Origin of the sequence: Sorangium sp. So ce362, assembly GCF_051519845.1 — a bacterium.
Classification (GTDB): Bacteria; Myxococcota_A; Polyangia; order Polyangiales; family Polyangiaceae; genus Sorangium.
Genome location: NZ_CP150332.1, coordinates 633,368 through 691,038 on the forward strand (window position 1 = coordinate 633,368; position 57,671 = coordinate 691,038).

At 71.3% G+C, this 57,671-nt stretch carries 46 protein-coding genes and 5 tRNA genes (2 of these 51 running past the window's edge); 23 read left to right on the forward strand and 28 right to left on the reverse strand.

Annotated elements, in window-relative coordinates; genetic code table 11:
- Positions 1-856, reverse strand: partial view of a maltose alpha-D-glucosyltransferase gene (gene treS / locus WMF17_RS02580; RefSeq protein WP_437600382.1) — the beginning only. 2,540 nt of this gene lie to the left of the window's left edge; only the first 856 of its 3,396 coding nucleotides appear in the window; the start codon lies at positions 854-856; its stop codon lies beyond the left edge, outside the window.
- Between the two features lie 420 nt (positions 857-1,276).
- On the opposite strand from treS, the gene WMF17_RS02585 reads away from it, so the two are divergent.
- Entirely contained in the window at positions 1,277-1,876 is a 600-nt protein-coding gene (locus WMF17_RS02585) for a hypothetical protein (protein ID WP_437647927.1), read from the forward strand.
- Positions 1,877-2,006: 130 nt separating this feature from the next.
- On the forward strand, positions 2,007-3,608 hold the full coding sequence (locus tag WMF17_RS02590) for a serine/threonine-protein kinase (RefSeq protein ID WP_437600384.1): 1,602 nt from the start codon (positions 2,007-2,009) through the stop codon (positions 3,606-3,608).
- 26 nt (positions 3,609-3,634) lie between these two features.
- Here WMF17_RS02590 and gspC read toward each other — a convergent pair whose 3' ends face one another.
- The 4 genes from gspC to WMF17_RS02610 all read right to left on the reverse strand — a co-directional run bounded on the left by gspC (position 3,635) and on the right by WMF17_RS02610 (position 7,710).
- Positions 3,635-4,570 (reverse strand): type II secretion system protein GspC, encoded by a 936-nt coding sequence (gene gspC, locus WMF17_RS02595; RefSeq protein WP_437600385.1) that lies wholly within the window; start codon positions 4,568-4,570, stop codon positions 3,635-3,637.
- A gap of 302 nt (positions 4,571-4,872) precedes the next feature.
- Complete coding sequence (locus WMF17_RS02600) at positions 4,873-6,660, reverse strand: cytochrome b N-terminal domain-containing protein (RefSeq protein ID WP_437600386.1); 1,788 nt, start codon at positions 6,658-6,660, stop codon at positions 4,873-4,875.
- On the reverse strand, positions 6,657-7,244 hold the full coding sequence (locus tag WMF17_RS02605; protein ID WP_437647929.1) for a ubiquinol-cytochrome c reductase iron-sulfur subunit: 588 nt from the start codon (positions 7,242-7,244) through the stop codon (positions 6,657-6,659). Before WMF17_RS02605 ends, WMF17_RS02600 begins: the two co-directional genes overlap by 4 nt.
- Before the next feature lie 229 nt (positions 7,245-7,473).
- Entirely contained in the window at positions 7,474-7,710 is a 237-nt protein-coding gene (locus WMF17_RS02610) for a hypothetical protein (protein ID WP_437651496.1), read from the reverse strand.
- On the opposite strand from WMF17_RS02610, the gene WMF17_RS02615 reads away from it, so the two are divergent.
- Complete coding sequence (locus tag WMF17_RS02615) at positions 7,636-9,852, forward strand: autotransporter assembly complex protein TamA (RefSeq protein WP_437647931.1); 2,217 nt, start codon at positions 7,636-7,638, stop codon at positions 9,850-9,852. The two genes, WMF17_RS02610 and WMF17_RS02615, sit on opposite strands and share 75 nt — an antisense overlap.
- Before the next feature lie 66 nt (positions 9,853-9,918).
- Here WMF17_RS02615 and WMF17_RS02620 read toward each other — a convergent pair whose 3' ends face one another.
- From WMF17_RS02620 to WMF17_RS02640, 5 genes are all read right to left on the reverse strand, one after another.
- On the reverse strand, positions 9,919-10,272 hold the full coding sequence (locus tag WMF17_RS02620) for a hypothetical protein (protein ID WP_437600389.1): 354 nt from the start codon (positions 10,270-10,272) through the stop codon (positions 9,919-9,921).
- Between the two features lie 182 nt (positions 10,273-10,454).
- On the reverse strand, positions 10,455-12,836 hold the full coding sequence (locus tag WMF17_RS02625) for a (Fe-S)-binding protein (RefSeq protein ID WP_437600390.1): 2,382 nt from the start codon (positions 12,834-12,836) through the stop codon (positions 10,455-10,457).
- 226 nt (positions 12,837-13,062) lie between these two features.
- On the reverse strand, positions 13,063-13,770 hold the full coding sequence (locus tag WMF17_RS02630) for a hypothetical protein (RefSeq protein WP_437600391.1): 708 nt from the start codon (positions 13,768-13,770) through the stop codon (positions 13,063-13,065).
- Between the two features lie 13 nt (positions 13,771-13,783).
- Entirely contained in the window at positions 13,784-14,620 is an 837-nt protein-coding gene (locus WMF17_RS02635; protein WP_437600393.1) for a TrmH family RNA methyltransferase, read from the reverse strand.
- Between the two features lie 152 nt (positions 14,621-14,772).
- The gene (locus WMF17_RS02640) at positions 14,773-15,300 is read right to left on the reverse strand and encodes an ureidoglycolate lyase (protein WP_437647932.1); all 528 of its coding nucleotides are present in this window, start codon (positions 15,298-15,300) and stop codon (positions 14,773-14,775) included.
- A gap of 251 nt (positions 15,301-15,551) precedes the next feature.
- On the opposite strand from WMF17_RS02640, the gene WMF17_RS02645 reads away from it, so the two are divergent.
- The 4 genes from WMF17_RS02645 to WMF17_RS02660 all read left to right on the forward strand — a co-directional run bounded on the left by WMF17_RS02645 (position 15,552) and on the right by WMF17_RS02660 (position 19,057).
- Complete coding sequence (locus WMF17_RS02645) at positions 15,552-16,136, forward strand: LemA family protein (RefSeq protein ID WP_437600395.1); 585 nt, start codon at positions 15,552-15,554, stop codon at positions 16,134-16,136.
- Between the two features lie 17 nt (positions 16,137-16,153).
- Positions 16,154-16,945 (forward strand): TPM domain-containing protein, encoded by a 792-nt coding sequence (locus tag WMF17_RS02650; RefSeq protein WP_437647934.1) that lies wholly within the window; start codon positions 16,154-16,156, stop codon positions 16,943-16,945.
- A gap of 199 nt (positions 16,946-17,144) precedes the next feature.
- Positions 17,145-18,356 carry a thiolase family protein gene (locus tag WMF17_RS02655; protein ID WP_437600397.1) on the forward strand — a complete coding sequence of 404 codons (1,212 nt, stop codon included), beginning with the start codon at positions 17,145-17,147 and terminating at the stop codon, positions 18,354-18,356.
- A 131-nt stretch (positions 18,357-18,487) separates the two neighbouring features.
- A complete protein-coding gene (locus WMF17_RS02660) occupies positions 18,488-19,057 on the forward strand; it encodes a peptidylprolyl isomerase (protein WP_437600398.1) in 570 nt (189 codons plus the stop codon).
- Between the two features lie 194 nt (positions 19,058-19,251).
- On the opposite strand, the gene WMF17_RS02665 is transcribed toward WMF17_RS02660, so the two are convergent.
- From WMF17_RS02665 to WMF17_RS02675, 3 genes are all read right to left on the reverse strand, one after another.
- Positions 19,252-20,337, reverse strand: coding sequence for a hypothetical protein (locus WMF17_RS02665; RefSeq protein WP_437647936.1), 1,086 nt, complete (start codon positions 20,335-20,337; stop codon positions 19,252-19,254).
- 162 nt (positions 20,338-20,499) lie between these two features.
- A complete protein-coding gene (locus tag WMF17_RS02670) occupies positions 20,500-21,561 on the reverse strand; it encodes a CHAD domain-containing protein (protein ID WP_437647938.1) in 1,062 nt (353 codons plus the stop codon).
- On the reverse strand, positions 21,558-23,249 hold the full coding sequence (locus WMF17_RS02675; protein WP_437647940.1) for a ribonuclease J: 1,692 nt from the start codon (positions 23,247-23,249) through the stop codon (positions 21,558-21,560). Before WMF17_RS02675 ends, WMF17_RS02670 begins: the two co-directional genes overlap by 4 nt.
- Before the next feature lie 323 nt (positions 23,250-23,572).
- Between WMF17_RS02675 and sppA the strand changes: the two genes are divergently transcribed.
- Complete coding sequence (gene sppA, locus WMF17_RS02680; RefSeq protein ID WP_437600404.1) at positions 23,573-25,360, forward strand: signal peptide peptidase SppA; 1,788 nt, start codon at positions 23,573-23,575, stop codon at positions 25,358-25,360.
- A 537-nt stretch (positions 25,361-25,897) separates the two neighbouring features.
- Positions 25,898-29,317: a vitamin B12-dependent ribonucleotide reductase gene (locus WMF17_RS02685; RefSeq protein WP_437647941.1), complete on the forward strand. Its 3,420-nt coding sequence runs from the start codon at positions 25,898-25,900 to the stop codon at positions 29,315-29,317.
- A 146-nt stretch (positions 29,318-29,463) separates the two neighbouring features.
- Here the strand turns inward: WMF17_RS02685 and thiL are convergent, their stop codons facing one another.
- From thiL to WMF17_RS02715, 6 genes are all read right to left on the reverse strand, one after another.
- On the reverse strand, positions 29,464-30,453 hold the full coding sequence (gene thiL, locus WMF17_RS02690; RefSeq protein WP_437647943.1) for a thiamine-phosphate kinase: 990 nt from the start codon (positions 30,451-30,453) through the stop codon (positions 29,464-29,466).
- A gap of 10 nt (positions 30,454-30,463) precedes the next feature.
- Positions 30,464-32,086, reverse strand: a complete 1,623-nt coding sequence (locus WMF17_RS02695) for an ATP-binding protein (RefSeq protein WP_437600408.1) — start codon at positions 32,084-32,086, stop codon at positions 30,464-30,466.
- Positions 32,083-32,811, reverse strand: a complete 729-nt coding sequence (locus WMF17_RS02700) for a GTP-binding protein (RefSeq protein WP_437486028.1) — start codon at positions 32,809-32,811, stop codon at positions 32,083-32,085. Before WMF17_RS02700 ends, WMF17_RS02695 begins: the two co-directional genes overlap by 4 nt.
- A 108-nt stretch (positions 32,812-32,919) precedes the next feature.
- Complete coding sequence (locus WMF17_RS02705) at positions 32,920-34,737, reverse strand: dynamin family protein (protein WP_437647945.1); 1,818 nt, start codon at positions 34,735-34,737, stop codon at positions 32,920-32,922.
- A 48-nt stretch (positions 34,738-34,785) separates the two neighbouring features.
- A complete protein-coding gene (locus WMF17_RS02710; protein WP_437486032.1) occupies positions 34,786-35,679 on the reverse strand; it encodes a M48 family metallopeptidase in 894 nt (297 codons plus the stop codon).
- A gap of 153 nt (positions 35,680-35,832) precedes the next feature.
- On the reverse strand, positions 35,833-36,897 hold the full coding sequence (locus tag WMF17_RS02715; RefSeq protein ID WP_437647946.1) for a homoserine kinase: 1,065 nt from the start codon (positions 36,895-36,897) through the stop codon (positions 35,833-35,835).
- A gap of 208 nt (positions 36,898-37,105) precedes the next feature.
- Between WMF17_RS02715 and hflX the strand changes: the two genes are divergently transcribed.
- Positions 37,106-38,962: a GTPase HflX gene (hflX, locus tag WMF17_RS02720; protein WP_437604202.1), complete on the forward strand. Its 1,857-nt coding sequence runs from the start codon at positions 37,106-37,108 to the stop codon at positions 38,960-38,962.
- Positions 38,963-39,007: 45 nt separating this feature from the next.
- On the opposite strand, the gene WMF17_RS02725 is transcribed toward hflX, so the two are convergent.
- The 6 genes from WMF17_RS02725 to WMF17_RS02750 form a co-directional block, all read right to left on the reverse strand.
- The gene (locus WMF17_RS02725; protein ID WP_437600411.1) at positions 39,008-39,958 is read right to left on the reverse strand and encodes a hypothetical protein; all 951 of its coding nucleotides are present in this window, start codon (positions 39,956-39,958) and stop codon (positions 39,008-39,010) included.
- 10 nt (positions 39,959-39,968) lie between these two features.
- On the reverse strand, positions 39,969-41,192 hold the full coding sequence (locus WMF17_RS02730) for a PEGA domain-containing protein (protein WP_437600412.1): 1,224 nt from the start codon (positions 41,190-41,192) through the stop codon (positions 39,969-39,971).
- Between the two features lie 151 nt (positions 41,193-41,343).
- On the reverse strand, positions 41,344-41,952 hold the full coding sequence (locus tag WMF17_RS02735; protein WP_437647948.1) for a precorrin-2 dehydrogenase/sirohydrochlorin ferrochelatase family protein: 609 nt from the start codon (positions 41,950-41,952) through the stop codon (positions 41,344-41,346).
- 97 nt (positions 41,953-42,049) lie between these two features.
- Positions 42,050-42,841: a hypothetical protein gene (locus WMF17_RS02740; RefSeq protein WP_437647950.1), complete on the reverse strand. Its 792-nt coding sequence runs from the start codon at positions 42,839-42,841 to the stop codon at positions 42,050-42,052.
- On the reverse strand, positions 42,838-44,400 hold the full coding sequence (locus tag WMF17_RS02745; RefSeq protein ID WP_437647951.1) for a BamA/TamA family outer membrane protein: 1,563 nt from the start codon (positions 44,398-44,400) through the stop codon (positions 42,838-42,840). Before WMF17_RS02745 ends, WMF17_RS02740 begins: the two co-directional genes overlap by 4 nt.
- Before the next feature lie 138 nt (positions 44,401-44,538).
- Positions 44,539-45,441: a hypothetical protein gene (locus tag WMF17_RS02750; protein ID WP_437600416.1), complete on the reverse strand. Its 903-nt coding sequence runs from the start codon at positions 45,439-45,441 to the stop codon at positions 44,539-44,541.
- 165 nt (positions 45,442-45,606) lie between these two features.
- On the opposite strand from WMF17_RS02750, the gene WMF17_RS02755 reads away from it, so the two are divergent.
- Positions 45,607-46,173, forward strand: coding sequence for a hypothetical protein (locus tag WMF17_RS02755; RefSeq protein ID WP_437647952.1), 567 nt, complete (start codon positions 45,607-45,609; stop codon positions 46,171-46,173).
- A gap of 19 nt (positions 46,174-46,192) precedes the next feature.
- On the opposite strand, the gene hisIE is transcribed toward WMF17_RS02755, so the two are convergent.
- A complete protein-coding gene (hisIE, locus tag WMF17_RS02760; RefSeq protein ID WP_437600419.1) occupies positions 46,193-46,882 on the reverse strand; it encodes a bifunctional phosphoribosyl-AMP cyclohydrolase/phosphoribosyl-ATP diphosphatase HisIE in 690 nt (229 codons plus the stop codon).
- 3 nt (positions 46,883-46,885) lie between these two features.
- Positions 46,886-48,352, reverse strand: coding sequence for a prolipoprotein diacylglyceryl transferase (locus tag WMF17_RS02765; protein WP_437647953.1), 1,467 nt, complete (start codon positions 48,350-48,352; stop codon positions 46,886-46,888).
- Positions 48,353-48,565: 213 nt separating this feature from the next.
- Between WMF17_RS02765 and WMF17_RS02770 the strand changes: the two genes are divergently transcribed.
- Together WMF17_RS02770 and WMF17_RS02775 are read left to right on the forward strand one after the other, a co-directional pair.
- Positions 48,566-49,318 (forward strand): hypothetical protein, encoded by a 753-nt coding sequence (locus WMF17_RS02770; protein ID WP_437600422.1) that lies wholly within the window; start codon positions 48,566-48,568, stop codon positions 49,316-49,318.
- 5 nt (positions 49,319-49,323) lie between these two features.
- The gene (locus WMF17_RS02775; protein ID WP_437647955.1) at positions 49,324-50,853 is read left to right on the forward strand and encodes an MXAN_5187 C-terminal domain-containing protein; all 1,530 of its coding nucleotides are present in this window, start codon (positions 49,324-49,326) and stop codon (positions 50,851-50,853) included.
- A gap of 743 nt (positions 50,854-51,596) precedes the next feature.
- On the opposite strand, the gene WMF17_RS02780 is transcribed toward WMF17_RS02775, so the two are convergent.
- Complete coding sequence (locus tag WMF17_RS02780; RefSeq protein WP_437647957.1) at positions 51,597-53,384, reverse strand: serine/threonine-protein kinase; 1,788 nt, start codon at positions 53,382-53,384, stop codon at positions 51,597-51,599.
- Between the two features lie 692 nt (positions 53,385-54,076).
- Between WMF17_RS02780 and WMF17_RS02785 the strand changes: the two genes are divergently transcribed.
- The 10 genes from WMF17_RS02785 to rplK all read left to right on the forward strand — a co-directional run.
- Positions 54,077-54,149, forward strand: a tRNA-Thr gene (locus WMF17_RS02785).
- 81 nt (positions 54,150-54,230) lie between these two features.
- Positions 54,231-54,312, forward strand: a tRNA-Tyr gene (locus WMF17_RS02790).
- Positions 54,313-54,391: 79 nt separating this feature from the next.
- Positions 54,392-54,464 (forward strand) — tRNA-Gly (locus tag WMF17_RS02795).
- 16 nt (positions 54,465-54,480) lie between these two features.
- Positions 54,481-54,556 (forward strand) — tRNA-Thr (locus WMF17_RS02800).
- 52 nt (positions 54,557-54,608) lie between these two features.
- A complete protein-coding gene (gene tuf, locus WMF17_RS02805; RefSeq protein WP_437600426.1) occupies positions 54,609-55,799 on the forward strand; it encodes an elongation factor Tu in 1,191 nt (396 codons plus the stop codon).
- Positions 55,800-55,808: 9 nt separating this feature from the next.
- The gene (gene rpmG / locus WMF17_RS02810; RefSeq protein ID WP_437577944.1) at positions 55,809-55,979 is read left to right on the forward strand and encodes a 50S ribosomal protein L33; all 171 of its coding nucleotides are present in this window, start codon (positions 55,809-55,811) and stop codon (positions 55,977-55,979) included.
- A 29-nt stretch (positions 55,980-56,008) separates the two neighbouring features.
- Positions 56,009-56,081, forward strand: a tRNA-Trp gene (locus WMF17_RS02815).
- Between the two features lie 186 nt (positions 56,082-56,267).
- Entirely contained in the window at positions 56,268-56,795 is a 528-nt protein-coding gene (gene secE, locus WMF17_RS02820) for a preprotein translocase subunit SecE (RefSeq protein ID WP_437600427.1), read from the forward strand.
- A 30-nt stretch (positions 56,796-56,825) separates the two neighbouring features.
- Positions 56,826-57,356: a transcription termination/antitermination protein NusG gene (nusG, locus tag WMF17_RS02825; RefSeq protein ID WP_437486067.1), complete on the forward strand. Its 531-nt coding sequence runs from the start codon at positions 56,826-56,828 to the stop codon at positions 57,354-57,356.
- Between the two features lie 117 nt (positions 57,357-57,473).
- Positions 57,474-57,671 carry the 5' portion of a 50S ribosomal protein L11 gene (gene rplK / locus WMF17_RS02830; RefSeq protein WP_437600428.1) on the forward strand. It continues 246 nt past the right edge of the window, so 198 of the gene's 444 nt are visible here — the first part of the coding sequence; it begins with the start codon at positions 57,474-57,476; its stop codon lies beyond the right edge, outside the window.

Consider the following 57,671-nt stretch of genomic DNA (forward strand, 5'->3'; position numbering starts at 1 on the left):
TGAACATCCTGGGCATCAGCGGGAAGTGGAAGTTCATGTGGCACTCGTCGCCGTCGCCGAAGTACGCCGCGGCGTCGGCGGGCCACTGGTTGGCCTCGGCGAGGAGCATGCGATCGGCGAAGTTCGCGTCGATGTGGCGCCGGACCTTCCGCAGGAACTCGTGCGTCTCCGGCAGGTTCTCGCAGTTCGTCCCCTCGCGCTCGTAGAGGTACGGCACGGCGTCGAGCCGCAGCCCGTCGACGCCCATCTCCAGCCAGAAATCGATCACCTTGAACACGGCGGCGTGCACGTCCGGGTTCTCGAAGTTGAGGTCGGGCTGGTGGGAGTAGAAGCGGTGCCAGTAATAGGCGTTGGCCACCGGATCCCAGGCCCAGTTCGACGTCTCGAAGTCCTTGAAGATGATCCGGGCGTCCTTGTAGCGGTGGGGCGTGTCGCTCCACACATAGAAGTCGCGCCAGCGCGAGCCCTTGGGCGAGGTCCGCGCCCGCTGGAACCACTCATGCTCGTTCGATGTGTGGTTCAGGACGAGCTCGGTGATGACGCGGATGTCGCGGCGGTGCGCCTCGCGCAGGAGGCGGGCGAAATCGCGCCGGGTCCCATAAGACGGGTTGATGTTGGCGTAGTCCGCGATGTCGTATCCGCCGTCGCGCAGCGGCGAGGGGTAAAAAGGCAGGAGCCAGATCGCGGTGACGCCGAGGTCTTGAAGGTAGTCGAGCTTGTCGACGAGCCCCTCGAAGTCGCCGATGCCGTCGGCGTTCGAGTCGCTGAACGCGCGGACGTGGACCTCGTAGATGATCGCGTCCTTGTACCAGAGGGCGCTGCCTTCGGCGGGCGGGGGCTTTTGATCCTGGCTCATGGCTGCTCCGACGGATGCGCGTTAATCCGCGCGACGACGCCGGGCGCTCAGGACACAGCGGTACGGGCCTGATGCGGCGTGAGCACGCCGCCCGGGCCAGAGTAGGCCAGGAGGGCAAGGCACGCTGCGGAGGTCCACCACTGGGCGCGCACTACCGTCCCACGCAGGTGACGCAGAACACGTGTATAGGTTAACTACTTGGAATTGCAAGACCGCGCAGGCCCGACCTCGGATAGCACGCCACGCGCGGGGCGCAAAGCGGCGCGGCGACAGCGGACGCGCAGCGCTGCGCGGCGCCGTTCGCTGTCGAGGTCGCTGCTTCGTGAGCTCGACCCACACGTCGAACCGCAGCCGGTGTAAGAAGCGCCGGCACCTCGTTCTGTGATCGGGCGAGCTCATGCCCATCGAAGGAGCATTCTCATGATGCGTGTCTTCCAGGTACTCCCGCTCTCCCTCGCAGCGCTCGGAGCGCTCGCGTGCTCGTCGACCCCGGAGCCGACGATCGACCCGAGCAACCCGTGCCCGCCGGGTCAGTGGTGCGCCTCGGCGATGCCGACCACGACCGCGACGGCGGTGCCCACGACCACTGCGGTCGCGCCCGCGGGCTCCGTCGCCACGCCGATCCCGCCGGTCGCCGCGGTGGCCGCGACGCCGATCCTGCAGGGGATGGGCACGACGGAGGCCCCGGGCATGAAGGCGGACGGCGGGCCGTTCGCGGGGCAGTTCCAGGAGGGCCAGACGCTCGAGCAGGACATCAACATCTCGGCCGGCAAGTGCTACACGGTCGTCGGCATCGGCATCGGCGTCCAGGAGCTCGACATCCAGCTCGTGTCGCAGCCGGCGCCCGCGCTCCCGCCCGTCGTCCTCGCGCAAGACAGCACCACCGGCGCCGCGGCGACGCTCGGCGGCAAGGCCTCGGGCTGCTGGAAGAACCCGCTGCCGCTCGGCGGACCGGGCAAGGTGATCCTCAGGGCGACGAAGGGCGCCGGGCTCGCGGCCGCGCAGGTCTTCTCCAAGTAACGCCGCCGCGCGGGCGGGGAGGGCGAGCCGGCGGAGCGTGCGGCGAGGGCGCCGCTCTGCTCTTCCATATCCCGCCGCCTGCGTGCTCCCCCAATGCAGGCGGACGCGGCCGTGCGCCGCGCGCGACGTCATGAGCGAGACCGTATTTCTCGGCCCCGACGCCAGCAGGACCTGCGCGAGGTCGCGCTGGGACTGGCTGGCGCCGCGGCTCCCCCCGGACCTCGAGCAGGAGGCGGTGAGGCGCGTCGCGTGGATGTCGCTGTGCACGCTCCTCGTGGGCGCCTTCGGCTTCATCGTGTCCGAGCTCATCCCGGGCCTCGAGCTCGGCCCTCACCCGATCCGCTTCGCGGTCTACCTGCCGTTCATGCTCTTCTCGGCGGCGCTCTTCGTCGCCGCGCGGCGTCGGCTGCTCTCGCCGTCGTGGATCGTCGATCTCTCGTTCGCCTACAAGATCCTGGGCGCCGCCTCGATCGCGGTCGTCACCAGCGCGCAGCCGTGGCCAGAGGGGCCGATGCTGCCGGGCTGGTCGCCGGTGGCCGTCTGGGTGCTGATGTTCCCGATCATCGTCCCGGCCCCGAGCGTGCGCACGCTGCTCACCTCGACGATGGCGATCCTCACCGAGCCGGCGTGCCTCTGGGTGCTCGTCCGGTCGGACTTCATGGAGGTGCCCTCGCGCGAGGCGATGTTCCGGCGCTTCTTCCCGAGCGTCATCGCGCTGGCGCTCTCCATGTTCGTGTCGCGCGTGGTCTTCGGGCTGGGGCGCAAGCTCGACGCGGCGCGGGAGCTCGGCAGTTACCGCCTCGTCGAGCGGCTCGGCGGCGGCGGTATGGGCGAGGTGTGGCGGGCGAAGCACCGGATGCTCGCGCGCCCCGCGGCCGTGAAGCTGATCCGCCCGGAGGCGTTCCAGGGCGAGGCGGCGAGCAGCGGCAACGCGAAGGCGCGGTTCGAGCGCGAGGCGCAGGCGACCGCAGCGCTCCGGTCGCCGCACACGATCGACATCTTCGACTTCGGCGTCGCCCACGACGGATCGTTCTACTACGTGATGGAGCTGCTCGACGGCATGGACCTCGACACCCTCGTCAAGCTGGACGGCCCGCAGCCGCCCGCGCGGGTGGTCCACCTGCTCCGGCAGGTCTGCCATTCGCTCCACGAGGCGCACAAGGCCTTCCTGGTGCACCGCGACATCAAGCCCGCCAACCTCTTCCTGTGCCGCTACGGCGCGGATCTCGATTTCATGAAGGTGCTCGACTTCGGGCTGGTGGCCGAGCGCAGGAAGGACGCGGCCCCCTCCACGCTGACCGCGGACAACGCGATCACCGGGACGCCTGCCTTCATGGCCCCGGAGGTGGTGCTCGGCGATCGCCCGGTCGACGGCCGGACCGACATCTACGCGCTCGGGTGCGTCGCCTACTGGCTGCTCACGGGCGCCCTCGTGTTCGAGGCCGAGACCGCGATGAAGACGGTGCTGCTCCACGCGACGGAGGTGCCCGTCGCGCCGTCGAAGCGCGCGGCGCGCCCGATCCCGCCGGCGCTCGATCGCCTCGTGCTCGACTGCCTCGAGAAGGATCCGGCGAGGCGGCCGCAGTCGGCGCGCGAGCTGTCCGAGCGGCTCGCCGCGCTCCGCATGGACGCCGAATGGACCGAGCGGCACGCGGGGGCGTGGTGGGAGTCTGTCGCGCCGCCGTCGCTGGCGGGCCGGGCGGCCAAGGCGGCCGTCGACGCCTTCGGCTGAGCCCCGCGAGCGCCGGGCCAAGGTCGTCAGCGGATGTTGAAGTCGACGGTCATCAGCTGGCCGCCGCGCTCGATCGCGACGGACAGGTGGTCCGCGGTCCGGAGCCGCGCGTAGGCCTCCAGCGCCTTCTGCGGATCGGTGATGTCGAAGCCGTTGATCGACCTCAGCGAGTCTCCGCTCTCCAGCCCGAGCGACTCGAGCAGCGAGCCCCGCTTGATCCGGAGCTTCAGCCCGACGACCCGGCCCCCTTGCCTCTCCGGGATCACCCGGGCGGAGCGCATGAGGAGCGCCTGCTGCTCGAGGATCTGGTCGACCGCCGCCCGGTCGACGTGGACCTCCGTGGCGCTCACCCGCCGGATGCGGGCGGCGATCTCCGGGGGGATCGAGCTCATGCCGTCCTCGCTCCCGACCGGCCTCGCCTGAGGCCGCGGCGGCGGCGGTTCCGGCGCCTTCTCGCGCGCGCTCTTCCCGAGCTGCAGCTGGCAGCGCGCGCCGCCCGCGACGATCCAGACGCGGTCCCAGGCGATGCGCGCGAGCGTGCCGCCCGGCGCGTCGCCGCCGAGCCGCCGGAGCTGCGTCCGCCCGTCGGGGCCCTCGATCGCCGCGAACGACCACGCGTCGTCCTGCGAGGCCGCGATGAGCACCACGCGTCCGGCATCGCAGAGCGGATCGCTCCACGGATCGCCGCCCGCCTCGGGCGTGCGCTCCTCGGGAGCGCCGCCCGGCGGCGGGAGGAGCGGCCCCGTCGTCGAGTCGAACGGGTTGCGCTGCAGGATCGGGTCGGCGTTCGTGGCGTGGAGATCGTCGCGCTGCGCGCGGCGTTCGACCTGCGGCAGGGAAGCCATCCTGGAGGCTCTGTCCGGGATGATCGTCCTCCCGAGCAGGTGCGAGACCGCCGCTGCCTGAAAATAGGCTGCGGACGCGATCAGCGTGCCCGCGATCCACGGGAAGTGATGCTTCACAGCCGCATCCAGGTCCACGGATCCTGCTCTTTCTGGGCTCGCGCGCGCCGCCGCCGGGGCGAGCGCCGCGCGCACGCAGGTGTGGAGGCGACCGTGCACGATGCCGCCACCGGCTCCCCCTCTCGGGACGCAGAGCACCGCGCGTGCCGGCGCGCCGCGACACCGCAGCGCGCGCGATCACCGGCCAGAGCGCGCCTTGACCCGAACGGATCGGCGCGCTCCGGCGAGCGCCGCGCCGGCGTTCATCGAGAGAGCGTGTAGGGAGGGAGGTCTGGGACGGCGCTAGCCCGCGAGCGGATCGCTCAGGGCTTCGTCTCGGGCGCGCTGGCGGCGGCCGCGGGCTCGCCGCGGCCGCGGCGGTGAACCCAGGCGGCGAGGACCTTCCGGTCGTTCGCGGAGATCTTCTCCTCGAACGCCGGCATGTGGCCCTCCAGATCCTTGGACATCGCCGCCGGCGGGTAGGCCTTGCCGCTGCCGGGGTTCGTGATCTGCGCCTCGATCCACGCGACCGAGGCCCAGCCCCGGAGCTCGGGCGCGGCCGACTCCTCGTCGTCGGTCTTGCCGTCGAGCCGGTGGCAGCTCGTGCACCGCTGCCGGACCAGCGTCTCTCCCGGCGTCCCGGCGCTCGGCTCCCCGCGCGCCTGCGCCTCCAGGAACGCCGCGATCGTCTCCTGGTCGGCCGCGCTCATCGGCGTGAACATCTTCGCCGCCTCGGGATCCGCGGGCGGCTTGACCATCGACGGCATCATCTCCTTGAACGCCGTCTTGCCGAAGAGGTGATCGGCGTCGGGGTCCCTCAGCACCTCGAGCGCCCAGGCCTTCGTCCCGAACCCGGTGAGGTCCGGCGCCGTCTGCTTGTCCTTGGGCGGCCCGAGATCGTTCAGCCGGTGGCAGCTCGCGCACTCCTTCTTGTAGAGGTCCTCGCCGCGGATCTCGGGATCGTTGCGGAGCATCGCGAGCGCGCCTTCGGGCGGGACGCCCTGCTTGAACAGCGCCATCGCGCGCGCGGTCCGCTGGGCGTTCTGCGCCTGCGAGCGCTGGAAGCCCTCGTCCTTCGCGTCGGACGCGTACGACTTCGCCAGGAAGCCCACGGCCCCGAGGCCGATCAGGAACAGCGGCGCGAGCGCCGGCAGCCGCGCGCGGAGCGGGCCGGGCTTCCTGTCGATGAACGGGAGCAGGGCGAGGTACAGCCCGATCACCCCCGGCAGGCCGACCGTCGCGATGAGCTCCAGCGAGCCGGGGAAGAACTTGCGCAGCTCGAAGAGCGGGCGGAAGTACCACGCCGGGCGGGCGTTGTAGTCGCTGACCGGGTCCGCGGGCGCCTCGAGGGGGGCGCCGTGCTCGATGGCCGCGAGATCGAAGAGGACGACGAGCACGACCGCGCCGGCCAGGAGGATCATGCCGAGCTGCTTCGGGTAGAACCGGTCCGCCTTCGTGAGGTTGGCGCCGTGGGGCGCGCCGAAGCCGTGCTTGCGGAACAGCGCGAAGCTCGCGGCGAGCAGCAGGGCCGTGACCGCCGGCAGCACGAAGACGTGCAGGGTGTAGAGCCGCGTCAGCGTCATGTGGCCGAGCGAGCTGCCGCCGACGACGAGCTCCTGCGTGAGCGGCCCGACGACGGGGACCGCGCCCATGATGCCCGTCTCGACGCGCGTCCCCCAGTAGCCGTCCTGGTCCCACGGGAGCGGGTTGCCCGTGAAGGCGAAGCCGAGGATCACCCCGAGCAGGCCGAGCTTCAGGAACCAGCCGACCTCGCGCGGGGCGCGGTACGCCCCGTGGATCGCGATCTGCGCCACGTGGACCGCGATCAGGATGACGAGCGCCTGCGCTCCGAAGTAGTGGAGGCCCCGGATGAGCCACCCGGCGCGCAGGGTGAAGTTGATGTGCGCGACGCTCGCCCACGCCGTGGTCGCGCTCGGCGCGTAGGCCGACATGAGCAGCGCGCCCGTGACGGCCTCGACGAGCAGCAGCAGCGCGAGCGCGCCTCCCCAGACGTAGCCGATGCGCGCGCCGCCGGGGATGGGCTCGTCGAGCAGGCGACGGAGCGGCTCGCGGTACCCGATGCGCTCGTTCAGCCAATCGCCGAGGCTCATCCTGCGATCTCCTCGAGCGCGGCGGTCCCGTCACGGTAGCGCCGGTAGTCCACCTCGACCCAGCCGTCCACGACGCGCGTCGCGAGCGGATCCATCGGGCGCGGGGACGGCCCCGTCTCCGGCGCCCCCGACAGGGCGAAGCGCGACGAGTGGCACGGGCAGTTGAAGCTCTTCTTGTCGCCGTGGAGCTCGATCCCGCAGCCGAGATGGGGGCACGTGGCGCTCAACGCGCGGATCTTCTCGCCCTCCCGGATGATCCAGATCGCGCCGAGCATCTGGTCCTTCGCGACCGTGAAGGCGTCGCGCTCCTCGCCGATCACCTTGAGGCGCCGCGGCTCGTCCGGCGGCAGATCCGCGAGGCGCCCGACCCGGACCCAGCGCTCGCGCCCGCCCGCCGAGCCGGCGTTGCCAGCGGCGGGACCGGCGATGAAGCTCGCTGCCGGCACGGCGATCGCGCCGGCATAGGCCAGGCCGCCGAGCGCCACCAGCGCCTTCAGGGCGCCGCGCCGCTCCTCGGGGGGCGGACCTCCGAAGGGCGCGCCTGCGCTCGCGGGCACCCCGTGAGCCCCAGGTTCGTTCGGCAATCCATATCCCGGGTACCCAGCGGCACCAGGTTCCTTTTGCGTCGGCTCTGCCATCTCGTAGGCTCTCCCTCGCTCGCGCCGCTCTCCGAAGGCCCACTCAGACTCGGAGCGGGACTCCGGCGGCCGAAGCGGACGGCAGCATATCGAAAATACAGGCGTAACGTTGAATCCTCGCCATCGCGCCCACCGAGGCGATCGCATCGCCGCCGGCTCAACCGAAAGTTCTCTTTCAGGTGTTCAGGTCCCGCTGGCTCGGTTCGTCGCCGCAGCGCTCACGATGTGCGCGGCGCTCGGGGTTTCCGCCTGTGCCGCTTCGCGTCAGCCGCCGGCGTGCACGCGTCCCGATCTCAGCGGCTGCGCCATCGAGGAGGTCTCCTTCGACGGTGACGAGGTGATCAGCGGCGACGAACTCGCCGGGCGGATCGCGACGGCCGAGAGCTCGCATCTGCTCGGCGGCGTGCTCCAACCCGTGCCAATCCTGAGCATCTGGGACGCGCTCACGGTCGAGTACGAGCGCTTCGATCGGTTCGTCCTCGAGCGGGACCTGGCCCGCATCGAGCGGTACTACCGGGCGCGCGGGTTCTACAACGCGCGGGCCCGCGCGGCGCGGGTGCAGCGCACCGGCGGCCCCGGCAAGGAGGGGCGCGTGCGGGTGCGCATCGTCGTCTCCGAGGGACAGCCGGTGAAGATCGCGTCGGTGGACCTCCAGTGGCGGGACTGGACCCTGGAGAAGGGCAAGGACGTCGCCCGGCCGGTGACCGAGGCGAAGGGCCGGCTCCGGATCGGCGAGCGCCTGGACGAGGACGAGTACGAGGAGCTGAAGAAGACGCTGCTCCGGGTCCTCACGGATCGCGGCTTTGCCTACGCGACCGTCGAGGGGCACGTCGACGTCGACCTCGTGAAGAACGAGGCGCGGGTCCGCTACACGATCGAGCTCGGCCCCGAGAGCACGTTCGGCGAGGTCAAGCTCGAGGGGCTCGGCGAGCTGCCGGAGGCGCCCGTCAGGACGGCGATCGGCATCGAGGAGGGCGAGCGTTTCTCTACCGCGGCTCTGGCGGACGCGGAGCAGGCGCTGGCCGACTTCGGCGTGTTCGGCGCCGTTGCCGTGAAGCCCGAGCTCGCGCCCCCCGGGCAGCCGAGGAACCCGGTCGTCCCCGTGACGTTCTCCGTGGAGCCGGCCGCGCTGCGCGCCGTGAAGCTCGGCGGCGGCGCCGAGGTCGGCTCGCGCGTCGAGGCGCACCTCGTCGCCGGGTGGGAGGATCGCAACTTCCTCGGCGGCTTGCGGCGCTTCAACATCGAGGCCCGGCCGGGGCTGGTCTTCTATCCGGTGGAGTTCGCGAACCTGTTCGGCAAGGAGCTCGGGGACACGTTCCGCCTCCTGCCGGAGATCCAGCTGCGGTCCGAGCTCCGCCAGCCGGGGGCGTTCGAGCGGCGCACGGCCGCGGTGCTGCGCGGCTCGTTCAAGCTCTATTGCCCGCAGACCGGTGAGTTTTGCACCAAGCCTGGCCAGAAAGCCGCCACGGGCGAGGGGGAGTCAGGAAGTGCTTCAAATCCTCCTCAGGAGCCCTCGGACCACGCGATCGTCGGCTACCGCGAGTACGTCGGTTCCATCGGCCTCGAGCGGCCCTTCCTGAAATCGGACCTGAACGCGGCCCTCCTCTACAACGTTCAGCTGAACAGTCCGTTCACCTACAACCCGGCACCGTTGCCCCCGGGTTTCGGGACCCTCTTCATTCCTTACCTCCAGGCGCTCGTGTCCTATGACCGCCGTCTGAACCGGGCGGGGAAGCCCGACCGGCTCACCCCCCATCACGGCTACTACGTCGCGCTGGACACGCAGCTGGCCGGTTATCTCGGGTTCGACACCGCGCTGGCGAAGGCCGTGGTGGGCGAGCAGGACGAGAGCAACAAGCGGTTTCACTCCGCGCGCGACATCCGCTTCCAGCCCGAGTTTCGCGCCTACCTCCCCGTCTCGAGGCGATGGATCCTCGGCTTCCGCCTGATGACCGGGTGGCTGTTCACGGGCGACTACGGCGACGCCTCCCTGGATCCAGCCGCGTGCGACGCCCTCGGGGGCGAAGCCAGGAACACGTGCCAGAGAGAGGTGGGGGCCGACCTGCAGCTGATGCAGTTCCGCGGGTTCTTCAGCGGCGGCGCGACAAGCAACCGCGGATACGGGTACAACGAGGTCGGCCCGCACGCCCGCGTGCCGAGCCTGACAGCCGATGAGAACGCGAACGCCGAGGACGCCCCCCTGGTCCCCATCGGGGGCAGGCTGCTCTGGGAGGCGAGCCTCGAGCTCCGGATACCGCTCGGCAAGAGCTTCGGCACCGTGATCTTCGCCGACGCGAGCGACGTCACCCGGGAGCACCGGCTGTTCCGCCCGGACGCGCAGCGCCTGCACCTCTCGACGGGCGTCGGGCTGCGCTACACAACGCCCGTCGGCCCGCTGCGCTTCGATGTCGGCTACCGCGTCCCGTGCATGCAGGTGCTCGGCGTCTGCGATGAGACCCAGGCAGATGGCTGGCCCGACGACGAGAGGCGTCCGGGCAAGCTGTTCGATGTGCTGCCCGTCGCCGTGAACCTGGCGATCGGCGAGGCGTTCTGATGTCCAGGGTTCCGCCCGGCGGGCGGCGGCGCGGCCCGCGCCTGACGGCGGGCCGCGGAAGCAGGCTCAGCCCTCTTCTTCCTCGACGTTCCAGGCGGACAGCGCGGTCATCCCGATGGCGACGGCGCAGCCGCCGCACAGGGCGGGCTCCTCGATCCGGAGCTCATCGCCGCGCGACCACACGTAGAGGCCGCGCCCGGCGGGCTCTCCCTCGATGGCCGCGTCGCACACGTCGCAGCGGAGCTCGGTGGCGCCCGAGGCTGCTTGACGCGCGCGCAGCGCGCTGTCGGCGACCGCGTCGACCGAGATGCAGATCGGATGAGTCAATGTCCCCGTGAGCCGGTACTCCGCGTTTGCGGTTCCCTCCGGCGTAGGGCGGGGGTCCAGGTTCGCGGTCCCCTTCAGAGCACCTTCAATCACATCCACCTCCGGCGGCACGGCCGAATCTAGCTCAGGCCGAGACGGGACGCACGAGAAGGCTGCGCCTGATCCTCGTCAGGGGTGTTCCAGGGCGCAAATGTAGGCGAGTACGCGGAACCGTGCGCCGCGGAGCCCCGCGGCGCGGCGGCTCCGCGTGCGTTCGCAACGGAATATGGAGGGGATCAGACGCTGGCGGACGCGACCGTCTGGGAACCGGCGGCCTCCTGGGAGGCGGCGTGGCTGCCGGCCGAGCGATCGAGGGCGCAGCTCTCCTCGAGCAGCTCGACAACGTCGAGCTGGCGGATCGACTCCTCCTTGGACTGATCCTTGAGGCCGTCGGTGATCATCGTCTGGCAGAACGGGCAGGCGGTCGCGATCGTCTTCGCCTCGGTCTGGAGCAGCTGCAGCGTCCGCTTGACGTTCATGCGGTCCTTGTTCTGCTCCTCCATCCACATCTGCGCGCCGCCGGCGCCGCAGCAGAGCCCCTTCTGCCGGTTCCACCCCTCGGCCTCGACGAGCTGCAGGCCGGGGATGCGCTTCAGGATGTCGCGCGGCTGCTCGTACACGTCGTTGTAGCGGCCGAGGTAGCAGGAGTCGTGGAAGACCACCTTCCCCTCGACCGGCTTCCTCGGGACGAGCTTCTTCTCGGCGACCAGGCCGAGCAAGAAGTCCGTGTGGTGCACGACCTCGAATTTCGCGCCGAAGTCCGGGTACTCGTTGGCGAGCGTGTTGAAGCAGTGGGGGCAGGTCGTGATGATCTTCCGGATGCCGCCCTGCTCCTTGTAGCCGTTCAGGGTCGCGGCGTTCTGCTCGGCCAGCATCGCGAAGAGGTACTCGTTGCCCGCGCGGCGCGCCGGATCGCCGGTGCAGGTCTCCTCCTGGCCGAGGATCGCGAAGTCGACGCCGGCCGCCTTCAGGAGCCTGGCGGTCGCGCGCGCGATCTTCTTCGCGCGGTCGTCGTAGCTCGCCGCGCAGCCGACCCAGTAGAGCACGGGCGCCTGCGGCTTCTCGGCCAGGGTCGGGATCTCGAGCCCCTCGGCCCAGTTGCCGCGGTCGATGCGCGCGAGGTTCCACGGGTTGCCGTTGACCTCCATCGCGTTGAACGGATTCCCGAGCTCGGCCGGGAACTCGCCCTTCACGAGGACCAGGTGGCGGCGCATGGAGACGATCTTGTCGACGTAGCTGATCATCACCGGGCACTGCTCCTCGCAGGCCCGGCACGTCGTGCAGGCCCAGAGCACGTCCGGGTGGACGACGTTCGCCACGAGGTCGACCGGTTTGTACACCGCCTCCGGGACCGGGACCGGGTTCTCCGGCGCCGCCTGCTCCGCGTGCCCGGCGCCTTCCTGCGCCTCCGCTCCCTGGCCTTCCTGCGCCGCTGCGCCGTCGCCGGCTTGCCCGTTCGCCTGGGTCGCGTGGCCGTCGCCGGCGAGGCCCCTCGGGCCGCCCGGCCGGTTGATGAACTCGCTCTCCCGGCCGTACAGGTGATCGCGCAGGTCGAGCGTGAGCTGCTTCGGGCTCAGGATCTTGCCCGTCTTGTGGGCCGGGCAGTTGTCGCTGCAGCGGCCGCACTCGGTGCACGTGTAGAAGTCGAGGATCGCCTTCCAGGTGAAGTCCTCGATGCGTCCGATGCCGACCGGCGCGGCCTTCTCGGGCTCCTCGGCGGCCTTCATGACCATCTCGCCGATCGCCTCGGCGTTGCCCGCGACGAGCGGCAGCCGGCCGCGCGGGTCGAGGGCGCGCGTGAAGACGTTCGGGATCGACGTGATGATGTGGAAGTGCTTCGAGTGCGGGAGCAGGTTCATGAACACGAGCACCAGCGTGACGTGCGTCCAGAACCCGATGTGCGCGAGGACGACGAGGGTCCCCGGGCCCGCGCCGCCCAGGAGCACGGCGAACAGCGAGCCCGCCGGGGCGGGGAACAGGTGCCAGCGGAGCGCCGCCGGGTCCGCGGGGACGCCCGCGAACGGGGCGGTCACCGTGGCGATGCGCTCGCAGAGCGTCGCGTCGTCGGGGCCGCACGCCGCCGTGAACCCGCGGTGGTGCAGCGCCAGCGCGGCGCCGTCATAGAGCATGTCGGCCACCATCATGGTGACGATGATGCCGAGGATGAGCAGCCCCTCGCCGGACAGGGTCATGCGCCGCTCGCGCTTGATCGCCCGGTAGTAGATGAACACGAGCGCGCCGGCGACGACCAGCGTGGCCATGACGTCCTTCACGAACTCGTAGATGCCGCCGAGCGGCACCGCGCCGATGCCCGGCAGCCGCACCGGAGCATGCCCCAGGATCCAGAAGTCGAACGCCGGATCGAAGCCGCGCCCCCACAGGATCGTCGTGCGGAGCAGGAGAACCAGGAATCCAAAGAAGATGAGCTTATGCGCCAGCCCGGCGAGCGGGTAGTAACCCATCTTTCGCTGGCGGAAGGCATACTCCCAGGTGCCTTTGAGACGCTCGGCGAGCCGGTCGAGCCGGTCGTCCTCCCCGCGCCCGACCTTGAGGAGCTGCCAACGCCGGTTGGCGCTCCACGCAAAGGCCGCGAAGAGGCCGACGAGCAATGTGAGCATCCAAATGGGATTCATTCGCGGGACGTCTCCGGGTGTAAAATGGCCACATCTTTTAAGGTGGGGGGATGGTGGACGTCAACCGCGCGGCGGCGGTGAAGAGCGCGGAGCGTTGTCGCTGGATGCCTTTCCTGCAAGGGCGGATACGCCGGTGCGCGATCGCATCGCGGGTCGCGTCGCGCTTTGGCCGGGAGGCGCGGCGGTGCGCCTCGCGCGCCCCGTCAGCGGCTCAGAGCGTGAACTCGACGCTCTTCTCCTCGCTCGCGGGGGAGGGAGACAGGTCGAGCGCCATGCTGTACGAGCGCTGGCCGACCCGCGCGCTCAGGCGGACGCGGATGGGCGCCGTCGCGTCGTTCAGCTTGTCGAGCCGCACGACGACGCGGTAGCGGCCCCGGGCCGGCTCGCCCTCGGTGAGGAAGACGTTTTCCACGTTCTGCTCCTGGCACTCACCGCTCACGCGCGGGCAGTCGCGATCCTTCATCAGGCCGCTCGCCGTCGGCTCCCCGACGCGGGCGAGCTCTCCCGACGGGTCGTAGACGTTGAGATCGACGTCGGCGTCGGCCTCTTCCCAGGCGATCGTGAACTGGAGGATCCCGGTGTGGAGCCCGCACCCCTCGTCGATCACGCCGTTGCAGTTGTTGTCGCGGGCGTCGAAGCAGAGCTCGACCCCCGTCGGCGTGCAGGCCATCTCGAGCCCGACGCCCTCGGGGACCCGGAGGTCCTTCGGCTCGAGGGGCGGCCTGGGCGGGGGCGGCGGCACCTCGATGCAGCCGGCGAGGGGCAGGGCGACGAGCGGGGCGACGAGCGCCGCGCGCAGCGCGCCGCCGAGCGCCGCGCGCGCGACGGCGAGGCGCGCGAGGAGGCCGCGGGGGGCTGGCGGGCGCGGGACGGCGCCGCGGGCGTGGCGCTCGCGCCGCGGAGGACCGGGGCTTCGCATGGGGTGCTGCATGCTACCCGCCTTCCGGCTCCTTCGGGGCGCCGGCGCCGCGCTCTTCGCGCGCGGGCCCCGCGGGCGGCGTCCGCGCCTTGGGGCCGCGCGGCTTCGGGGGAGGGGGCGGCGCTCCTCCGAGCGGCACGGGCAGGTGCATGCCCCGCGCGGCGAGGATCTCCGCCGCGTGGGCGACGGTGAGCACCAGCGCGCGGGCGTAGAGCCTGATCTGGGTCGGCTCGGGCAGATCGCCCGGCCGGCCGTGCGTCGCGTGCTCGAGCAGGATCGCCGCGGTGACGCTCACGTTGAGGCTCTCCGCGAAGCCCCGCATCGGGACGCGCACGGCGCGGGCGCACGCGGCGGCCAGATCGGGGCGGATCCCGTCGCGCTCGTTGCCGAGCACCAGCGCGAGGCGGGGGATGCCCGCGAGATCGCGCGGGGTCAGCTCGCCGTCCGGGTGCGTCGCGACGAGCTCGTGCCCCGAGGCGCGGAGCGCGGCGATCGCGGCCTCGGTGGTCGCGTGCGTGCGCACGTCGACCCAGCGCTCGGAGCCGCGCGAGACGGTGTTCGAGACGAGGAACGGCTCGGCCCGCTCGATGATGTGCAGCCGCTGCAAGCCGAACGCGTCGCACGAGCGGAGCACGGCGGCCCCGTTGTGCGGGTCGTGCGGCGCGTCCATGGTCACGGTGACCGCGTCGAGGCGCGACGCGATCACCCCGCGCAGCCGGGCCCTGCGCTCGTCCGTGACGAACTCCTCGAGAATGCGGGCGATGGCGGCGGCGTCGAGGGCATCGAGCGCGGCGAGCAGCCTTCGCTGCTCCTGCGCGACGAACGAGCAATTGGGGGTCGAGCGGCGCATGGACGGTTCGGGGCGCCTCTATAGCGCGGCGCGCGCCCGGAGGCTGCGGCGCAGCGCGGCCTTGAGGACCGCCTCCCGCCGCCGCGGTCCCTGCCTGCGGCGCCGGCGCCGCGCTTTGCCGGACCACCGGCGACGGCGGAGCGGTCCGGCGTTCAGGGATCGATCGTGATCGCGACCCGCTCGCCCTCTCCGTACTCGACAACGGCGCAGTCGCCGGGGGAGCCGTCTTCCCAGACCAGGCAGACGAAGTCGACCTCGGCGTCGAGCGCGATCATGGGGTGGTGCCACACGCCGGGGCGATAGGTGATGCCCTGGGCGCCGTGGGCGATGAAGGCTGCGAGCGTCGTGAGGTCGGGCCGGTCGCCGCCCAGGGCGACCACGACCAGGTAGCGCCGCGCGTTCATCGGCACGAACGCCTGCGTCGAGCCGGGGTGCTTCTCGAGCAGCGCGATCGGGAGCGGAAAGCTCGCGCGCGGGGCGCAGCGGAACACCGAGACGTTCAGCGCGGCCTGCGCGGGGCGGAGGTTCTCGATCGCGGCGAGGTGATCGAAGCGACGGGCGGTCGCCTGGTTGGCCGGCCTGCCGGGCTGGCCGTGCGGCGAGGCCATGAGGATGTCGCCGTACGGCGCATAGGCTGCAGGGCTGAGCGAATGGGCTGCGATGCGCGGGCGGTGGCTCATCGGAACGGGCGGCTGTGGCGGTGTGCCACGCGTGTGGCCCTCCTGCGGCGAGAGCGCCGGGCTGCGGGCACGATCACGAGGGCGAAGGGTATCACGTCGCCGGAGTCCCCGCGGCGCGGCGCCCCCGTGAGCGGCACGGGGCCGGGGTCTTGCATGACGTGGATCGACGCCGTCCCCGGCGGGTAATGCAAGCGACCCTGGAGCCACTCATGCGGATTGTTCACAAAGCGACATTTCGGAAGCGCCTCGCGGTGGTTTCCCTCTTCCTGGCGGTGCTCGCCCTCATGACGTCGGTGGTGGGCTGCCAGCGCTACGACCTGCTCGTCGAGAAGGATCAGATCGCGGCCCAGAAGTGGTCGGATCTCGAGGCGAACCTCCAGCGGCGTTACGACCTCGTCCCGAACCTCGTGGCGGTGGTGAAGGGGTCGGCCAAGCATGAGGAGCAGACGCTCTCGAGCGTCGCCGAGGCGCGCGCCCGCGCCACCGGCATCCAGCTCAAGGCCGAGGACCTGACGGATCCCGAGAAGGTGCAGGCCTTCCAGAAGGCGCAGGAGCAGCTCAGCGGCTCGCTCTCGCGGCTCCTCGTGGTGCAGGAGCAATACCCGGACCTCAAGGCCAACCAGAGCTTCCACAGCCTCCAGGTCCAGCTGGAGGGCGTCGAGAACCGGATCCTCCGAGCGCGCGAGGAGTACAACCAGGCAGCGCGCGAGTACAACGCGGAGCTCCTGAAGATCCGGGGCCAGGTGGTGAACAAGGCGACGGGCCAGCCGTTCAAGCCGCGCGTTTATTTCACCGCCTCTCCCGAGGTCCAGTCGGCGCCCAAGGTTTCGTTCTGATGACGAGGGAGGCGGCGATGCGCCAGGTTGTCTCGAGCGGAGCTCGGCTGCGGGCCGTGGCCAGGGCGGTCGCCGCCGCGGTCGCGCTTGTCTGCGCGCTCGTCGCCCGGCCTGCCCTCGCCGACTTCACGCCGCCGCAGCTCACGGGGCACGTCGTCGACACCTCGGGGCGGCTCGGCCCGTCCGATCTCCTTTACCTCGACAAGAAGCTCGACCGCATCCGTCGCCAGACCGGGTTCGAGATCGTCGCCTTCGTGGCGGGATCGCTCGAGGGCGAGACGATCGAGGACGTCGCTTACGAGGCCTTCAACACGTGGCAGCTCGGCCAGCGTGGGGCCGACAACGGCGTCCTCCTGGTGATCGCCCCGTCCGAGCGGCGCGTCCGCATCGAGACGGGGAAGGGCGTGGGCGGGGCGCTCACGGATCTCCAGTCGAACGACATCATCCGGCAGACCATCAACCCGCTGCTCCGGCAGGATCGGTTCCGCGACGCCATCGATCGGGGGACGACCGAGATCGCCCGGACGCTCATCGCCGGGACGCCCGAGCAGGAGCGGCGCCCGGCGCCCGGAACCCAGCCGGCGCCCACCCCGGTCTCGCCGATCAAGATCGGCGTCACCCTGGTCGCCATCGTGGCGGCGCTGCTGCTCGCGCTCATCTCACCCGCCTTCCGCTGGTTCCTGTGGTTCGCCCTGCAAGCGCTCCTCTTCCGAGGCGGCAGAGGCGGCGGAGGCGGCGGCGGAGGGTCCGGGTTCGGCGGTGGCGGTGGCGGTCGCTCCGGCGGCGGCGGATCCAGCGACAGCTACTGAGCCGCTGCGCCGCGCCAGCTCGTCCTGTGCTGAACGGAACGGGCCGCTCGGTCGCCGCGACGTCGGCCCGCGGAGCTGTGCTCCACCGGGCGTGACCCGGCGGGCAGGCGTGACATGGCCGTCGCCCCGGCGAGGAACGAAGGCTCGGCGCGCGCGATCTCCAGGCGGCGCCCCGCCGGGGCGAAGCTACGCTCTCTTCATGGCTGCTGCCCTGCGCCCCGTCTTCATCGTCGACGCCGTCCGGACTCCGATCGCCCGCTACGCCGGCGCCCTGGCGACGGTCCGCCCGGACGATCTTGCCGCCCTCGTCCTCGAGGCGCTCGTGCGCCGCCAGCCTTCGCTCGCGCCGCGGCTCGACCAGGTCGTCCTCGGCGCGACGAACCAGGCCGGAGAGGACAACCGCAACGTCGCGCGCATGGCCGCCCTGCTCGCCGGCCTCCCCTACGAGGTCCCGGGCGTCACGGTGAACCGCCTCTGCGGCTCGGGGCTCGAAGCCGTGGCCGACGCCGCGCGCATGATCGCCACCGGCGAGGCCGATTGCGTGATCGCGGGCGGCGTCGAGAGCATGACGCGCGCGCCGTTCACGATGCCCAAGCAGGCCGAGCGCTTCGACCGGAGCGCGCCGACGGTCCACGATACGACCCTCGGCTGGCGCTACCCGAACCCGAGGATGGCCGCGCGGTTCGAGCTCCTGTCGATGGGGGAGACGGCCGAGAACGTGGCCAAGAAGCACGGCGTCAGCCGCGAGGATCAGGATCGGTTCGCGCTGCTGTCCCACGAGCGCGCCACGCTCGCGTGGGAGTCGGGCGGGTTCGCCGCCGAGGTGGTCCCTGTCCCCGTCCCCCAGAAGAAGGGCGCGCCCGTCCTGTTCGAGCGCGACGAGGCCGTGCGCGCCGATGCTTCGCTCGAGGCGCTCTCGAAGCTCAGGCCGGCGTTCCGCGAGGGCGGCACCGTCACGGCGGGCAACGCGTCGCCCCTCAACGATGGCGCCGCCGCGCTCCTGCTCGCCTCGAGCGACGCCGTGCAGTCCGCCGGGGTGACGCCGCTCGCGCGCGTCGTCGCGACCGCGACCGTGGGGGTGGATCCCAACCTCATGGGCGAGGGGCCGATCCCCGCCGTGAAGAAGCTCCTCCAGCGGACCGGGCTGCGCGTGCCCAACGTGGACCTCTTCGAGCTCAACGAGGCGTTCGCGGCGCAGGCGCTCGCGTGCTCGCGTGCGCTGGAGCTCGATCCGGCGCGCGTCAACGTCCGCGGCGGAGCGATCGCGCTCGGACACCCGATCGGCTGCTCGGGGGCGCGCATCGCGTGCACCCTCGTGCATGCGATGCGCGCGCGCGGCGCCAAGGTCGGGGTCGCCTCGCTGTGCATCGGCGTGGGCCAGGGCATCGCGACGCTCTTCGAGCGCGCCTGAGGTGATTTCGCCGCTCGTTCGCGCCGCCAGATGAGATAAGACCGCCGCAGCAGAACGCAGGAGGGGGTCTCGCGGCTCTCCTCCCTCGGCTGACGGCGCCGCCTCGGCGGCAAGGAACAGGAGAAGGCCCGATGGATTTCCCCCCGATCAATGTGCCCGGCACCGGCCAGCTTCACGCTCGACTCAAGACCTCGCTCGGTGACATCACCCTCCGGCTCGAGGAGCAGCGCGCCCCCGAGACCGTCAAGAACTTCGTCGGCCTCGCCACGGGCGCCATCAACTGGATCGATCCGAAGACCGGCCAGGGGATGCAGGGGACGCCCTGTTACGACGGCGTCCGTTTTCACCGCGTCATCTCGGGGTTCATGATCCAGTGCGGCGATCCGCTCTCGCGCTACCCGGACAAGGCGGCGCTCTGGGGCACGGGCGGCCCGGGCTACAAGTTCGCCGACGAGTTCACCCCCGAGCTGCGGCACGACGGCCCCGGCGTGCTCTCCATGGCGAACTCCGGCAAGAACACGAACGGCGCGCAGTGGTTCATCACCGAGGGGTCGACGCCGCACCTCGACAACCGGCACACGGTGTTCGGCAAGGTCGTGAGCGGGTTGGACGTCGTCCATAACATCGCCAACGTGGCGACCACGCGCGATCGGCCGAATCAGGACGTCGTGATCGAGCGCGTCGAGATCTTCCGGCAGTAGCCGCGTCGAGCGCCGCGCGATGCCGTCCAGCGTCGCGCGGCGCGGCCAGTGCCGCCGGCGGACGGCGGATGGAGAAGGGTTGCGGGAGGTCGGAAGGAAGGCGTAAGTCAGGAAGAACGTTCAACTTTCTTCCGAACCGTCCGCCCTCCTGCGCTCTCCGGGGCACACCGGGAGGCGCGCCGCGCTTCGATCGATCAGCCGGCGCAGCAGACGGTGATTTTGTCCTCGCCTTCCTCGACCTCGCCTGTGGGGGCGCCGCCGCGCGGCCGGCAGCTGCCGCTTCCGCTCACCTCGAGCGACACCGAGGCGGCGGGGGGCGGATCGTCGACGCAGGCCCCGTTGAACGACACGGTCTCGACGGGCGTCCGGCAGCCGGACCTCCTGAAGAGCGTCAGCGTCGCTGCGCAGGCCACGCCGCTCGCGTCGCACGTGCATCGCGTGCAGTCGCGGTCGTCGATCACGGAGCTCGCGAACACGTGTCGCTCGCCGAACTCATCAGGGCAGCGCCGCTCCCCCTCGCGCCAGATGCAGACGCCCTGCTCGAACGGCGCGTCGATCTCGCGCGGGGCGCAGGCCTCGGCGGCCGCGCAGCCGCCGATGTCCGGACCGGGGGCGCACACGACCCCCTCGGTCCCGAAGCGCGGCGGCGGCAAGGTCGCCTCGCCGCCCGACGCGGGGCAGGTCGCCGAGTCCACGTCGGGCGTTTCGGCGCTGTAGCTGCCGGGCTGGAAGTCATCGCCGAGGTTGATGCAGTTCTCGGATCGTACCGGCAGCGTCAAACTCACCCCGTTACACTCGTCGCTCCCGTACACCGTGACCGCCGGTGTCTCGCACGCCACGGTCGGCGCGCCGCACGCGCACGGGCTGCAGGTCGCGGGCGTGTCGAGGACATCACGGCCGCCCACGTCCACCCGCGTGGGGAGGCCCTCGGGGCAGGCGACGTCCGCGGCCGCGGGGCCCTGGTACAGGATGCCGGGCCCTCGCCAGTCCTCGGGCACGGCGACGCACGCGAACCCGCCGCAGTCGTCGTCGGCGCAGTCGACCGCGCCGTCACCGTCGTCGTCGTCGCCGTTCAGGCAGTGCTCGGCCCCGCTTCCGCCGCTGCTCGCGGTGCTCGTGGTCGTCACCTGGCCGCCTCCCTCACCGCCGGCCCCGCCGGAGCCGCTCCCGGACGTCTCCGGAAAGAGCTCGGGCTCGAACTGATCGAAGTCCAGGGTGCAGGCGCTCGCCGCGAGGAGAGCGACGAGCGCGGTGACGCTTTGGAGGGCAGAGCGGCGCAACACGACCTCCGGGATGGCGAGCTTCGCCTCGGTGAATGCAGCGATGGCGACGGTATCACGAACCGCCTGCCGTCATGGCGAGCTCCTCGGTCGGCGAGGCGCCATGCCGTCCGAAGCCTTCGTGCTGCGGCGCTCCTTGCTGCACCGCGCCCGCGCGCCGCGTCACCCAGGCGGGAGCGCCGGAGGCTCGTCCGACCAGAGCGAGGTGAGCGTCTCGAGCTCCTGCGCGAGCTCCTGCGTCGCCTTGCGAGCGAGCCGCGCCCGCTCCGCGTCGAGCGCCTCGACGATGGCCGCGCGCTCGTCGGACGACAGCTCCTCCGCCTTCCTCATCTGTGCGAGCGCCTCATCGACGTCGTGCAGCTGGCCGAGGCGGCGCTGCAGCCGTGACGCGGATTTGGCGATGCGCTCGGCGCGCTCTCCGAGGAGCGGCGAGAACGTCTCCGCGGAGTAGCGCAGCCGCTTGAAGCGGATCCGGAGCGCGTGCATGGCCGCGCCGTCGCTCGGATGGCTCGCGGCGAGCGCGCGCACGTCCTCCAGGGCATCGCCGATCGCCAGCCGCGCGAGCGCCTCGGCGCCGCGCTTCTTCGCCTTCTTGCGCGAGATGCGCCGCTCGAGGCGCGCGAGGTGCCGCTCCAGCCGCAGCCTCCCGCCCTTCGTGGGCGCGTCGGCCCGCGTGGCGCCCACCGGCGCGTAGGCCCGCGTCTCACCGGTGCCGCCCGCCGGCGCCTCGGCCCGCGGCGCGCCCTCGTCGCCCGGGTGGTCGCGCCGGAGCAGCTCGACGATGTGGGCCCTCGCCTCGTGCTCGCGGGGCGAGCGCTGCGCGACCCAGGCGGCGACGGCCGCCCGCGCCGCCTCGCCCAGATCGAGCGCGGTGAGCGTCTCGCGCAGCACCTCCTCGTCGCGCAGCGTCCCGGTCGCCCGCGCGAACTCCCGGAGCCCATCGGCGGCGGGGCGGATCCGCTTTCTGCCGTAGATGCGGCGCGCCGGCTTGAGCAGCGTCCGGAGCCGGCGCAGCGAGACCCGGAAATCGTGCACCGCCTCCGCGTCCGGCTCGGCGTCCTCGCCCTGCGCGCTCGTGGCGACGACGCGCCGCGCATCGGCGCGGACGTTCTCGATGTGGGAGAGCAGCACCGGCCCCAGGAAATCCCGCGCGGAGAGCTTCGCCCGGCCGCCGCCTTTCCCGCCGCCGTCCGCCTTCGGGGCGCCCCCCTCGAGCGGCGTCACAGCCGCGTGAGCGCCACCGTCACCAGCGGTCGCCTCCCGAGCTTCGCCTCGATCGTCCGGCGCGCCGCGAGCCGGGCGACCTCGATGATGTCGTTGTCCCGGCGCCGCGCGCGCGGCTCGCAGTCGTTCACCGCCTGCGCGACCGCGCGCGCCGCGGCCCGCAGCGCGCTGCCCTCGAGCTCCCCGATGACCCCGCGGGCGAGGACCTGCGGCGGCGCCGCGAGGGCGCCGTGCACGTCGACGACCAGCGACACGAAGGCCACCCCGGCGCGACCGAGGTTCGCGCGCTCCCGGAGGACCTCCTCGCCGAGCTCCTGGCCTCCCGCCGTCGCCACGCGGCCGGTGACGGCCCGGCCGCTCCGGCCGAGCGGCTGTGTCTTGCCGATCTCGACGACGTGGCCGTTCTCAGCGACGAGCACCTCGGCCACGCCGCGCTCCCGCGCGAGCGCCGCGTGCCGGGTCAGGTGGTGCAGCGCGCCGTGCACGGGGAGGAAGCTGCGCGGCTGGGTGAGGTCGATCATGCGCGCCTGCTCTGTCCGATGCGCGTGACCGCTCGCGTGCACGCGCCGGTCCGTCGACCACGTCACGAGCTCGACGCCGAGGCGGAGCAGACCGGCCATCATGTCGACGACCGGACGGTCGTTGCCAGGGATGACGCGGCTCGAGAGCACGACCCTGTCCCCCTCTTCGAGGCGCAGCAGCGGGTGCGTCCCCGACGCAAACCGCATCAGCGCGGAGGACCGCTCGGCCTGGGTGCCGCTCGCGACCACGAGGAGCCGCTCGCGCGGCATGGAGGAGGCGACCTCGGGCGGGACGAGCAGGTCGCTCGGCCACGGGAGCCGCCCCACCGCCTGCGCGGCCCGCACGTGCGTCTGCACGCTGCGGCCGAGGAGGCAGATCTTGCGGCGCGCGCGGACCGCGGCCTGGCCGAGGGCGAGCAGGCGCTGGACGTTGGAGGCGAAGACGCCGACCACGACGCGCGCCGGCGCGGTCTCGACGAGCTCCGCGAGCGCGTGGGCGACGTCGCGCTCGCTCCCCGCCTCGCCGGGCGAGTCCACGTTGGTGCTGTCGGACAGGAGCAGCCGGATCCCGGCGTCGCCGAGCGCGCGGAAGCGGGCCTCATCGGTCGGCTCGTTGTCGAGCGGCGTCGGATCGAGCTTGAAGTCCCCGGTGTGGACGACGAGCCCCGCGGTCGTGTGGATCGCGAGCGCCGTGGCGTCGACGATCGAGTGCGTCACGCGGAGCGGCTCCACGACGAAGCCGCCGATGGCGACCTCGCGCCCGACCTGCGTCGGCAGCAGCCGCACCTTGTCCTCGAGCGCGTGCTCCGCGAGCCGGTAGCGCACGAGCTCCAGCGCGTGCGGCGGGCCCCAGACGGGGACGTCGAGGTGCCGCAGGAGGAAGGGCAGCCCGCCGATGTGGTCCTCGTGGCCGTGCGTCAGCACGACGCCGCGCACCCGGTCGCGCAGCGCGAGCACGTGGTCGAAGCGCGGGTGGTACACGTCGACGCCGAGGTCCGAGCTCGGGAACGTCACCCCGCAGTCGATGAGCAGCACGCCATCGGCCTGCTCGAGCGCGAGGCAGTTCATCCCGACCTCGCCGAGCCCTCCGAGAGGCACGAGCCGCAGGGTGGACGGGGCTGGCGGGAGGAGCTGGCTCGGGGCGGGGGCGCTCTGCTCGGGATGCACGTTCGGTGAGGGGGTCTGCCACCCAGGGCGCCGGGGGCCCACGGCCCGCGGCTTGCTGAGCTGGTCTGTAAGAGAGAGGACGGCTTCTCCAAGACCTAGCCGAGATCGGCTCGCCGTCCCCTTCGAAACTTGGAGCGACAGTGTAGCCACAGGGTGGCCCCTTGCGTCACGCTCTCTCTTTCCAGCGCCGACGCGAAGCCTGGCGGCGCGGCGTCGCCCCGCTCGGACCGGTTCCTGCGCACCTTGTCTTCTTCGCCGCCTGACCGCCGCCCGAGGGCGGACGCCGAGCCCCCTTTTCCCCTGAACGTTCCGAGGAGCCACCGGTGATCGCTGCCCTGTTCGTCAATCTCCTCCGCCTGCTGCTGCTCCCGGTCAGCGCGCTTCGCTGGGCGTTTGCTGCACCGCGGGGCGGGTATGTCGTCCTCGAAATCGACGGCCGCGTGGTCGATCTGCAGCCTCCCCGGGTCCGTCTCGGCCTCTGGTGGCGTCCCGGGAAGAGGGCTCCGCTCTCGGTGGAGCGCGTCCGGGAGCTCGGCAAGCACCTGAGGAAGGACCCGCGCCCGGCGGGGCTGCTGCTCCGGATGCGGTCGGTCCATGCGGGGCCTGCGGTGCTCGCCTCGCTGCGGGACGCGCTCCTCGAGATCCGGGCAGGGGGCAAGGACGTCGTGGCGTACCTGCCGAGGGGCGCCGACACAGCGATGCTCCTGCTCGCCTCGGCCGCGCGCGCCGTCGTCGTGGGGCCCGAGACGCTTGTGTCGCCGCTCGGGTTCGCGGTGGAGGGCCGCTACGTGCGCCGCGCGCTGGAGCAGGTCGGCGTCGAGCCCGAGGTGTTCGCGAAGGGCATGTACAAGAACGCCGGCGAGGTGCTCGTGCGCGACACGATGAGCACGGAGCAGCGCGAGCAGGTCGGCGCCCTGCTCGACGCGCGCCTCGGCGACCTGATCGCGGCGCTCGCCCAGGGGCGCCGCGTCGACCGCGAGACGGCCGCGCGGTGGATCGACGAGGCCCCCTACGGCGCGGAGCAGGCCGTGGCGCACGGCATCATCGACGCGGTCGCGTACGAGGACGAGCTCGAGCACATGCTCGCGTCGGGGCTGCTCCCGGGCACGACCGCGCCGCGCCGCGCCGAGGCCTCCGCCGGAGGCTCGGCGGGCGCGGGAGCTCTTGCGGCGGGTCGGGACGCGCGGGTCCGCCTCGTGGCGGCGGGCCGTTACCTGAGCGCGCGGCGCGGGCTGTCGCTGCGGCCGATGCTGCCGCGCCCCATCCTCGGCGTCGTCGAGGTGCACGGCGCGATCGTCAGCCGCGCCCGCTTCCGGGGGGCCTCGCTGGCCAGCGAGGAGCGGCTCGTCGCGAGCCTGCGCGCGGCGCGGCAGAACCCGCGCATCCGGGGGGTCATCCTCCACATCGACTCGCCGGGCGGCTCCGCGCTCGCGTCCGACCGGATCCACCACGAGGTCACGCGGCTCGCCGAGGTGAAGCCGGTCGTGGCGTGCATGTCGAACGTGGCGGCGAGCGGCGGCTACTACGTGGCGGCGGCCGCGCACGCGATCATCGCGCAGCCGCAGACGATCACGGGGAGCATCGGCGTGGTCTCGGCGCGCTTCGCGCTCGGTCCGCTGCTCGAGCGCCTCGGCGTCTCGACCGACGTCGTGAAGCGCGGCGCGCGGGCCGACCTGTTCTCCCCGTCGCGCAGGCTCGACGCGGGGGAGCGGGCGGTGGTGGAGCGCGAGCTCGACGCGATCTACGCGACGTTCCTCCGCGTGGTCGCGCGCGGCCGGAGGCGTCCGGTCGAGGAGATCGAGCCGCTCGCGCAGGGGCGCGTCTACAGCGGCGCCGAGGCGCAGGCGCGCGGGCTCGTCGACATGCTCGGCGGGTTCGAGCGGGCGCTCCACGAGCTGCGTCAGATGATCGGGCCGAAGGCGGCCGCCATCGAGCCGGTGATCGTGCGCGCGTCGCGGTACATCCCGCCTCCGCCGCTGCTGCCGGCGCCGGTGCCGACGCTGCTCGAGCTCGTCGGGCTGCGCGGGGTCGCGGAGGAGGTGGCGCTCGCGATCCACTGCGAAGGGGAGAGGGTGCTCGCGTATTGCGCGGAGGCGACGGAGCTCGGCTAGGACGCGGCGGCCGGGCGGGGTGAAGGTGTGTGGGGGGCGCGCGCTGAGGCCCCGCACGCACCCACACCTCGCTCGGCACCATTCGGGGGACAGGACGGTGTGGAACCCATTCCTGGATGGGGAGGATTTCGTCGGGGAGAAGCTGTGCGCAATCTGTGCGCCCGGTGGGTAGCACCTGTTCAGAACTGCTCAGGGATCGCTACGAATCCCGCGACGAACGGGCAGACCCCATATGTGGGCCCTGTTCGGCCGGAGATCCCAAGATGTAGCGGTTCTCCTTGACGCACGGGCCCTTCGCGGGTTTGACTAGCTCGCGGTCAGGCGCTCCCGAATGTCGGCGCACGCCTTTCAGGCATCGCACCTGGACCTATGCTCACTGGCCGGAACACGGAACGTTTGAGCAGGTAGCAGGGGAGAAGCGACGGGACCTGTGGAGATCCGAGGCGATGAGGCCTCGGCGTTCTCCCGGGAACTATTTGTGCTTTTGGTAGGACCCGAGTGACCGCCCGGTGCGGTGGCTCACAGGAGGACTTGGAAATGGCCCAGTCGGCAGTTGTGGGTGACGGCGGTAAGCTTCCCGTCGGGAACGGCAAGATGACGGCGCGGATGAAGGAAGATGCAGGGGCCCGTCCGGTGACCGGGGGGGCTGCCAAGGCGCAGACCGACGGCGCGGCCGCGAAGAAGGCCGCGAAGAAGGGGGCCTCGCGGCCGCGCGGGCTCGGGTTCGACCGGCGGTTCACGCACCGCGGCGCGGACCCGCTCGACGAGGTCACCTGGGAGCGCCGCTCGAGCATCATCACCAACCCGGACGGCTCGGTCGTCTTCAAGATGGAAGGGGCCGAGATCCCCGCCGGCTGGTCGCAGCTCGCGACCGATATCGTCGTCTCCAAGTACTTCCGCAAGGCTGGGATCCAGGGCAAGAAGGAGCTCGGCGAGACGAGCGTCCGCCAGGTCGTCCACCGGCTCGCGCGCACCATCCGCGAGGCGGGCGAGCGCTTCGGCGGCTACTTCGCCTCCACGAAGGACGCGGACTCCTTCGAGGCAGAGCTCTCGTACCTGCTCGTCCACCAGTACGGCGCGTTCAACTCGCCCGTGTGGTTCAACTGCGGGCTCTTCCACCGCTATGGCATCGAGGGCTCGGGCGGCAACTACGCCTGGAACGAGGCCTCGGCCGACGCGGGGAACGGGGGCGCCGTGGCGAAGTCGGGCGCATCCACGAGCCGAACGAGCACGGCGGGAGCGGTCGACGAGATCATCGAGACCCGGAACGCCTACGAGCGGCCGCAGTGCTCGGCGTGCTTCATCCAGGCGATCCAGGACGACCTGATGAGCATCTACGACCTCGTGAAGAGCGAGGCCCGCCTGTTCAAGTACGGGTCGGGGACGGGGACGAACTTCAGCGCGATCCGCGGGAAGCAGGAGAAGCTCTCGGGCGGCGGGACGAGCTCGGGGCTCATGAGCTTCCTCGAGGTGTTCGACCGCGCCGCCGGCGCGACAAAGAGCGGCGGCACGACGCGGCGCGCCGCCAAGATGGTCTGCCTCGACATGGACCACCCGGAGATCGTCGACTTCATCCAGTGGAAGGTCCGCGAGGAGAAGAAGGCGATGGCGCTCATCGCCTCGGGGTACCCCTCCGACTTCAACGGCGAGGCGTACCACACCGTGAGCGGGCAGAACTCGAACAACTCCGTGCGCGTGAGCGACGAGTTCATGCGCGCGGCGGCGACGGCCGCGTCGTGGGAGACGCGCTCCCGGACGACCGGCGAGGTCGTCGACACGCTGAGCGCGAAGGATCTCTGGCGCCAGATCGCCGAGGCGGCGTGGGGCTGCGCCGATCCGGGCGTGCAGTACGACACGACCATCAACCGCTGGCACACCTGCCCGAACACGGCGCGCATCAACGCCTCGAACCCGTGCTCCGAGTACATGTTCCTCGACGACTCGGCCTGCAACCTGGCGAGCCTGAACCTCACCAAGTTCCTCGGCGAGGACGGCTCGTTCGACATCGAGGGCTACCGCCACGCGGTGCGGGTGTTCTTCGTCGCGCAGGAGATCCTTGTCGACTTCTCGGCGTACCCGACCCGGGGCATCGCGAAGAACTCGCACGACTACCGCCCGCTCGGGCTCGGCTACGCCAACCTGGGCACCCTGCTCATGCTGCAGGGCATCCCGTACGACTCCGACCAGGGCCGCTCGGTGGCGGGCGCGCTCACCGCGATCCTGTGCGGCCACGCTTACCGGGTCTCGGCCGAGGTGGCCGCCGCAAAGGGGCCGTTCGCCGGGTTCGCGAGGAACCGCGAGCCGATGCTCCGGGTGATGGGCATGCACCGCGACGCAGCCTACGCGCTCGACCGCGACCGCTGCCCGGAGTCGCTCTGGCGGGCGGCGTGCGCCGACTGGGATGAGGCGGTCCGGATCGGGCAGGAGCACGGCTACCGCAACGCCCAGGCGACGGTGCTCGCCCCGACCGGCACCATCGGCCTGCTGATGGACTGCGACACGACGGGCATCGAGCCCGACTTCGCGCTCGTGAAGTTCAAGAAGCTCGCCGGCGGCGGCTACTTCAAGATCGTGAACCAGTCCGTCCCCGAGGCGCTCCGGCGGCTCGGCTACCCCGAGGCCGAGGTGCAGGAGATCGTCGCCTTCGTCTCCGGCACGAACACCCTCCTGGCGGCGCCGCACGTGAACCGGGCGTCGCTCAAGGCCAAGGGGCTCAACAACGACGACCTCGCGAAGATCGAGGCCGCCATCCCCGGCGTCTTCGATCTGGAGCTCGCCTTCGGCCCCTGGATCCTCGGCGAGGAGACCTACGACCGGCTCGGCGTCTCCAAGGAGTCGCGGGCGCGCTTCAGCTTCTCGCTGCTCCAGCACCTCGGCTTCTCGCCCGCGGAGATCGAGGAGGCGAACGAGACGATCATCGGCCGCATGACGGTGGAGGGGGCGCCGCACCTGCGCGAGGAGCACTACGCGGTGTTCGACTGCGCCAACCGCTGCGGCAAGAAGGGCCGGCGCTACCTCGCGCCGATGTCGCACGTCCGGATGATGGCCGCGGCGCAGCCGTTCCTGTCGGGCGCCATCTCGAAGACCGTGAACCTGCCGAACGACGCGACGGTCGAGGACGTGCAGCGGATCTACGAGGAGGGGTGGCGCCTCGGGCTCAAGGCGGTCGCGCTCTACCGCGACGGCTGCAAGGCGTCCCAGCCGCTCTCGTCCACGAGCGACAGCAAGTCGACGGAGACCAAGGGCAAGGCGGACAAGGCCGAGATCGCCGGCCCCGTGCTCCAGGCGGCGACCGCGCTGGCCAGCCAGGCGCGCCCGCGCTCGCCCTCGGCGGCGGCGCCCGAGCGGTTCCGCCTGCCGAGGAAGCGCAAGGGCTTCACGCAGGAGGCGCGCGTCGGCGGGCACAAGATCTACCTCCGCACCGGCGAGTACGACGACGGGACGCTCGGCGAGATCTTCATCGACCTGCACAAGGAGGGGGCCGCGTTCCGCTCGATGATGAACTGCTTCGCGATGGCGGTGTCGATCGGGCTCCAGTACGGCGTGCCGATCGAGACCTTCGTCGAGCAGTACACCTTCACTCGCTTCGAGCCGCAGGGCGTGGTCGAGGGGCACGACTACGTGAAGTTCTCGACCTCGATCGTGGACTACCTCTTCCGCGTGCTCGGGGTCGAGTACCTGAACCGCTACGATCTGGCCCACGTGCAGCCGGTCACCTCGGCCATGGAGGACCCGGTCGAGTCGCGGGCGCAGGAGAGCGGCGTGGCGTCGTTCTCGCAGACCTCCCCGGCGTCGGCGCTGCTCGAGGGCGGGGGACGGGCGTCGAGCGCGCTCGACGCGCAGCTCGAGGACATGATGGGCGACGCGCCGGTCTGCGACGGCTGCGGGCACATCACCGTGCGCAACGGGGCCTGCTACAAGTGCCTCAACTGCGGCAACAGCATGGGTTGCAGCTGAGGGGCGACGGGCGGGGGTTGTGGGGATGAGGGAGGGGCCGGCGGGGGGGCCCCTCCCACGAACTCGCGCCTGTTGGCGGCCAGTGCCGCTAGTGCCTCGTGAACGGGAAGGCCGGGACTGGAAGGCCCCGCTGCGCCAGAGCGGCGTCAGGCGAAGTGATCGTACCCCCGCGCCGCGAGGCTCGTGAGCTGCCCGTCCGGTCCGACCAGCGCCACGTCGCTCGTGCCCTCCTCGCGCGGCGCGCAGCGGCCGATCGTCACGAAGCCGGGGAGCGCGCCGACGTCGGGCCCTGCGACCGCGATCGCGTAGTCCTCGCCCCCGTACAGCGCGAGCTCCAGCGCATCAGCGCCGAGCAGCGCGGCGGCCTCGCGGAGATCCGAGCCGACGAGCGCCCCGGGATCGAGCAGCACGCGCACGCCGCTCGCGCGCGCGAGGTGCGCCAGATCCGCGGCGAGACCGTCGGAGATGTCGATCGCCGCGCGGGCGCTCGCGGCCGCGCGGCGGCCCGCGTCGATGCGCGCCGCCGGCCGGCGAAATGCCCGGATCGCCAGCGCGGCCGCCGCGCCGGACGGCGCGATGCCCCGGTCGAGCAGCGCAAACCCCGCTGCGGCCAGGCCGACCGGCCCCGCCAGCGCGAGCGTGTCGCCGGGGCGCGCGCCGTCGCGCCGGAGCGGCGCGGCCGCGACGCCGAGCGCCGTCGTGGTGATCGAGATCTCGCCGCCCCGGGAGAGGTTCCCGCCGATGACCGCCGTGCCGATCTCGTCGCACGCGGCGCGCTGGCCCGCGGCGAGGGCGCCGAGCTCGTCGTCGCTCACGTCCGGAGGCAGCACCAGCGCGGCGAGCAGGCCGACCGGGCGCGCCCCCATCGCGGCGAGATCGCTCGCCGCCGCCATCGTCGCCCGGTAGCCGAGTTCCTCGAAGCTCAGGAGATCGCGCCGGAAATGCACGCCCTCGACGGCGCTGTCGACCGTCCAGACGAGCGGCGCCGCGGCGCCCGGGAGCGCCCCGCCCTGCGGTGCCGCGGGCGCGAGGATCGCGGCGTCGTCGCCGATGCCGCAGAGCACGTGCTCGCCGGCCGCACCGCCGAGCACGGCGCGCAGCAGCTCGATGCGCTTCCACTCGGAGCGCCCGCTCATGGAAACCCGCTCATTGAAAGATGGGCGGCACGACGCTGTTCTTCGCCGGCGAGCCCGCGACCGTGGGCAGCTTGACCACGAACACGGTGCCGCGCGGCTCGTTCGGCTCGATGCGGACCGTGCCGCTGTGCGCCTCGACCAGGCGCTTGACGATCGAGAGGCCGAGGCCCGTGCCGCCGTGCTCCCGGGTCGAGCTCTGATCGATCTGGTAGAACGGGTCGAACACCTTCAACCGCTCGCCAGGAGGAATGCCGATGCCCGTGTCCACGACGCGGATCTCGACCGCCTGCTGGAGCGGCGCGACGAGCACCAGCCCGGGGAGGTCGTCCGTGTCCTCGCTCACGGCGCGGGCGACGAGCTGCACCTCGCCCCCGGCCTCGGTGAATTTCACCGCGTTCTCGACGAGGTTGATGAACACCTGCCGCAGCCGATCGCTGTCCCCGAGCACCGGCGGGAGATCGCTCTCGGCGCGGATCCGGAGCTCGACGCCCTTCTTCGAGGCGGCCGGCGTCATCGTCGACGCCGCCTCGATGAGCACCGGGCCGACCGCCACCTCGGTGCGGTGCACGATCAGCGTACCGCTCTCCAGCTTCGAGAGATCCAGGAGGCTCATGATGAGCCCGAGCAGCTGCTCGCTCTTCGACCGGATCGTATCGATGAACTCGCGCTGCTCACCGGTCAGGGGCCCGCCGATGCCCTCGGCGAGCATCTCGCTGTAACCCATGATCGACGTGAGCGGGGTCCGGAGCTCGTGCGACACCGTGGCGAGGAAGTTCGACTTGAGCCGGTCGAGCTCCTTCAGCCGCTCGTAGGCCTGCTCCAGCTCGGCGTTCTTCTGCGAGAGCTCACGGAAGCTCTCGCGGATCGACGCGACGTGCATCGTCGACGTGAGGAGCGATTTGTGCCCGCTGAACAGGATGAGATCGAGGACGGCGCGGAGGTGATCCGCGATCTCGCCGAGCCGCTCCGGCCGGAGCCGCGGCAGCCCCTCCGCGGCGCGCGCGAGCTGGGTCTGCGCCGCCGCCGTGAGCTCGGCAGCGGGAGGCTCATCGACGCCCTCGGGCAGGTACGGGCCGAGGATCGACCGGCCGATCGCGCGCCCGTCGTACTCGATCGGGAACACCTGGTAGAGCGCGCCGGCGAAGCGGGGATCCGTGTGCTCGCCGACGGCCGCCGCGCCGCGCCGCTGCGCCCGATCCGCCCGCGCCGCGCCGGTCCGCGCGGTCTCCGGCTCGTCTCCGGCCGGGCCGGCCGGCGTCGCGAGCGTCGCGAGCGCGCCGGACTCCGCGAGCGCGCCGGACTCCGCGAGCGTCGCGCCGTTGATCGACTGGATCCCGATCGGCAGCCCGAACAGCTTGTGGAACGAGGCCGCCATCTCGCCGAGGGCCTGGCGATCCACGAGATCCTCGAGCGAGAGCGGGCCGATGCCGACCAGATCGACGACCGGCGCAGCCGCAGGGGGCGGCAGCGTCGAGGGCTCGGGCGCGCTGCTCGGCGCTCCGTCGCGCTTCGAGGAGCTGGGCGCGTCCGCGACGCGGGCCGACGGTACCGGCGCGGAGCTCGGCGCATGGAGGAGATCCTCGTCGTCGAGGCCGAAATCAGCCGGCGTCCCCTTGTGGGCGTCGGGCCTCATGGAACGATCCGGGAGCTCTTCTCGAGGCTGCCGCCCATGCGCCTCGCCAGGAGCTCGCTCACCGAGCTCGTCACCCCGAGCTGGCGCACCGCGCTGTTGAGGAGCTCCTCGCCGCTGATCGACAGCCGCTTCGAGAGCTGGTGCGTCTGATCGAGCGTCTCCCACGTGAGGTGGAGCAGGCCCATGAACGTCTCCACCGTGCCCATGCCGCGGGTCGCGATGGCCCTGTACACCGGCTCCTTGCCCCGCGCGGCGAGGCGCGCCAGCTCCTCGTCGCTCCGGATGTCGGGGAGGTCGCGCTTGTTGAACTGGATGACGAGCGGCATCCGCGCGAGATCGAGGCCGTTCTCCCGCAGGTTCTGGCGGAGGTCGAAGAACGCGTCGGCGTTGCGCTGCGTCTCCGTGAGCTGGGAGTCGGCGATCAGCGCGACCCCATCTGCGCCCTGGAGCACGAGCCGCCGCGTGGCGGCGTGCATCGGTTGACCGGGCACGGTGAACAGCTTGATGCGGAGCGAGACGTCGCCGTCCTTCGCGCGGAAGGTGAGCGGCAGGAGATCGAAGAACAGCGTGCGATCGTCCTGTGTTTCGAGCGTCATCAACCGTCCGCGGGCGTCCGACCCGGCGAGCCCGTGCAGCGAGACGAGGTTCGTCGTCTTGCCGCTGAGCGCCGGGCCGTAATAGACGAGCTTGATCGTCACTTCACGGGCTGCGAAGTCGAGCTGCACAGCCGCATTCTCGCATGAGCGGCGGACGATTGGATATGGCCACGGCGCCCGGCCGAGGATGCCGGGCCGGGCAGCGCCTCCTCCCTTGTCAGGAGGCGTGCGCCCCGCTCAGGCCGAGCCGCCGGGCGCGTTGGGCACGCTGGACACGGGGGGAGGGATCAGCTTGCTCTCGCCGTTCTCGATGGTCCAGAGCGCGCTCCGCAGCCCCTCCAGGCGCCCCGTCAGGGTCTGGAGCGCCTCGGCCTGGGCGTCGCACGCCTTGAGCTGGCTCTCGCTGCTCGGCTCGGAGCGGACCCGCTCCTCGCGGGCCGCCTGGAGCACCTCGATGACCTCCCGGTGCAGCTCCTGGCCTGCCGTGACCACCCACGCGTCGAGCCGGCTCGCGAACTCCTGGATCATCTCGTCGAGCTTGGGCCCGATCCGGGTGGCGGCCTCGCGCAGGGCGATCGGCGCCATCTCCTTCGCCTTCTTGCGGGTCTCGGCCTCGACCTTGTCCTTTACGTACACGGCCAGGACCGGCGCCGCGAGCGCCAGGATCCCGCCGAGCAGGGCGTTCGTGAACATCACGCCGAGGCCGATCGTGAAGAGCGCGAAGACGCCGACGTCGTAGCCGAACGTGTCGACCTCGACGTTCGGCGTCTTCACGTCGCCCCCGAGCGCCTCGCTGACCCGCTTGGCCACGTCGTGCGCGTCCTCTCGGACGAGCGCGATCGTCTTCTCGGCGAGCGCCTCGAGCGCCGTGGCGATCTCCTTCGTCTCGGCCTGCGCCCACTCGGCCAAGGTGCGCTCCAGGAACGCGCCGAGGTAGACCTTGATCTCGTCGGTCTGGGCCTCGTCGATGATCGCCGGCAGCTGCCGGAGCACGTCGTCGACGAAGCGATCCAGATCGCGGCGCACCCACGCCCGGATGGCGCTCACCTCCTCGCGGATGCCGGCGCGCCGCTCCTCGATGGTGCGCGACTGGCCGGCCAGATCCTTCTCGATCATCTCGATGCGACGGCTGAGCTCTTCGCGCGACATCGCGGCCGCCCGCCGCCGCGCGTCGACGCCCTTGCCGAGCAGGCGCGAGGACTCGAGGCCCTCGCCGAGCGCGTTGTCGAGGAGGATGCGCCCGCGCTCCTCGGCGAGGAACCGCGTCAGGTGATCGAGCAGCTCCGGCATCCCGCTGCCGGCCCGATCCGCCTCCAGCGCCCGCTCGCTCGAGATCGGGAAGACCACCGGCGTCTTCACGAGCTTCCCGAGCTCGCTCCGGATGTAGGCGAGCGCCTCGACCTCCTCGTCCTGGCTCCAGATGTCGCGCTTCGTCACGACGAAGAGGATCTTGTCGCGGGACTGCCCGAGCAGCTTGTCCTGGAGGAAGACGCGCTCGCTCTCCTTGAGCGGCTGGCCGGCGTCGATGAGGAACAGCACGGCGTCCGACCGCGGGATGTAGCTGTAGGTGATGTCCGCCCGCTGGAGCGAGAGATCGTTCACCCCGGGGGTGTCGACGAGGACCACGCGCTCGCGCAGGAGCTCGGCCGGGTACCCTACCTCGAGGAATTTGACCTCGCCGGCGCTCGACGAGCGCTCTCCGCCGACGGTGAAGGCCCGCACGTCCTCGAAGGGCAGGCCCACGCGCTCGCCCGACGCGTAGACCACCTCGGCGCGCGGCTCGGCCGCGTACTCGAGGTGGTGGATCACCGCCGTCGTGGGCGTCACGCCGACGGGCAGGATCGAGGCGCCGAGCAGGGCGTTCACGAAGGTCGTCTTGCCGTGGTTGAACTCGCCGACCACGACGAGGTGGAACCGATCGGCCTCGAGCTTCTTCACGAGATCGTTCGCGATGCGCGTCGCGACGCTCTTGGCGCCGAGGGCCTCGGCGAACTCCACGAGCTCCCGGAGCGCCCCGGTCACGTCGTCTTTGCGGCTGTGGAAGGATTCGAGCATGTGCGTTGGACCTCGGCCTTGGGTCGGGAGCCAGGAGGAGAGAGCCCCTCAGCCCCAGATCTTGATGACTTCGTGCACCTTCTCGTCGACCTCCTCCATGGAGAGGCCGCCCGCGCCGAGCCCGGCGTGGCGCTGGTAGAGCTCGCTCTCGGCGAAGGCCCGGAGCGCCAGGACGCGCTTCGGCAGCCACGGGTGGTTGGCCGTGAACTCGGCGAACCTGCCGATGCCGCCCTTGCCCTCCTCGTGCTGGGCGATGAACGCCTCGAGGTTCAGCTCCTCGTAGAGCTTGGTCGAGCCGAGCGCGAGCTTGGTGAGCGCGCGCGTCGAGACGTCGAGGCTCTTCGCGCAGAGCAGCCCGGCGCGGTCGCAGGTGACCTCGGCCCGGCGCGACCAGCCGGAGAGCGCGATCATCGCCGGGCCGACGATCCACTTCACGAAGACCGACGCCATCCGCGTCAGGTAGTGCATCGCGGTCAGGTAGACGACGTGGCTGTTGTGGATGTGGCCGCACTCGTGGCCGATGACGCTGAGCAGCTCGTCGTCGGTGAAATGGTCGACGAGCGCCGAGTGCACCATGATGAACGAGTCGTCGTTCGTGCCGTAGGTGGCGGCATTGAGGTAGGGGCTGTTGACGATGTAGAGCGTCGGGATCGCGATCCCGAGCGTGTCGGCGCAGCGGAGCGCGAGGTTGTGGACGCGCGGGAACTGCGTGGGGCCGACCTTCACGGCGTGGCCGAGGAGCTCGTTCTTGCCGACCGTCTTGAACAGCCTGACCGCGGCGGTCACGGCGAGCTCGACCGGACGCATCTTCTCGAAAGCGAGCCGCGTGTTCTTATCGGACACATAGGCATACGCGTTTCCAGCGCCGTCCCCGCCGCCCGCGCGCTGGCCCTTCCGTCTCTCGATGAAGCCCTTGAAATCGAGCGTTCCGACCTGTGCCATCCGGCGAAGGTAATGGCCAGGCCGCGGACGCGCAACGCCGCCCTCGCCCGGCGTCGTGAACTTAACGCAAAATCACGGGGCGACCTTCGCGCACACCCCGCGTCGGACGCGAGCTGGCGCAAATCAGGCGAGAGCAGACGTGAGCTGACGCGATCAGACGCGATCAACGCGAAGCAGCGCGAGCAGCCCCTCCGAGCCGAGGCGCTCGAGCGTCCGCTGCCGCGCGAGGAAGCGCCGGAAGTCCTTGTAGACACCGCTGCCCTTCGGGCGGAGCTCGAAGTCGGTGATCCGCGTGATGGAGAACCTCAGCGCGGCGACCAGGCTCTCGTGGAAGATCCGGCCACGCTCCTCGGTTGAAAGCGGCCGCACCGACGTGTAACCGGCGGCGAGCGCGGCCGCGAGCTCCGGGTCGAGGTCGTCGCCGAAGCACCACGCCAGCATCGTGACGGCGAGATCGAAGACGGCGCTCCCGCGCGAGGCGCTCTCGAAATCGAGCAGCGCCGAGATCTCGCCGTCCTGCCAGAGCACGTTGTCGCGAAAGAGATCGCCGTGGATCAGCGTCTCGGGTCCGGACGTCCGCGGCGCCGCGGCGCGCATCCGCTGGAGCCGGCCGGTGAGCTCGTCCACGGCGGCGGCCACCTCGGGCGGGAGGGTCGAGGCGGGAGGGCCGGCGGCCGGCGCGGCGCTCGCGGCGGATCCGGGCGCACGGAGGCCCTGGAGCCGCTGGTCGAGGCTGTCGAGGTCGAACCGGCTCGCGTTCGCCCCCTCGAACGACGCGCCGACGAGGTGCACGCGCGCCAGGGCCGCGCCGACGCGACGGGTCGCTTCGGGCGTGACGCGCGCCTGGCAGAGCGACTCGCCCGCGACCCACGGGAACAGCGCGACCGGCTTGCCGGCGTGCTCTGCGATGAACGCGGCGCCCTCCGACCCGGACGTCGCATCCCGGCGCCGGAGCGGCTGCGGCGTGGCGACGCCGCCGGCCGCGAGGTGCTCCAGCATGAGCGCCTCGCGCGAGGCCGCATGGAGTTGCTGCTCCTCGTAGACCCGCAGGAACGCTTGCCCGCGGCCGTCGGCGAGCGTCAGCGCGAAGTTCGAGTTCACGCTCCCGGCGAGGAGGCCGCGCACGTCGGCGATCTCCAGGCCGTAGAGCGCGCCGATGCGGCGGGCATCTGCGAGCGAGAGGGGGGTCAGGATGGCCATCGTGGGCACGGTTGCCACGGCTCGCGCGCGGCCTCCACAGGAACCTGGAGGAGCACGCCGAGCGAGAGACGCGACGAGGCGGGAAACGGGAGGGGGCCGAGGGGCCGACAGCGGCGAGCGACAGGAAAATGCGCGCCCCGCGTGAAGATCCGCGGTGGCCCAGGTCGCGGACCGGTTCCGCGTGCGTTATGAATTGAGCGGGAGCGACATCCCCTTCGACTATCGAATGCCCACCATCTACGGAAACACCACCGGACTCAGCCCTCTCGCCACCAAGACCCTAGAGCGCATCTACCGCCGCAAGGTGCCGCTCGCGAGCCTCGCCACGCCCGAGCTCATCAAGGCGCTCGCCGAAGCGTCGCACGAGGCGGGGCGCCAGGTCGGCGCCCTGGTCCACCGCTCGGGCGAGGTCGACTACGTCGTCGTCGGCGACGCGACCCGGCTGATGCTGCCCGACATCGGGCGCCTCCGCGCCGCGCAGGGGCGCTTCAGGGCGCTCCGGCTCGTCCATACGCACCTCTTCAACGAGCCGCTCACGCGGGACGACCTTGTCGACCTCGTCCGCCTCCGGCTCGACCTGGTCGCGGCCGTGCAGCTCACCCCGCAGGGCGAGCCGAAGACCATCCAGTACGCGTACAACGTGCCGGTCCGCGGGAAGGAAGCGATCACGGTGACCGTGGACGACGCCGACGGCGACGGCCGCGGGAAGGCGGAGCTTCCGTACCGGACCGTGGGCCCCGTCGCGATCGGCCGCGTCGACGTCGATTTCGGCGCGCTCATCCAGGCGCTCGAGGACGAGTTCGCGAAGCGCTCGCGCACGAGGTCGATCGCGGCCAAGGACGGCCGGGCGATCCTCGTGCACGTCGCCGAGAAAGCCAAGACGGGCGCGCTCGCGCGGGCCGAGGAGAGCCTGCGCGAGCTGACCGAGCTCGCCGGCACCGCCGGCGTCGACGTCGCGGACAGGGTGCTTCAGCTGCGCGACCGCATCGATCCGCGGCTCGTGCTCGGCAAGGGGAAGCTCGACGAGGTCGTGCTGCGCGCCTCGGAGCTCGACGCGGAGACGCTGGTCTTCGACCGGGATCTCACCCCCTCGCAGGCCTCGGCGATCGCGAAGCACACGGATCTCAAGGTGCTCGACCGGACGCAGCTCATCCTCGACATCTTCGCCCAGCGCGCAGAGTCGTCGGACGGCAAGCTCCAGGTCGAGCTGGCCCAGCTGAAGTACACGCTCCCGCGCCTCGGGCAGAAGGACGACTCCCTGTCCCGCCTGACCGGCGGCATCGGCGGGCGCGGTCCCGGCGAGACGAAGCTCGAGATCGGGCGCCGCCGCGCGAAGGAGCGCGTCAGCTTCCTGGAGGCGCAGCTGAAGCGGCTCTCCCGGCAGCGCGAGCAGCGCCGCCGCCGGCGCGCCCGGCTCGGCGTGCCGGTGGTCTCGATCGTGGGCTACACGAACGCCGGCAAGAGCACGCTGCTGAACACGCTGACCGGCGCCGATGTATTCGCCGAGAACAAGCTGTTTGCGACGCTCGACACCCGCTCGAGGCGGCTGCGCTTCCCCGAGGAGCGCGAGGTGGTGATCACCGACACGGTCGGCTTCATCCGGGAGCTCCCGAAGGACCTGTTCGCCGCCTTCCGGGCGACGTTCGAGGAAGCCGCCGACGCCGACCTCCTGCTCCACGTCGTGGACGCGAGCGATCCCGCGCGCGATCAGCACATCGAGACGACCGAGGCGCTGCTGACCGAGCTCGATCTCATCGGCATCCCCCGCATCCTGGTGTTCAACAAGGTGGACCTGATCGCCCCGGAGGAGGGGCGGCGGCTGCTCCTCGGGCATCGAGACGCGGTGCTCCTGTCCGCCACGGACAGGGAGACGACGCGGGAGCTGCTCATGAAGCTCGCGGCTCGGCTCAAGAGCCGCTGGGACGAGGCCGCGATGGTGCCTGCCTACGAGGCCGAGGCCGAAGGCGTCGAGCTGGAGGACGGCGGCCTGTTCGAGGGAGAAGCCGAGTCGATGACGGTGCTCGGTCCGCCATCGGGCGCCGGGGAGATCCGCGCGCGTGTGAGAGGGACGTTCGAGGCGTGAGCTCCGCCGGGCTCCTCGAGGAGCCCGGCGGGAGCCGGGGAGAGCTCAGGGCGTCTCGATCTCGTCACACGTGAAGACGAGGCCGAGGCAGTTGCCGCTCGCGCACTCCCCGTCCTCGTCGCACCGCTCGCCGGCCGCCCGCTTGCAAGCGCCCTGGCCGTCGCAAACGTTGACGTCGCTGCAGTCCGCCCCGTCCTCGCCGCCGAGCGGGACGTTCGAGCACGTGCCCTCCGACCCCTCGACGTTGCAGGCCTGGCAGGCCGAGTCGCAGCCGGTGTCGCAGCAGACGCCGTCGACGCAGCTCCCGCTGCCGCAATCGGCCGCGTCCGTGCATTCCTCACCGTTCGCGGCCTTGCACTCGCCCATGGCGTCGCACGCCTGCTTCTCCTCGCAGCCGAGGCCCGGCGTGCCTGCCGGAGCCAGCGCGCAGGTCGCCGCGTCGTCGTCGCAGACATGGCACTTCGCGCACTGCGTGTCCTCCGAGCACTCGGCGAAGCACGCGTTGGCCTCCTGATCGCAGGCGAACGTCTCGCACGACGTCGCCTCGCCGGGCACGCACTCCACCTTGGTCCCGTGGCAGGTGCCGCGGGCTGTCTGGACGCCCTCGGAGCACGTCGCCTCGCCGCACTCGGCCTCGGCCTTCGAGGGGCCGCACGTGCCGTCCTCGTCGCCCGACGCCTTGAGCTCGGCGGTGCAGGCGTCGCAGTCCTCGTCGCAGGCGGCGTTGCAGCAGACGCCGTCGGCGCAGGAGCCGCTCGCGCAGTCGTCCTCTGCCTTGCACGCCTTGGCGATCTCGCACTGCGGGCAGGTGGGGCCACCGCAGTCGACGTCGGTCTCCTCGCCGTTCTTCGTACCGTCAGCACAGCCGTTGGTGACGCCGTCGTCCCCCGGGATGCGCGAGCGGTCGACCGTGGCGATGAGCTCGCAGCCCATCCCGAGGGTCGAGAGCGCGCCGGCGCAGAGCGCCATCGCGAGAAGGTACTGGTTCTTCCACATAGTAGTCCCCTTAGAAGGTAAACCGCGCGGCGGCGCCGCCGCCTGTCGGGCTGACGAACGGAGTGACGAACGCCTTCTTCGTCACGCTCGAAGCTGCGGCCTTCGGCTCGGCCGTCGCGTCATCGGTGAGGAGCAGGACCGCGCCGGTGACGCCGAACGTGAGCGCCACAGCGAAGGACATGTCCGAGATGAGCGCGAAGCGGTCGACGCGATCCGCGGCGTCGGTCGTCGGTCTCTCGTCGAAGTCGCCCTTCGCGCTGAGCGCCTGGATGCCGAAGATCGTCCCGACCACGACGCCGGCGCCGGCGAGCCCGAGGGTCACGTAGGCCGGCACCCGAGAGCGCGGCTCGACCGCCGGTGCAGGCGGCGGCGGCTGAGCCGGAGGCACCTCGGCGGCGGGCGGCGGGGTCGGAGGCTGCGCCGGCGCCGCAGCGACCGGCTCAGGCGCCTTCGGCGTCAGCGCGACGCTGACCTCGCGCGTCTCGGCGAAGGTGACCTCGAGCTCCTGGCTCGCGTCGGCGAACCCCTCGGCCGAGACGGTGAGCGTGTGCTTGCCGGGCGGGACCGAGAGCTCCTGGCCGGTCTGGGCCACGCCGTCGACCGTGATCTTGAGTCCCTGCGGCGCCTCCGGAACGGTCGCGACCTTCACCTTCGCCGGCGTCTTCTTCAGGGACTCCACGCGCCCCTGCGCCTCGGTGATCTTGTCCTTGAACTTCTCGGCGTCCGGCTTCGAGTCGAGGAACGACTGCCACGCCGCGACCGCCTCGGTCACGAGCCCCTGCCTGTCGAGCGCGAGGGCGAGCTTGTACTTCGGTGCGGCGCCGGGCACGTGCTCGTCCGCCTGGCGGTACAGGTCGGCCGCGACGGCGTACTCGGCTTTCTCGAACCTGGCTTCGGCTTCCTTGTAGAGCTTCTTCGCCTCGTCCTTCTTCTGCTTTTCCGTCAGCGCCTTCTTCGGCTTGGTGATGGTCACCTTCGCCGCGGGCTCGGCGGCCTTTCCGGGCGCCGCCGTCGCGGGCGTACCGGCCGCAGGCGGCGTCGCGCCGGTCGCGGGCGGCGCTGCGACGGGGGGAGCCGCCTGCGCCGCGGCTGCGGCGGGCTTCGCAGGAGCCGGCGTCGGCGCGGCCCCGGCGGGCGCCTGCGCAGATACCGGGCTGACGTTCGTCAGCGTCAGGAGCCCAGAGACCATCGCCGCCGAGGTCAACATCGTCAGCCGGCCCGATCGTGAACGCATACCGTAAGCCCTCCTCCGCGGATAGTGTCGCGTGGGCGCCCACTTAATCCTTGAAGGCCGCTTTACACAAGGGTTTTCGCGTTCGTTGCATCGCGCGCGCCCTCACGTTCGCGGCGCCGGCGCCCCGGTTCGCCCGCGGCGTCTCCGGACATCAAGGCTCGTCGCCTCGCTCCAGCCATGCAGGGAACCGAAGCCTCGCCTCCAGGCCAAAGCCCGAGGTGGCCTGGCGCATTCGCGCGGCCCGCTCGGCGCCTCGAGGGAGGCTCTCGCGGAGCCGCCGCAGCGCCTCGATGTAGCGCCCGAACCGAGGATCCGAGAAGAGCGCGCTGAGGTCCTCCCGGATGCGCCGTATCGTTCCTGGGCTGACGCCGTGGCTGCTGAAGCTCATGGTCAGTCCGGAGGCGGAGACCACCGAAGGATTGACGAAGCTCGACACCTCCGGGCGATCCAGCGTGCAGACGAGGCGCCCGGCGTCCGCGAGCTCGCGATGGAGGCGCCGCGAGAGCGCGTCGTCGCCCGGCGCGAGGAACACGATCGCCGCGCCGGCGAGGTCGCCGTCCACGAACGGCCGCCGGTGCAGCTCGAGCCGCCCTTCCCGGCTGGCGAGCTCGATCGACGCGTCGACCTGCCCCGGCGCGACGACGGAGACGCGGGCGCCCGCCGAGAGGAGCCGCTCCACGGTGTAGGGCACCTCGCCATCCGCGCCGATGACGAGGGCCCGCCGGCCGTTGAGATCGAGCGCGATGGGAAAGAGGCGCATGAGGGTGGAGTAGACACGAACGGGGACGGCCGCGCAGCGATTGTAGACCGGCGGGCGCGGCGCGCGTGACGGCGGGCGAGCTCGCCGTCCGCGCGGCTCAGCGGCTGGGGGGGCTCTGGGGCGGCGGGGGAGGGCTCGGCGGCGGAGCTGGCGGGAGGAAGGCCTGCGTGCGAAACGCGAGCTTCCTGTCGGCGTTGCCGATGCGCGTCACGAACAGGCCGACGAAGGAGCCGAACAGCGAGTCGCCGGGCCCGATGGCGGTGGAGCCGGGCGGGCGGGTGACCCACCGCTTGATGCGATCGAGCATCTCGGCGCTCATGGGGTTCACCTCGACCAGCACGGCGACGAAATAGCGGCTGCCGTCGCGGACGAGGGATCGCTCGACGAGCGGCAGCTTCCGCGCTTCAGCGCAGTTGCGGAGCACGCCCTCGACGTTGATCGCGACCGTGCTCGACGGACTTCCCGCCTGGATCAGCTGGATCCGGAACACCTCGTCCCAGAGGTCATAGACGATCCGGCAGCTCTTGGCGGCGAGCGCGACGGGGTTGCCCCCGCTCTCGTGGAAGAGGTAGCCGCGCATCGTGATGACGGTGGGGAGCCCGCTGAGCAGCTTCTTCGAGATCTCGCCGTCGACCACGTCGCGGAAGCCGACGGTGAGCTGCACGATCGTCTTGTCGAGCGAGAGGCTCGCCACGCGGATGGGCAGCGCGGCCGGCGTGCCGAGCCCCTGCTGCGCGTCTGCATCCGCGATCTCCTTCGGCCCCTGCCGGCCCTCCGCTCCGCCGGGCCCCTCCTGGGCCGCCGATCGGCGCGCGCCGAGGGGGAGCGCCGCGAGCAGCGCGATCCCGAGCCAGCGCGCCGCGGCGCGACCTGCGCCCGGGCAAATCATTTCCGCTCACCGCGCCGCGCTGGGATCAGCCCGAGCAGGTTCGAGAAGGCGAGCGTCACGCCGCCGATCGCCGTGTCGACCCGCAGACCGAGGTTGTAGGTGATGTCCAGGGGCACGCGGGCGAAGCCCTCGTATCCGGTCGGCGCATCGGTGAGCTCGCGGCGGGTCGCCAGCCCGTACAGGCCGGCGGCGCCGAAGAGGTCGACGCCGTAGATCGAGCCACGGCCGGCATAGACCGGGATCCGGTACTCCGCCTCGAGCTTCGCGGCGAAGTCCCCGTACCGGACCTCGATGATGTCCGTGCCGAGGAAGTTCGGCGGCTGCCTGCGATCGGGGGCAAGGTCGAGCAGCCGATCCGGCAGGAGATCGGTGAGATCGCCGACGTAGAATTTCTCGAAGAAGGGCGCGTCCCCGGCGACGGCGCCGGCGAACGCCTCCACGCGGAGCACGTGACGCAGCGGGAGGCGGAACCAGCGTTGCGCGGCGAACTCGAACTTCTGGTAGCCGTAATCGCTGCCGAACGGCGGGACGCCCACGGTGACCGAGACGGAGGCGAGCGTGCCTTGCGTCGTCAGGAAGGGCGCGTCGCGCGTGTCGTAGTCGATCGCGGCGCGCAGCGACGAGAGCACCGTCTTGCCGCCCAGGATGTCGAAATCGATGGGCTCGCGGCTGTTTCCGCGCATGTGCGAGGCGACCGTGGGCACGGTCGCGTCGATCTGCTCCAGGTGGTGGTCGAGCGACAGCCGCGAGGCGGAGGAGACGTCGTGGCCCGTTCCGAGCGTCGCGCCGAAGCGCTTGTAGGCGACGACCGCGTATCCCGTGACCTCCCGCTGCTCGAGCAGCGGGGACTCGAACGCGACGTCCCGGTTGCCGAAGAAGTCGCGGGCGTCGTTGTAGAGCACCGTCACCGCGGCCGACCAGCGGGTCCCGACGAACGCGGGATCGACGAAGCGGGTCCTCAGGGCGAGCTGGTCCGCCGCGAGGCCGACGCCGGCGCCGAGCGTGATCCCGGTCCCCGCGAGGTTGGTCTCGGCGACCTGCACGCCGGTGAACGCGGAGAGCGGCCGCGCGTTGCCTGCCGTGTCCTCGTCGGCCGCGATGCCGAGCCAGAGATCCTGAACGACGAACGTGTTGCGCTCGACGACGTCGATCACGAGCGTCGCGCTCCCGCGCTCGGCCCCTTTGCGGAGCGACAGCCCGATCGAGGTGAAGAACCCGGTGCCGAGGAGGCGGTAGCGCGTGAGCTCGATCCCCGGATCCTCGACGTCGAGCACGTCCCCCGCGCGAAACCTGACGTAGCGGAGGATCACGCGCGCGGCGGTGCGCACGTTGCCTCGGATCTCGATGCCATCCAGGGTGTACCGGACGCGGTGCCTCTCCTGGGGCGTCGCGCCCGCGGACAGCCCGGCCGCGCGGGGGCGCGCGGCCGGGTGAGGTGCCGGCTCCGGCGCCGCGGGCCCTGCACCGGCGGCGTCCTCCGCGCCTTGACCGAGCGCGCGACCCGGGTGCGACCCCACGAGCAGCGCGCTACAGAGCGCGAGGAGCGCGCGGCGGAGCACCGGGGGCAGGGGAATGGCGGGGGAGCGTGAGGAGCTCCGGAATCGAGGAGGATTCACAGGATCCCTGCGACACCGCCGGAGCCTCCTGCGACTTCAGCGACGCGCCCTTCGACGACGCATCGTTCAACGGCGCACCGTTCAGAGACGCACCGTAGCACGATCGACTCCTTCTCCGGCGGGCTCGGCCGCGTCGAGCTCGACCACCGGCGCGGCGTCCTCGGCGACGGTGCCCGGAGGGGCATGGCGCGACGGCGTCCCGCGGCGGATCCGTGCCGCCGCAGGCTCGTGCTGCTGCCGCGGTGGCTCGCGCGAGGTCGGGGCGGCATCGGTGTGCTCCGCCAGCACGAGCAGGTCCAGCCGGGCCGGTGTCGGCTCGATCAGGTGATCGGCCGCGGCGAGCAGCAGCGTCCGGACCTCGGTCCGGACGATCGCGTCGCGCGTCCAGCGCGCGCCGGCGCTCGCTGCGATGGCGCGGGCCAGGAGGAGCTCCGCGCGGCCGCGCACGTCCGCGGGGATCCAGTCGGCGATGAGCGGATCCGCGAGCGTGGAGAGCGTCCTGCGCAGCGCGGTGATGCGGCGCGGGCCGAACCGCTCCGGCGCGCGCGCCGCGTGGTGCGCGAGGCGCAATGCCCCGCGGAGCGCGCGCCTCGCCGCCGTGCCGACCACGGCGCCGCGCACGGTGAGCCGCTCGCGCGGCGCATCGAGGGCGCGCAGCACCGCGGCCAGCGAGAGCCCTCCCGCGATCACGAGCGCCACCGTCGCGGCGGTCGCCTCGACGCCGTGCAGCTTCCAGCCGCCGGTCGCCGCGACGAAGGCGCAGGCGGCCACGAGCAAGAGCCCCAGCGAGCCCAGCGCGCCTGCCGAATGCGAACGGTCGCGCCAGGAGCCGCGTTCGCCCTGGATGAGCCGGGCGTAGCCGTCGGGCGCGATGAGCCTTCCGCCGCTCGGGATGAGGCCCACCAGGGCTCGTCGCGCCGCGCGCCCGAGGCCGACCTCCAGCGGGCCGAGCTCGACGCCGGGCGGCTCACGGAACGGGCTCACGCCTCCAGGATAGCCCATCCCTCGCCGGCGCGGAGGGCGCGCCGCGGAGCGGCGACGGCGGTGGGCGCGCTTCGTCCGGCGACGCGGCGCGCGACGAGCGCCCGGGTCGCCAGCGGAGCGCCGCGACGGATTGCGCCCGCTTTTCACGGTCTATACCCTCGGCGCGTGAAGAGCATCGCCGTCTGCAGCCTCGCTCTCGCCGGCGCCGCCGCGGCCGGGGCGATCCTGATCAGCAGCCCCGGTTGCAGCGATACGGTCTCGTCCGTCTGCGATGGGCTCTGCGACTGCTGGCAGTGCAGCGCTTCCGAGTACGAAGAGTGCGTGGACGACGTGGAGGACGCTGTTCAGAGCGCCGAGCGGAGGGGCTGCCCGGAGGCGGCAGACGCCTTCATGCGCTGCGTCGACGCGGACATCGAGTGCATGAGCGACAGGAACGCTGCCGCGCCCACGCGCTGCGAGACAGAGCGGGACGCGCTCGCGACGTGCGGCGTCAGGGTGCCGGTGCCCTTCCTGAGCCCCCTCTGCGAGCGGGGCGTGCAGAGGGTACGGGACTGCGGGGGAGTGGTGTTCGAGCCCGAGCCCGCCCCGTGCGCGGGGCCGTCTCGATGCACGTACGCGTGCTATGCGATAGCGACCTGTGACGAGGTGCTGTCCGGCCGCTCCCGGCAGCTCGACGAGTGTATTGTGCGATGCCTGGGGGGCATGCCTCCGCCCGGGCCGTCGCCGCGCTGAGGCGGCGACGCCCGGCGCATCACGGCGCTCCCGCCCGGTCCTTCTGCGCCCGCAGCGCCTTCTCGACGAGGCCGCTCGTGCCCATGCGCGCCGCGAGCGCGGCGAGGACCGCGCGCAGCGGAATGCCGCGCGACGCGAGGCCGACCAGCAGGTGGTAGATGACGTCCGCCGCTTCCGACGCGACGCGCTCGTCGCTCTCCCCGGCGATCGCCTGCGCGAGCTCGCCGGCCTCCTCGCGCAGCTTCGCGCCGATGAGCGGCGCGCCGCCGTCGAGCAGCTTCCGGCTGTAGCTCTTCGTCGCCGACGACGTCTTGCGCGCCTCGATCTCCCGCTCGAGCGACTCGAGCAGCGCGGACGCGTCCTGGCCCTCGTCGGCGGCCTCCGGCTCGCCGTCGCCGCGGGCGTCGACCTGCCGGAAGAAGCAGCTCGCGCTGCCCGTGTGGCACGTCGGGCCGTGGGGCTCGGCGAGGATCAGGAGCGCATCCCCGTCGCAGTCGGCGTGGATGCTGGTCACGGCGAGCGTGTTGCCGCTCGTCGCCCCCTTCTCCCAGAGCTCGCCGCGCGATCGGCTGAAGAACGTGGCGCGCCCCGTCTCCAGCGTCCGGGCGAGCGACTCCCGCGTCATGTACGCGAGCATCCGGATCTGTCCCGTCAGCCGATCCTGCACGACGGCCGGTATGAGCTTGCCCTCTCCGAATGCGATCTTCACAGCCTATGCCTCTCCGTTGGTGTCGGGCGCCTCGGCGGCGTCGCCGCGTTCGCGGGCCGTCGCCCGGTCTCCGTCCTTCTTCGCGCTGCCGCGCCTGGCCCGCGACGGCTTGTCGCCGGCCTCCGCCGTCGCGCCCCGCTTCTCGCTCGGCGTGCCGTCCTCGTCCTCCCCGTCGTCCGTCGCGTCGTCCTCTTCTTCGTCGTCAGCGGCGACGGTCCGGCTCTCCGGGAGGTTGAGCGCCATCGCCTGCTCCGGGTGGTCCAGGGCGGCCTTGTAGTAGATCGCGAACGCGATCGACGCGGCGAGCCCGGTCGCCAGCGCGACCGCCTGCGAGGTCGAGTACTGGAGCGACGTGGACGCGCCGAACGTCTCGGGTTTGAGGGCGAGGTACAGGGCGACCGCGGGGATGAAGGAGAGCACCTGCGTCACCTTGCGCGCCACGTTGTCGCGGATCACGTGCGAGAACCCGATCGTGTACCCCACGGCGAAGACGACGAGGCCGGCGGGGAGCAGCACGTGCTCCGGGAGCGTCGGCGGGATCGAGCCGCGCTCCGCGTCGTCCCGCAGGAGCTCGAGCAGATAGCGGCAGACGCCGTAGGAGAACGTGAAGAGGAGGAAGATCTCGCCGCGGAACTTCTGTCGCCGGCGCGCGAGGAGCAGGAGCGCGAGCAGCCCTGCGCCGACGAGCGACTCGTAGATCTGCGTCGGGTGCACGGCGAGCGACGCCTCGGAGGTCGGATCCAGCCCGCGCTCCTTGACGTGCTGCACCCACGCCGGCGACCCGCTGCCGTGCTCCAGCGTGCCGTCGGCCCAGTGCGGGAACGTGCCGAGCTTCTTCAGCCAGGCTGGCGCCGTCTCGCCGAGCGGCCGGCCGAAATCGCAGCCGAAGAGATAGCAGCCGATGCGCGTGATCATGAGGCCCGAGGCGAGGCTCGGGACGGCGACGTCGGCCCAGGGGAGCAGCGGGAGGCGATGGGAGCGCAGGAACAGGTACGAGCCCAGGAAGCCGCCCAGGAAGCCGCCGTACGCCACGAGCCCGCCGCGGCGGATGTCGAACATCGCGCCGAACGAGTCGAACTCGTCGAGGTTCGTGAGGATGTAGAGCGCGCGCGAGCCGAGGACCGCGGCGAGCGCGGTGACGACGTAGCAGTTGGCCATCGTCTCCTTCGGCAGGCCGTCGCGCTCCGCGAGGCCGAGCGTCAGGTACCAGCCGACGACGAGCGAGAGGCCGAGCATGACCCCGTAGCTGTAGATGGGGATCGGACCCAGGGTGTAGGTCTGCTCCTTGAACTGGGACGCGAGCACGGCGAGCGCGACGCCCGCGATGCCCGCCGCAGCCGCGCCTGGCCTGTTCTTGCCGACGAGCAGCCCGATCGCGCCCGCGAAGGCGATGCCCGCAGCGATCAGGAAGACCCAGAGCAGGGGCACGGTCCAGACGGGCAGCGGGACGCGGAACAGGATGGGATGCATGGCGCCTCTCCTTACGCCTGCGATTGGGGACCATCAAGCGCCGTCTCTCGGGCATGACGCGGCGAGCCAAGGCGCTCGCGGACGCTGGTCCAGCCGCATCGGGCGGTCGCGATGCGCCCGGGCTGGCGCGCGGCGCAGCTCCGTCCCCGATCCCGGCGACGGCGTCCGCGAGCGGCCTCGAAGTCCGCGCGCGCCGCTGCTAGCATCGATTCCGTGCTCTCTGGCCGTGCCACCGTCAGCGTCTTCGCCGTACCTGGGCTGCTCGTGAGCGCGTCGTGCATCCCCGAGGGGCCGGCCACCGTCGACACGAGCACGCGGCCAGCCGGGACGGTCGCGACGTCGGCGTCCGCGTCGACTGCAGGGGGCGTTCAGGGGACGCCGCGTGCGGGCGTGTTCGAGGACGATTTCAACCGGTCGACGCTCGGCCCCGACTGGAACGCGCTCAGCCCCAAGTGGAAGATCGAGGAGGGGCGGCTCTGCGTCCGCGGCGCGAGGAATCGCGGCGTGTGGTTGAAGCGGCCGCTGCCGGAGAACGCCCGGATCGAGTTCGACGCCATCGCCGAGGCTCCCGACGGCGATCTCAAGGCGGAGCTCTGGGGCGATGGACGGAGCGGAGCGACGGCGGCGAGCTACACGAACGCGACGAGCTACCTCGTGATCCTCGGCGGATGGAAGAACACGAAGCACGTGCTCGCCCGTCTCGACGAGCACGGCGCAGACCGCCTGGAGATCGACGTGGATCCGGAGAGCGACGACGAGCGCGCGCGCCCGGTCGCGCCGGGGCAGCCGTATCGCTTCCGGATCGAGCGTCACGACGGCAGGACGCTCGCCTGGTCGGTCAACGATGTCGAGTACTTGGAGCTCAACGATCCCGCGCCGCTCACCGGCCCGGGGCACGAGCACCTGGGCTTCAACGAATGGGATGCGCCGGTCTGCTTCGACAACCTGCGCATCACGCCCCTCTAGCCGCGATGGAATCGAGCGAGGTCGAACGGGAGCTTGGGGAGCTGGAGACGCGCATCGAGCGGCTGCGCGCGCTGTATGAGCAGTACTTCATGGGGATCGAGCGGCTCGAGCCGCTCATCCCGCGCAAGGACGTCGAGCGCCGCATCTGGGTGATGCGGCGGGAGCAGATCAGGAACACCGGGCTCCGGTTCAAGTTCCAGATGCTGATCCAGCGCTACAACACGTTCCAGCAGTACTGGGGCCGCATCTCGCGGGAGATCGAGAACGGGACGTACCGTCGCGACGTCATCCGCGCAGCGAAGCGGGTCGGAACGAAGGAGGCGCTCACGATCGTCGGCCGGAAGCGGGCGGAGCGCTACGCGGAGCTCGCCGAGCAGCAGGGGGCAGCGCACGAGACGGTGCGCCGCGACGTCGGCGACGACCACGAGGAGATCGACGTCGACGACGAGGCGGTCACGCTGGCGCCCCCGCCTCTGCCCGCCGCGCCGGCGGCGCGAAAGCAGCCGCTGGCCACGCGGGCCGCCGAGGAGGTCCTGCCGCGCGAGGCCGTCGCGCCGTCGACCGTGCCGGAGGCGTCGAGCGCGGCTCCCGCCGTCCCACAGGTGCGCCCCGCGCTCGTGCCGCCCGCCACGCCGCAGGCGGCGGCGGCCGTGAAGCCCGCGCCGCTGGGCGGGTTGCCCCGGGGGCTCGGCCTGACCAGGCCCCAGCAGAAGCCGCCGGAGGTCAAGCCGGCGGAGGCAAAGTCGACCGAGGCATCTGGAGCGGGGACCAGGACCGCCGCGCGCTCCACCGCCGACCGGAATCAGCCTGCGGCGGCGGGCGCCAGCCGCCAGCGACTGGCCGAGCTCGCGGCGGAGATGCGCGCTCAGCGCTCGCAGAGCGCCAAGAACGGCGACGCAGCGGCGGTCGCCGCCGGGCCGCCGGGGGCCTCGACGGACATCGCATCTGAGCCGCCGTCCCCTCCGCCGAAGCGACCGCCGCCTCCGCTCCCCATCAAACCTCCGCGGAGCCCTGCCGCAGCGCCAGCAGCCGCAGCGCCAGCAGCCGCGGCGCCAGCAGCCGCAGCCCTGGCAACCACCGCGGCGGTGGTTGCCGAGGCAAGGGGCGCTGGGGCGAGGCGGCAAGAGCGCGCGCACTCGGAGCGTCCGCCGCCGAGCCGGCGCCGTCGCTCCACCGCGCCGCCTGCAGCGGACACCGGCACGGCAGGCGGAACTCGGCACGCGTCCTCGCGCCCGCCGGACGCCGCGCGCGCCGGCCTCGACGTCGCGAAGCGCCCGCGGCCCGGGCCGCCCCCGCAGCGGCCTGCCGCGCGCGACGATGAGCTCCCGGAGCAGCGTCTGCGCCAGATCTACGCGAAGTACGTCGAGACAAAGCGCGCCGCGCGGGAGTCGACGGCCGGCGTCACCTACGAACGCCTGGCCGAGAGCCTCCGCGCGCAGGCCGCGAAGCTCCGCGCGACGAACCCGGCCAAGTCGGTCGACTACGATGTCGTCGTCAAGGACGGCAAGACGCTGCTGAAGCCGATCCTGAAGTAGCCTGACATCGTCCCGCAGCCGGACGTCGCCGGGCAGGCACAGGTGGCCCGGGCGGGCGCGACCAGCCAAGAAGCGGGCGGGCGCGCACACGAGACCCACCGCTGCGAGCTTCAGGAGCTGAGCTGGCTCCAGGAGCTGAGCTGGCCGGCGGCACCCGGCCAGCTGTATCGCCCCGGAGAGCGCTCGCTACGTCAGATGCCTGGATAGATGAGGTTGTTCGGGCGGATCAGTGCTGTGCGACCCGGCGCCAGAGCTGCGGCAGGCGCTGGATCCGTGTGGGTACCCCGGCCTCCTCCTCGACGAAGAGGATCGCACAGGCAGTACGGTCGGCCTCTCGCATCCTCGCGCACAAGTCGGCCAGGTCATCGTCGGCGTCCACGACGTCGGCCTCGGCCGGCTGGGAACAGCCTTGCGCGTATTTTACATTGTCAAGGGCGATCCATCGCCCAGCAAACTCTTCAGAACGACATATGTCTCGCCACGTCATTCGAGGCGCGGCCAAACGAATCTTACTGCCCATTTCCCGTGAGCGACCTTCTCCCCCATGTTCCAAAGTCAAGCGCCGACCTACTAAGTCAGATCGTGGCGTTCACTGAACTTTCAGAACCATCAGGGCAGGATCTAGCACCGGTCAAAATCGGGCGTCAAGGCAAGCCTGGAACAGTCCGGACCCGTCCGATGTTACGCCCGATCGTGCCCAACCGTCCCACACACCACGTTACGTTTGCCCATCCGTTCCGTCGTTACTGACATTTCGACGGCAACTGGGACATCGCCTCGCCCGCCCCGATGCGCGCGGCAGCCACGGCGTGGGACTTGGCCGCGCACCCCTTGGAGGCGACGGCTCGCTTGGCGCTCGCGCCGATCGCGGCCCTCGCCTCGGCCTTCCTGGGGCCGTCGCAGCCCGCGAAGCGTTTCACCGCGAGATCCGTGTTGCCGCCGTTCGCCAGGTTGATCGCGGCCTTGCACTCCTGCTCGGCCTTCTCGTTGCCGGCGGGCGGGGTCTTGGGCCCCGTGGTCGCGGTCGGCGTGCTCTTCGGAGCGTCGGGGGGCGCCTTGACCTGACCGGCCTGCTCGGGCGGGGGCTCGGGGGTGGAGGGCTCGCTCGTCGGCAGGGCCACGATCGGGTCCGACGTGACGGTGACGGGCGGCGTGCCCGAGGGCGGGGGGATGGCGGTCGATGTGCTCTCCTCGGTCGCGCTCCCGCTGTCCCCCTTCTTCATCATGACGATGCCCACGACGCCGAGCACCGCGACGGCCGCGACCGCGGCGAGGATCGGGGCTGTCTTGTTCTTCTGCGCCGGCGGTGGCGGCGCGGGGAACACCTGACCGCTGCCCGTGTTCACGGGCGGGTGCGCCGGCACGGCGCCTCCCGGCATCGCCGCCTGGTCCATGACGGTGGCGGCGGCGTGATGGTTGACGACGGTCTTGCTCGGTCCCGTGGGCGGCCCCGCGACGAACAGCGGCTCGCCCATCTGCGTCTGACCCGAGCGCGACGGCATCAGCGCGGTCCCGCTGGTCGGGGCCTCGAGCCCGACGTGCGTGCGGGGCGCCGTCCCGAGCACCGAGAGGCGGGGCCCCGCGCCGATCGTGAGGTCCTCGTAGAACTCCCGGGCCGACTGCTGGCGGTCCTCGCGGTTCTTGCTGAGGGCCCTCATGACCGCCGCCTTCATCTTCGCCGGCGCCGCGGCGCCCATGGGCACGGCCTCGAACGGGAACGGCTGCGCCGTCATGTGCTGCGTCGCCCACGCCCACGGCGTGTCGGCGTCGAAGGGCAAGCGCCCGGTGAGCATCTCGTAGGTCAGCACGCCGAGCGAGTAGATGTCGCTCCTCGCGTCGAGCTCCTTCCCCGTGAACTGCTCGGGGCTCATGTACGGCGGCGTGCCGAGCACCGTGCCCTGCTGCGTCAGCTTCTGCTCGGCCCTGGCGCTGCGCTCGTCGCGCTTCGCGATGCCGAAGTCGAGGACCTTGACGTAGTCCTCCTCGCCGGCGCGCCTGGTCAGGAAGAGGTTGGCGGGCTTCAGGTCGCGGTGGACGATCCCCTTCTCGTGGGCCTCCTGGAGCGACCCGCACGCCTGCGCGACGATGCGATCGACCCGCTCGGGCGAGAGCGCGCCGCCCCGCTCGAGGGCCGTCTCCAGCGACTGCCCGGTGAGGAGCTCCATCGCGATGTAGAGCTCCCCGGTGTTCGTCTGCCCGAAGTCGTAGACCTTGATCGTGTTCGGGTGCTCGAGCTCGCTGACCGTGCCGCACTCCCGCATGAAGCGCGCGACAACCTGCGGATCCTTCGCGTGCTGCGAGAGGAGCGTCTTGATGGCGACCTTCCGCACCGACGTCCCCATCGGCTGCTCGCCGTCGTAGACGCGGCCCATCCCGCCCTCGCCGAGCACCCCGACGATCCGGAACCGGCCCCCCACGATCGTGCCGATGAGCGGATCTGCCTCCACCGGCGCGACAGGGAGGAGCGCGCCGCACGTGGCGCAGAAGCGCGCCCCATCGATGTTTGGCTGATGGCAAGCGGGACAGTCCATGCGATCGAACCTCTACCCCCGAAGCATGACGAAATGCCACCGCCGCCCGGCGCTGCTTCGCTGCGCGCCCGAGCGAACGTGCGCCGGGCAGGATCGCAGCAGCGGCGCGCCGAGCGCAAGGGAGCTCTTGCGCGCCCGAGGTGCTGCCACGGCCGTCCCCCGTTCGCGCGTGCGCGTCGCGACGCCGCCGCGCTGCGAGCGCGGCGTGCGACGACGGCAAGTTCGGGCCCCAAGAGCGTCCCCGCGCCGCGCCGCGCCGCCTCGCGTGTTGTGCGGGAGCGCTCAGGTCGACGTCCGGCTTGAAAACGGTCGGCACTCGAGCGAGATCGGCGCTGCCGGACGGAGCGGGAGCTCCGGCCCGCCGCAGCTCGATGGCGCGCTCGCCCCGCGCTCCCGCAGCCGATTCCAGCGAAACGGACGAAAACGATGCACACCGCTTGACACGTCTCTTGCAGGGGGCTAAGAGCCTCCTCCCTTCGCGGGACTCGTCTACCTTCGGAACGACGTGAACGGCACCAGCACCTTCACCTCGCTGCGATCCAGCCCGGCCGGGACACTCCGAGCCGCGCAGGCAGGCGGTCCAGCAGGACCGGGAGTTGATTGCTCGCACAGAAGTGATCGGTCTTGGGACATTTCGCTAGGTCAGCACGCTCGCCTCCGGGAGCCCCGGGGACGGGCAGCGGGTCGATGTCGCTGGCGTAGCTCAATCGGTAGAGCACCTGCCTTGTAAGCAGGGGGTTAGGGGTTCAAGTCCCCTCGCCAGCTCCGATGCAAGGCAGCAGGTAGACGGTTCGGGAGGTCACGGAAGAGATAGGGAGCGGTAAGCTCGAAATAAAGAGATAATCTGGAGGGTTGCCCGAGCGGCCAAAGGGAGCAGACTGTAAATCTGCCGGCAATGCCTACGATGGTTCGAATCCATCACCCTCCACCGGAGTGAGCTTTCGCTCCGATAGCGGTCCGACCAAGATGTAGCTCCGCCGGGGTCGCTCCCGGTGGGACCCCCGCTCGCGGGCGTAGCTCAGTTGGTAGAGCGTCAGCCTTCCAAGCTGAACGTCGCCGGTTCGAACCCGGTCGCCCGCTCCGTGGTCGGTCGTTTGCCCACCTAGCTCAGTTGGCAGAGCACGTCCTTGGTAAGGACGAGGTCGTCGGTTCGATCCCGATGGTGGGCTCCAGCGAGGACAGCGCAACGCAGCCGCGAACTTCATTTCGGCAGGAGACATCTCGATGGCCAAGGAGAAATTCAGTCGTACGAAGCCGCACGTGAACGTGGGCACCATCGGCCACATCGACCACGGCAAGACCACGCTCACGGCCGCGCTCGTCAAGGTGCAGTCGAAGCGCAACCTGGCGAAGGCGATCTCGTACGCCGACATCGCGAAGGGCGGGACGGTCCGTGACGAGACCAAGACGGTGACCATCGCGGCGGCGCACGTCGAGTACGAGTCGGTGAATCGCCACTACGCGCACGTCGACTGCCCCGGACACGCCGACTACATCAAGAACATGATCACCGGCGCGGCGCAGATGGACGGGGCGATCCTCGTCGTGTCGGCGCTCGACAGCGTGATGCCGCAGACGCGCGAGCACGTGCTGCTCGCCCGGCAGGTCGGCCTGAACCACATCGTCGTGTTCCTCAACAAGTGCGACGCCGTGGACGACCCGGAGATGCTGGACCTGGTCGAGATGGAGGTCCGCGAGCTGCTGTCGAAGTACAAGTTCGACGGCGACAACGCGCCGGTGGTCCGGGGCGCGTCGCTGCCCGCGCTGCAGGGCGACCCCAAGTGGGAGGAGACGATCCAGCAGCTGCTCGCCGCGCTCGACAGCTACATCCCCGAGCCGGTGCGCGACATCGACAAGCCGTTCCTGATGGCGATCGAGGACGTGTTCTCGATCAAGGGCCGCGGCACCGTGGCCACGGGCCGCATCGAGCGCGGCATCATCAAGGTCGGCGACGAGGTGCAGATCATCGGCTTCAAGGACACGAAGAAGTCGATCGTCACCGGCGTCGAGATGTTCCGCAAGCTGCTCGACCAGGGGCAGGCGGGCGACAACGTCGGATGTCTGCTCCGCGGCGTGGAGAAGGAAGAGATCGAGCGCGGCCAGGTGCTCGCGAAGCCCGGGTCGATCACGCCGCACACGAAGTTCACCGGTGAGGTGTACGTCCTCAAGAAGGAGGAGGGCGGGCGCCACACGCCGTTCTTCACCAACTACCGGCCGCAGTTCTACATCCGGACGACGGACGTGACCGGCACGGTGAACCTCCCCGAGGGGGTGAAGATGGTGATGCCGGGCGACAACATCACGATGACGATCGAGCTCATCGCCCCGGTCGCGCTGGAGGAGCAGATGCGCTTCGCCATCCGCGAGGGCGGCAAGACGGTGGGCGCCGGCGTCGTCACCAAGATCCTCGCGTAGGAGACGGACATGAGCGAGCAGGCCGGTGGGTGGCGTGCGGCGCGCATCGCCGTCTCACTGGCCTGCTGCGAATGCAAGTCGCGGAACTACAAGACCACGAAGGCGCCCGACCAGGTGGTTTCGCTCAAGAAGTTCTGCAAGCAGTGCAAGAAGCACACGGTTCACAACGAAACGAAGTGAACGGGTGCTCAGGAAGGCGCAGCGATTCTAGGGGTATAGCTCAGTTGGTAGAGCAGCGGATTCCAAATCCGCAGGTCGGGAGTTCGAGCCTCTCTGCCCCTGCCGGGGAATGTGGGCGCCCAGGGGGCGCCCCCGAAGCCCCATTGCGCAGGCTTCTGTCTGCCGCGGGCCGGCGCGTTTGGTGTGGTTATGGCGAAGGGTCAAAAAGACAAGCAAACGCCGAAGGTCGCGGAGGATGGGGAGCCGGAGGAATCTGGATCGGCCGAGCCCACCGAAGCGTCATCCCTCGTGACGCAGGGCGAAGAGCCAGCGGCCGCTGACACCGAAGATGCCGAGGCGCTGCGCGCCGGTGAGCTCGGAGAGGCCGAGGAGGCCGAGGAGGAGGCCGCGGCCACCCAGCTCGGGACGGAGCGCTATGTGCTCGCCGGCTTCTTCGCCGGCGGGATGCTGCTCGCTTACCTCCTCGGCAAGATCGTCCACGGCGTCTGGGCGACCCTCTCCAACAAGGACTGGTTCAGCCGGGCGCTGCCGGTGGTCTCCGCGGTGGGTGACGACGACCAGGCGACCTACGGCATGGTCATCGGCGGCGTCATCGCGCTCATCGTCGTGCTGCGCATGTTCCGCAACACGGAGCTCCGCACCTGGAGCGACGAGGTTGCCGGCGAGCTGGCGAAGGTGAAGTGGCCGACCAAGAAAGAGGTGACGAACTCGACGTTCGTCGTCATCGCCACGACCACCGTGGCGACCCTCTACCTGGCGCTGCTCGACCGCTTCTGGGCATTCGTGACCAACATCGTTTACGGCGATGGAAGCTGAAGCAGGGAGACCCTGAGGGAATCAAGCGCCATGGCCAAGAAGTGGTACGTCATCCATACCTATTCGGGATACGAGGCGAAGGTGCGCGACGCGCTCCAGCAGCGCGTAAAGCAATACGGACTGGAAGATCGGTTCGGCGAGATCCTCATCCCGAGCGAGACGGTCACGGAGAACCGTCCTGGCGGGAAGACGCGCGTTCGCCAAAAGCTCAGCTTGCCCGGCTACATCTTCGTCGAGATGGAGATGAACGAGCAGGTCTGGCACCTGGTCAAGGACACGCCCAAGGTGACCGGCTTCATCGGCAACCAGGCGCCGCAGGAAGTCCCGCTGGTACAGATCGACAGCCTGCGGCGGGGGATCGTCGAGGGGGCAGTCAAGCCGAAGCCGCGGCTCACGTTCGAGGTGGGTGAGGAGGTGCGGGTCCTGGATGGGGCCTTCGCGAACTTCACCGGCACGGTCGACGACGTGAAGATGGACAAGCAGAAGCTCAAGGTGAAGGTCAGCATCTTCGGCCGACCCACCAGCGTGGAGCTCGACTTCTCAGCCGTGGAGAAGCGCTAGTCGGGGGCGAACGGCTGCAAACCTGCGGGCGAGGACCGCGTCTCCGCGGTGCTTCGCTGTTTCTCTGAATAGTACACCGCCCGTCGGGCGGCGGTTCGATAGGGTGCGAGATTCATCATGGCGAAGAAAATCACTGGGTACGTGAAGCTGCAGCTTCCGGCGGGCAAGGCCAACCCGTCGCCCCCCGTCGGTCCTGCGCTCGGCCAGCACGGCGTCAACATCATGGCGTTCTGCAAGGACTTCAACTCGCGGACGGCAACACAGGGAGACATGATCATCCCGGTGGTGATCACGGTCTACTCGGACCGCTCGTTC

Coding starts and splice junctions, on each gene's coding strand:
- WMF17_RS02650 (WP_437647934.1), top strand. CDS start 16,154: ATGCGCCAGGTTGTCTCGAGCGGAGCTCGGCTGCGGGCCGTGGCCAGG.
- hflX (WP_437604202.1), top strand. CDS start 37,106: ATGCCCACCATCTACGGAAACACCACCGGACTCAGCCCTCTCGCCACC.
- WMF17_RS02735 (WP_437647948.1), bottom strand. CDS start 41,952: ATGCGCCTCTTTCCCATCGCGCTCGATCTCAACGGCCGGCGGGCCCTC.
- WMF17_RS02655 (WP_437600397.1), top strand. CDS start 17,145: ATGGCTGCTGCCCTGCGCCCCGTCTTCATCGTCGACGCCGTCCGGACT.
- WMF17_RS02640 (WP_437647932.1), bottom strand. CDS start 15,300: ATGAGCCACCGCCCGCGCATCGCAGCCCATTCGCTCAGCCCTGCAGCC.
- WMF17_RS02740 (WP_437647950.1), bottom strand. CDS start 42,841: ATGATTTGCCCGGGCGCAGGTCGCGCCGCGGCGCGCTGGCTCGGGATC.
- tuf (WP_437600426.1), top strand. CDS start 54,609: ATGGCCAAGGAGAAATTCAGTCGTACGAAGCCGCACGTGAACGTGGGC.
- WMF17_RS02765 (WP_437647953.1), bottom strand. CDS start 48,352: ATGCATCCCATCCTGTTCCGCGTCCCGCTGCCCGTCTGGACCGTGCCC.
- rpmG (WP_437577944.1), top strand. CDS start 55,809: ATGAGCGAGCAGGCCGGTGGGTGGCGTGCGGCGCGCATCGCCGTCTCA.
- WMF17_RS02660 (WP_437600398.1), top strand. CDS start 18,488: ATGGATTTCCCCCCGATCAATGTGCCCGGCACCGGCCAGCTTCACGCT.
- WMF17_RS02585 (WP_437647927.1), top strand. CDS start 1,277: ATGATGCGTGTCTTCCAGGTACTCCCGCTCTCCCTCGCAGCGCTCGGA.
- WMF17_RS02625 (WP_437600390.1), bottom strand. CDS start 12,836: ATGCTCACATTGCTCGTCGGCCTCTTCGCGGCCTTTGCGTGGAGCGCC.
- WMF17_RS02775 (WP_437647955.1), top strand. CDS start 49,324: ATGGAATCGAGCGAGGTCGAACGGGAGCTTGGGGAGCTGGAGACGCGC.
- nusG (WP_437486067.1), top strand. CDS start 56,826: ATGGCCAAGAAGTGGTACGTCATCCATACCTATTCGGGATACGAGGCG.
- thiL (WP_437647943.1), bottom strand. CDS start 30,453: ATGAGCGGGCGCTCCGAGTGGAAGCGCATCGAGCTGCTGCGCGCCGTG.
- WMF17_RS02710 (WP_437486032.1), bottom strand. CDS start 35,679: ATGGCACAGGTCGGAACGCTCGATTTCAAGGGCTTCATCGAGAGACGG.
- WMF17_RS02730 (WP_437600412.1), bottom strand. CDS start 41,192: ATGCGTTCACGATCGGGCCGGCTGACGATGTTGACCTCGGCGGCGATG.
- WMF17_RS02635 (WP_437600393.1), bottom strand. CDS start 14,620: ATGCGCCGCTCGACCCCCAATTGCTCGTTCGTCGCGCAGGAGCAGCGA.
- WMF17_RS02600 (WP_437600386.1), bottom strand. CDS start 6,660: ATGAGCCTCGGCGATTGGCTGAACGAGCGCATCGGGTACCGCGAGCCG.
- WMF17_RS02590 (WP_437600384.1), top strand. CDS start 2,007: ATGAGCGAGACCGTATTTCTCGGCCCCGACGCCAGCAGGACCTGCGCG.
- WMF17_RS02695 (WP_437600408.1), bottom strand. CDS start 32,086: ATGAGGCCCGACGCCCACAAGGGGACGCCGGCTGATTTCGGCCTCGAC.
- WMF17_RS02780 (WP_437647957.1), bottom strand. CDS start 53,384: ATGGACTGTCCCGCTTGCCATCAGCCAAACATCGATGGGGCGCGCTTC.
- WMF17_RS02685 (WP_437647941.1), top strand. CDS start 25,898: ATGGCCCAGTCGGCAGTTGTGGGTGACGGCGGTAAGCTTCCCGTCGGG.
- WMF17_RS02725 (WP_437600411.1), bottom strand. CDS start 39,958: ATGTGGAAGAACCAGTACCTTCTCGCGATGGCGCTCTGCGCCGGCGCG.
- WMF17_RS02630 (WP_437600391.1), bottom strand. CDS start 13,770: ATGCGAAGCCCCGGTCCTCCGCGGCGCGAGCGCCACGCCCGCGGCGCC.
- WMF17_RS02705 (WP_437647945.1), bottom strand. CDS start 34,737: ATGCTCGAATCCTTCCACAGCCGCAAAGACGACGTGACCGGGGCGCTC.